The sequence below is a fragment of the Halobacillus sp. BAB-2008 genome (assembly GCF_000328325.1).
In the GTDB taxonomy this organism is placed as follows: domain Bacteria; phylum Bacillota; class Bacilli; order Bacillales; family Halobacillaceae; genus Halobacillus.
On the sequence record NZ_ANPF01000027.1, the window covers coordinates 1 to 56,332 of the forward strand.

The following is a 56,332-nucleotide window of genomic DNA, read 5'->3' on the forward strand; positions in this document are numbered from 1 at the left end:
CCCTCCGTMCAAAAAAGGACGGAGGGGATTCATTCCGTGGTACCACCTTCATTTACAGGAAAACAACATACTCTTCCTGTACACTCGACTGACATAACGGCTTCTAACCGGCTTCTCCTACTCTTTGGTTCAAAGAAGCTGCATCAAGGGCGACCTTCCATCAACAGGGTTCCTGGAAAACTCTCACCGAATGTTTTCCTCTCTTTAGGAATTGTTCATGTACTCTTCCCTATCTAAGCATTTCACGTATAAAGGTTATATAACATATTGTATATAGAAAACAATGCTTTAGTCAACCTGTAACAAAAAAATGAGCGTCCGCCCATTCCATGATGGGAAAACGCTCAAAAAAAGTATGGAGGTGTTCCTCTTCAGCCGCTTATATAGGTACCGTCTGCCGATCTGGTGCAGAAACTGGCTGTATGTTCTCGAGAAATGCTTACTGCCGATCGTCATCTTTCAAACCATCCGAATGATCATTTTCCCGACGACGTTCGATATTTTCCTGTTTGGTTTTTTATTGGGGCTTTTTCTTGCTTTCAAATACAAATGGATTTAGCTCGGAATATATACAATTTGACCCGGAGACACATCCTCTGTATGTTCATTCACCCGCTCCAGCTGTTTCACCGTTACACCATACTTCTCAGCGATTGACGAAAGTGTCTCCTCTTCTTGTGCAATATACATCTTCATTTGTGTGTACGTATCTTCCCTATTCGGAAATAGGTGTTTGAAAATCTGTTTAATTCCGTCCATTCCGCCCGGCGCTTTTTGTTCCTGTTCTTCCGAAGAAGACGTCTGCGATTCTTCCACACTGACCTCTACTTCCTCCCAATCGACGATCGTCTCCATCGAAGGCTCGGCCTCGTCACCTGCAGGTGGTGTTTCCGATGTCGGAGCTGTATGACCGAAAAATTCCGGGAAGCTCTGTGACTTTTTGTACGTCCACCGTCCATCACTGGATGAACTCGGTTTATCATCCACCGATTCCTGTTGCTGGTCGAACTGAAAAACAGGAGCTTCGCGTTCCGGGAAAATCGGAATATCCTGGGCTTTATCTTCAGGGAAATTGACCGGCCCAACCCTTGCAGATTCGTCAAAGGATTCCGCATTCGCAGCCCCTTTATCCTTTTCTTCGATGCCGTTGATATTAATGTGGGCATGAAGGCGAAGCTGACGTGTGGCTGGTAGTTCATAATCGAAACTTTCAATATCGATGAGAACATCCTCTAAATTCGATACTCTCTCTAATGGTACCGTTATTTCTACCGGGAATTGGTGACGGAATTCATACGCATCCCCTTCGACCGGCGCGACATGATCCATAATCCTCACCGAGTTCGTGAATGCTGCATCCTCGGGATCCCCCGTGTTTCCTGTCGGGACATATTCTCCCGCAAGTTCCACCGTCCCCTTCAACCGGACGACATCTCCCAGCTCTTCAATGGATATCTCAGGTTCTAAGGAGATACCAATCAGCTCTCGTACTCCCTGTCCCTCCTTGAACCAAATCGATTCATCTAAATAAAAGGAAAATACATTTTGTTTGTTCTGCAATGTCAGGTCCCCTCCCTAAGGTAATAAACACGATTCTCTTTTATCACCATATGCGACAGGAGCAGATATATACATAAGAGCTGAAAAGCAGAAAAAGGCCCAACAGCTGAAAAACTCCAGCCTCCAACGAATGCGGTTAACCAGGAGACTCCCAGTACGCTCCTCTTGACCAGCACTTTTTTCACAAAAACAAAAGCGTACGGGAAGGACCCGTACGCTTTTGTATGATAGTCACTTAAGACCGGCGAATACTTTTTCTGCGGCCTGTATCGTTTTCTCGATATCCTCATCCGTATGCTTCGTCGATAAGAACATTCCTTCAAACTGCGAAGGCGGGAGATAAATTCCTTCTTGGACCATCCCCTGAAAATATTTCTTAAACAATGCTAAATCCGACCGGTTGGCCGTTTCGAAATTAGTGACCGGCTCGTTCGTAAAGAAGAATCCAACCATGGATCCCGCTCGATTAACCGTCAATGGAATGCCGTGCGTTTCCGCTGCATGAAGAAAACCTTCCACCAATCGGTCTACTTTGTGGTTAATAGACGTATAGGATTCTTCCGTCAGAGCGGAAAGCGTCTCAAATCCGGCCGTCATAGCAAGCGGGTTCCCGGAAAGTGTTCCGGCCTGATAAATATCACCAACTGGAGCGACACGCTCCATGATTTCCCGCTTTCCACCGTAAGCCCCCACAGGAAGGCCTCCTCCGATCACTTTACCGAGGGTGGTCATGTCAGGAGTGACGTCGAAGTGCCCTTGGGCGCTGTGATAACCAACACGGAACCCTGTCATCACTTCGTCAAAGATAAGAACCGTGCCGTTGGCTTCTGTCAACTGACGCAGAGATTTAAGGAATGCTTCCGTCGGCGGTACGACACCCATATTCCCGGATACCGGTTCGATGATGACGGCAGCGAGATCTTCTCCGTATTGTTCGAAAACGTAACGAACGCTTTCCAAATCGTTATAGGGGACCGTAATCGTATTCTGAGCAATCGACTCCGGAACTCCCGGGGAATCAGGCAGACCGAGCGTAGCAACACCGGAACCTGCTTTGATAAGCAGGGAATCCCCGTGTCCGTGATAATTCCCTTCAAATTTAAGAATTTTATCACGGCCGGTATAGCCTCTGGCTACACGCAGCGCGCTCATCGTCGCTTCTGTACCGGAGTTCACCATCCGAAGCATTTCAATGGATGGTACACGTTCAATGACAAGCTCCGCAAGCTTGTTCTCCATTCTGGTAGGTGCCCCGAAGCTTGTCCCGTGTGCCGTCACCTTCGTTAAGGCTTCCGTCACTTTAGGGTCTGCATGGCCAAGAATGAGCGGACCGAAACTAAGTACGTAATCGATATATTCATTTCCATCGATATCCACAAGTTTCGACCCTTCCCCTCTTTCCATAAAAATCGGGTCCATATCTACGGATTTGAACGCACGGACAGGGGAGTTGACCCCGCCGGGCATCAAATCTACTGCTTTATCGTACGCCTGCTTTGATTGATCAAAATTCCTCATAATCTGCACCCTTTCTTCTATTCTTTTATTGGTTCAGCCACTTCGCTGCATCTTTGGCAAAATAGGTGATGATCAGATCCGCACCTGCGCGTTTCATGGACAACAGCTTCTCCATAACGATCTCCTGCTCATTAACCCAGCCGTTCTGGGCAGCTGCTTTGATCATGGAATATTCCCCGCTGACATTGTAGGCGACCAGCGGAAGACGGAAACGATCTTTCACTTCTCTCATAATATCCAAGTAAGCAAGAGCCGGCTTGACGATGAGGAAGTCTGCTCCCTCTTCTACATCAGATTCCGCTTCACGCAGCGCTTCCAAACGGTTGGCAGGATCCATCTGATACGCCCGACGGTCGCCGAATTGTGGTGTGCTGTGAGCGGCGTCACGGAAAGGACCATAGAAGGCAGATGCATATTTAACAGCATAGGACATCACAGGAATGTGATGGAAACCAGCTTCATCCAGACCCGCACGGATGGCAGCGACAAACCCGTCCATCATATTGGAAGGTGCGATAATATCCGCTCCGGCTTCCGCCTGTGTCACTGCGGTTTGCGTAAGGTACTTCAACGATTCGTCATTGATTATTTCCCCGTCGCGAACAACGCCGCAGTGGCCGTGGTCGGTATATTGACAGAGACAGGTATCCGCGATGACCGTGAGCTCCGGCACCTCTTCCTTGATCTGACGGATTGCCTGCTGGACGATTCCATGCTCATGGAAAGCCTGTGTTCCGACCTCATCTTTCTCCTTCGGTACGCCGAACACGATGACCGACCGGATACCCAGATTCACGAGTTCCTGCATCTCTTCCGTAAGGTAATCTAGAGAGACCTGGTGGACACCAGGCATGGAAGCCACTGGATTTTTGATGTTTTCTCCTTCCACAACGAAAATCGGATAGATCAGATCATCCGTACTGAGCTTCGTTTCACGCACGAGCGCTCTCATAGAGTCTGTGCGGCGCAGACGACGGTGTCGTTTAAATGTTGTTTCTTTCATAATTATCGTTTCCCTTCGCTAGAAAAGTACTGAACGATGCGTTCAATCATGGATTCAATGGTGTAATTCTCTGGTATACAGATATTTGTAAAACCGAAGCGCGCTGCCGCATCTGCTGTTGTTGGGCCGATGCAGAAACAGGGAAGCTTCCGTCCTTTATTTTCCGAATCACTGACAGCAGTATGATAGGCCTTGACGGTAGAGGGGCTGGTAAAAGTCAAAGCATCAAGGCGCCCCTCCTCAAGCCAAGCCGCTATATGCCGCTTGTGATCGTCCACTAGTAGCGTATCATACACGGTCATCGAATGAAAAAACACCTGCTCAGCTTTGAAATATGCAGGGAGAACATCTCTCGATAAATTACCTCTTATGTACAAAATTTTTCCCGGTTCCGGAAAAGCTTCGAGAAATTCTCCTCCCATTACTTCCGCACGGTATTCCGTTGGAACGAAATCGGCCTTGTACCCGAATTGTTTCAGCTGCTGCTCCGTCTTCTTCCCGACGATTGCAAACCTGAGTTCCGGAGGGACCGTCCTTCCGTGTTTTCTCAAAAGCTCGAAAAAAAACTTCACGCCATTAGAGCTCGTCATAAAAACCCAAGAATAGTCGTGAAGTTCATGCAGAAGGTGGGAACTGCTTTTTGTATCTTTCAATTGGAAGGTAAGAAGAGGGGCATGATAAGCCACTCCCCCCTGCTTTTCAATGTGCTTGATGAAACGCTGCGCCTGGGATTTCCCTCTTGTAACGAGGATGCCTTTCCCTTCGAGCGGTTTCATTACTGCTCATACTCCTCTTTCGCTTTATCAACGATTTCCTGAGCACCCCTGTCCTTCAAGCGCGCAGCAGCTTCCGCTCCTACAGACACGGGATCAGTTCCCGAAACCGTTTCATGAAGGATCGTCGTGCCGTCAGGGCTTCCCACGAGAGCAGTCAGTACGATTTCGTCTGCTTTTCTATAAGCATAACCCCCAATAGGTACTTGGCAGCCCCCGTTTAAATCATGAAGAAATTTACGTTCCGCTGTGACGGTGGACGAGGTATATTCATGATTCAGCTTCATTAAATAGTCTCTCAGCTCCTTGTCATCCTCCCGGCATTGGATGGCAAGCGCCCCCTGACCGACGGCAGGTACACAAACATCCGGCTCTAAGTATTCGGTGACCACATCGTCATCCCACCCCATCCGCTTTAAGCCTGCGGCTGCGAGAATGATGGCATCGTAATCCTCTTCGTGAAGTTTTTTTAAGCGGGTATCGATATTTCCCCGGATCCATTTGATTTCCAAATCAGGACGGACGGCTTTGATTTGGGAACCGCGTCGCAGACTGCTCGTCCCAACGACCGCTCCTGTCGGCAGGTCCTTCAGAGCAACATTTCCGACAGAAACGAAGGCGTCGCGGTGGTCTTCCCTAATCGGAACGGACGCTACGACAAGCCCTTCCGCGACAACAGCCGGCATGTCTTTCATACTGTGGACGGCCATATCGATGTCTCCGTCATACATGGCCTGTTCGATTTCTTTAATGAACAGCCCTTTTCCTCCCACTTTGGAAAGCGTAACATCCAGGACTCGATCCCCTTTAGTTGAAATCCTTTTGATTTCAAACTCATAACCCGGATCGATTTGTTTCAATTGTTCAATCACCCATTCCGTCTGGGTGATCGCTAATTTGCTTTTACGTGAACCAATGACGATTTTTCGCACAAGACAGCCTCCTCATAACTAGAAATGAAAATTAGATAAAGAACCGAACAGAAAGAAATTAATTAAAAGAAATAGAAAAGCGGCGGTATTGAAGATCGAAATTACTCGTCCCTGATACCCCTTTACGACTCTTAAGAATAAATAGACGATATAGACACTCAGCACAAGGAAAGATCCGAGCGTCTTCGAATCATACCAGTAGAAGACATCAGGGGAGACATACCCCCAAACCACCCCGAGAATAATGGCGATCAAAAGGAGCGGTACTCCGAGTATAACAGCCACATAAGAGAACTGATCCAATTTCGTCAAATCACCGAGTCGGAAAAGCTTCGCATTCCATTTCTTTCTTTTCAGCAGACGGTATTGAAGTAAATACATCATGGAAAAAATAAAGGATAATGTGAAGAACCCATAGGATATGATGGCAAGACTGATGTGAATGACGAGCAGTTCATTGACAAGCCCGACCCCGTTGTTTCCAAGAACACTCTGTGCCCGTGTGGAAAGGTGAATGATCATAATGAGAAATCCTACTACATTCGTGAAAAACACGAGAAAGTCCATCCGGAACAGCCGGTTGATTATCAAAGAGAACGTCACCAGAATCCAGGTGTAGAAATACAGTCCATCGTACACTGTCATAATAGGGAAGTTGTCCTTGATCAGAATCTGTGCCAACAGGAAAAAGGTTTGCAAACCCCAGACCATACTAAGTAACCAGAAGGCGATGCGGTTCGCCCTCCGGTTCGTCTGTACAAAATCGATGAAATATCCGATGAGACTAAGCCCGTACAAGAAAAGGATGAGTTCATAAACCCATTTAAATTCTAGCATTGGATGTCCACCTTAAGATTTAACCATGGAGCTTAAAAATGCGATCGGGTTTGCCGTTTCCGGATGATGCTTCACCGTTGTGTTATTCTTTTTTTCCTGTTTTTCTACCTCTTTTTCCACTTGTTCTTCTATACCGAATATCTGCGTGAACAAGCGTAGAGAATCCTCTGCATCAGGCTTGGCGGCAATCTCCTTGGCCTGAGAAATCGGTTCTTTCAGCATTTGGTTGATAATGCTCTTCGTATGCTTGTTCAACACTTTCCGTTCCCGATCTGTCAATTCCGGCATCTTCCGTTCTATACTCTTCATCGTTTCTGCCTGAATATCCAGAGCCTTCGTCCGTAGTGCTGAAATGACCGGTACAACTCCGATCGTTTGCAGCCATTCTTTGAACTCGACGATTTCTGCTTCCACCATCAGTTCGATCTCTTCAGCCGCCTGCTTCCTTAATGCAAGGTTGGCATCAACGATTCCCTGCAGGTCATCAATATCATACAGGAATACACTCTCCAACGACTCCATAGCAGGATCAAGATCCCGTGGTACAGCGATATCCACGAAAAACAACGGCTTCCCTTTCCTCTGCTTGTGGATCGGCTCCATCTGATTCCTGGTGATGACGTATTCTGTTGCACCAGTAGAGCTGATAACGATATCCGCATCTGTCAGTACTTTCTCCAACTGATCCATCGTCTTCGCTTCCCCGTTAAACTGGTCGGCGACCGCCTCTGCTTTGGATAGTGTTCTGTTCAACACAGACACCTTACGAGCACCGGAACCGTGAAGATTCTTAGCAGCCAGTTCCCCCATCTTGCCGGCACCAAGAATAACGATATGTTTATGAACAAGGTCCCCGAAAATCTTTCTAGCCAGCTCTACGGCCGCATAGCTGACTGAGACAGCGTTTTCACCGATCTCTGTCTCTTTATGCGCCTTCTTCGCCATTGTAACAGCCTGTTTGAATAATTGGTTAAAGATCGTCCCTGTTGAACCCGCCTCTTGAGCACGCAGGAAAGCCTGCTTCATTTGACCGAGAATCTGTGTTTCACCGAGCACCATCGAATCCAGTCCTGCGGTAACCCTGAGCAGATGCTCGACCGCCCCGTCCGTTTCGTAAATGGAAAGAAACGGTGAAAATTCGTCTTTATCGATTCGGAACCAATCAGCAAGGAATTGCTTAATATAATAACGCCCTGTATGGAGCTGATCCACCACGGCATAGATTTCCGTCCGGTTACACGTTGAAATAATAACATTCTCCAACACACTTTTTTGTGTGTTGAGCTGTGTCATCGCTTCTTCCAGCCGATCCTCCGAAAAAGTAAGCTTCTCTCGAATTTCCACAGGGGCTGTTCTATAATTAAGACCGATAGCTAAAATATGCATTTCATCTACCCCCATTAGCGTTCAAAACTTCTCACATATCCTGTATTATAGCACAAAACCTCGACGATTTTCCGCATCAAATATGAACAGATTTTGAATCTGCTGTGATACGATAAAAAAGTAGTCCATTTATAAAGTATGAGTATTACTTTAGAAATATTATAATTTATAACCCATTTGTAATATAGCAAAATAATATAGACAGTGCAAAGATCTTCGCTTATATTTTCAGCAAGGATGTGATTAATTTTGACGAAACAAAATTCTTTAATCGGGTTTCTATTCATCGGCTTTGGTGTTTATTTTTTACTACGCCACCTCAATATTCCCGAACTGATCCCTTTTTACTCATGGTCATCCCTGCTTGTCATCATCGGTATCGCCCTGCTCTTACATAGTTATGTGGCAAAAGACTATTCCAACCTGTCCACAGGAGCATTAGTGACAGGACTTGGGGTTCACTTCACCCTTCAGGCGCATACCAGCTTCTGGATCGATCACTGGGCGGTGTACCTATGGATCATCGGGATTTCCTTTCTCCTTTATTACTCTAAAACGAAGCGCGGATTGATCCCGGCAATCGTCTGCATCACCATTGGTCTCTTTGCTGTTTTCACACCGGGAACTCCTGCCTGGTCTCTCTGGGTCCAAAGGATTGTTAATGTTCTGGAAAGATTCTGGCCGGTAGTGCTGATTGCATACGGAATGTACGTCATCAGAAAAAAATAAATGAAAGGCGCGGGATCACAGCCCCGCGCCTTTGTTCATAGTATGGAACTTAAAAATGCCTGCGTACGTTCCTCTTTAGGCGATTCAAAAATCTCTGCAGGTGTTCCTGATTCTACGATTTTCCCGTCATGCATATAGACGACCCGATCGGCCACTTCCCGGGCAAATCCCATTTCATGCGTCACAACCACCATGGTCATTCCTTCCTGTGCCAATGCCTTCATAGTCTGCAGCACTTCACCGACAAGCTCCGGATCCAGCGCGGAGGTAGGTTCATCAAAAAGCATGATCTCCGGCTTCATAGCGAGTGCCCGTGCTATAGCCACCCGCTGCTTCTGCCCTCCGGACAAACGGGACGGATAATCCTCCGCTTTCTCAGAAAGGCCGACCTTCTCCAAAAGCTCCAATCCTACCTGCTTGGCTTCTGCTTTCGGCATCCCTTTCACTTGAATCGGTGCTTCTATAACGTTACCGAGTACTGTCTTATGGGGAAACAGATTAAAGTGTTGAAATACCATCCCCACCTGCTGCCTGACTTTGTTCAAATCTTCTTTCTTCGGATCAATCTGCTTTCCTTTAATGAATAATTCCCCATCATTTTTCATCTCCAGGAAGTTTAAACATCGGAGCAGTGTACTCTTTCCTGATCCGCTCGCCCCGATCAGCACGACTACTTCCCTTTCCTTCACATGAAAATCTATATCCTTCAGAACATGATTGTCCCCGAATGATTTATTTAATTTCTCCACTTGAATCATATGTTCCGTCATTCAACATCCTCCTCTATCAATCACTGACCGCCAATTTTTTCTCAATCAAACTGACCAGCATCGTCAGAATGAAGACGAGAATTAAGTACCATACCGCACTTACGAGCAGCCACGTCATATAGTCAAACGTGTTCGCCCCTTCTGTCGTGGCAACGGCGAATATTTCCGAAACCCCGATGAATGCGGCCAATGATGAGTCTTTCAACCCAATGATAAACTGATTTCCAAGCGGAGGCAATGCACGACGGAGGGCTTGCGGCAAAATAATTCGTCTCATCGTTAACACGCCGCTCATTCCAAGGGAACGTCCAGCTTCCGTCTGCCCTTTCCCGATCGATTGGATAGCACCCCGGAATATTTCTGCTATGTATGCACCATTATGGAAAGCGAGACCGAGCGCAACCGACCAGAAACCGCTGATCATCCATATTTCCGTCAACCCATAGTAGAATACAAAGATTTGTACGATAAGCGGAGTACCGCGAACAATATAAATATAGATGTTTGCGATCCACTCAAGTACTTTAACGCCTGAAATTTTCATAAATGCAAACAATAATCCGATAAAGACCGCAATGAAGATGGAGACAGCCGTCAAAGCAAGCGTCATCTGCGCTGCTTCAAAGAACATGCCTCTGCTTTCCAACAATGATTCCCAAAAATTCACGTCATCCACTCCTATTCACGAGGTAAAAAAGAGTACGCTTACGCGCACTCTTTTGCCCCTTCGCTCTTTAACCGGGACCTCACTCAGGGGCTGTTGTAATATCTTCCCCGAAGTATTCCTCACTGATTTCCGTAAGGGTTCCATTTTCTCGAAGCGTCTCCAGTGCTGCATTGATTTCTTCCAACAACGCCTCGTTCTCTTTCGAAACGGCGACGGCTTGCTCACTGCGTTCAATCAACTCTTTCGCTTCAATATCGAGTCCTTCACCCTGGGCCTCTTTTCCCGTAAGGAAATCGGTGATGACCGCATCATGTCTGCCTTTAGCTAAGGATTGAAGAGCAACGACATCACTGTCATACGTTTTGATATTATCGGTTACTTCCTCTGCGAAAGGAGCATAAGTAGATCCTTTGGAAACAGCGACCTCCATCCCCTCCAGGTCTTGAAGCGTCTCTACATCACTATCCGGTCGTGTGAACACTTGAGCTCCGGAGTAATAGTAAGGAGTGGAGAAGCTGACTTCCTGCTGCCGTTCCTCCGTAATGGTGTGACTGGCGACAGCTGCGTCGAAACGTCCGGTTTTCACACCTTCCACAATGCTTGCAAACTTTTGCTTCTGTGGGCTTGGTTCTAAGCCCAGCTCCTCTGCGATTGCATTGGCGACGTCAATATCAAATCCTGATAATTCCCCGCCCTCCGTCATACTGAACGGACGGAATTCACCGGAGGCTGCAAAGGTGAACTTCCCATCCTCAACTAATTCAAATTCGCTGCCTGCTTCAGAATCTCCCCCGGAATCCCCGGATGATTCTCCCTCTTCTTCTCCGCCTCCGCAAGCGGCTAGTACTAAAACAAGCAGGACACTGAATAAAAGCAATCCCCAACGTTTCTGCATTTACCTGACTCCCCTTCCGACTCGAACATAGTATAAATCATTGCGGTAAATTAAAGTATATAGAAAAAACAGACTTTTCCCAAAATTTATAAAACGGGAAAGAATGGCAATTTCTAGTCCCTGCACCTATATAAGGACCAAATACCTAATCACACCTAGGAATACGCTCATATCCTTCCCTATCCTGTTGAATACACAAAAAAGCCCGCTCCATAAGATGGAGCGGGCTACTTCCCTTAACTGTTTAAGTGAGAAAGCATAATCCTCCAAGCGACGTCTTTTCCTTCGCCTGTTTCCGAAGAGAATGGAATAAGAGCGTCCTCTTCTTTCATTCCAAGCACTTCACGGATAAGCTTGAACTGCTTCGTTCTTTGACCTTTTTTAATTTTGTCCAACTTCGTCGCGACCACCATGACCGGCAGGCCGAAATGTTTCAAGTAGTCGTACATCAGTTGATCATCTTCCGTAGGCTTGTGACGGACGTCGATCACGAGCGCGGTCGCTTTCAATTGCTCCCGCTCTGCAAAGTATTCCTCCATCATTTCTCCCCATTTGGCGCGCTCCTTCTTGGATACCTTTGCATATCCGTATCCAGGCACATCGACAAAATGAAATTGATCATTGATGATGTAGAAATTCAACGTCTGCGTTTTCCCAGGCTTGGAGGAAGTCCTCGCAAGGTTCTTCCTTTGGATCATCCGGTTGATGAAAGAAGATTTCCCTACATTGGACCTGCCTGCAAGTGCGATTTCAGGAATGAAATCTTTCGGGTACTGTTTCTTGCTCGCTGCACTGATGACAATATCTGCGGTATTAACCTTCATGTATATCCTCCACTAACGCTTGTTCTAGGACTTGATCTAAATGCTTGACCGGTACAAAAGTCAATCCTTCCCGGATACTTGCCGGGATATCTTCCAAGTCTTTTTTATTTTCATCCGGAATGATGATCTTTGTCAAGCCGGCTCTATGTGCACTCAGTGATTTTTCTTTCAGGCCACCGATCGGCAGCACACGGCCGCGGAGGGTGATTTCTCCGGTCATTCCTACTTCTTTACGGACGGGCCTTCCCGTCAAAGCAGAAACAAGGGCGGTTGCCATCGTGATGCCGGCAGAAGGGCCGTCTTTCGGGGTTGCGCCTTCCGGAACGTGGATGTGAATATCGTTTTTCTCAACGAATTCTGGATCGATCTTCAGCTCCTCAGCACGTGAACGAATATAGCTGAAAGCTGCCTGAGCAGATTCTTTCATGACATCCCCGAGCTTTCCTGTCAAAGTGAGGTTGCCCTTTCCAGGATACAGGGAAACTTCGATCGACAACGTGTCTCCTCCTGCTGTCGTATACGCAAGACCTGTAGCTGCACCGATCTGATCTTCCAACTCTGCCCGTCCATAACGGAATTTCGGGCGCCCAAGCAGTTCTTCCAGCTGCTTCTCGGTCACGACGACCCGTTGCTTTTCACCGGAAACTATGATCTTCGCTGCCTTTCTGCACAAGCTTGCAAGCTCTCTTTCCAATCCTCGCACGCCAGCTTCTCTAGTGTAACGGCGAATTAACTTAAGCAGGGCGTCGTCCCGTACCTGCATCTGTCCTTTCTTCAAACCGTTCTCCTTCACCTGCTTCGGCAGTAAGTGATCCTTTGCAATGTGAAGCTTTTCCACCTCTGTATAGCCTGCAATCGTAATGATTTCCATACGGTCGCGCAGCGGACCAGGGATATTGGAAATGTTGTTGGCTGTTGCGATAAACATAACTTTCGACAGGTCATAATTTTCTTCAATGAAATGATCACTGAAAGTCCCGTTTTGTTCCGGATCCAGTACTTCCAGCATGGCAGATGAAGGGTCCCCACGAAAATCACTGGCCATTTTATCAATTTCATCAAGCAGAAATACTGGATTGACCGTTTCTGCACGTTTCATACCTTGAATGATTCGTCCGGGCATAGCACCGATATACGTTCTCCGGTGGCCTCTGATTTCTGCTTCGTCCCGGACGCCTCCGAGAGAGATGCGGACGAATTTCCGGTTGATGGAGCGTGCTATTGATTTTGCGAGAGACGTTTTCCCTACACCGGGTGGTCCGGCAAGACACAAAATCGGCCCTTTGATCGTCTGTGTCAATTTCTGGACAGCTAAATACTCGAGCACCCGCTCCTTCACTTTCTCCAGCCCATAGTGGTCCTCATCCAGTACCTCTTCGGCATGATTGACATCTAAGTTATCTTCCGTCTCCTCCGACCAGGGTAGAGAAACGAGCCATTCGATATAATTCCGGATGACAGAGCTTTCTGCAGAGCTTTGAGGTATTTTCTCATAACGCCCAAGCTCCTTATAAGCGACCTCTTCCACCCGCTCCGGCATAGCAGCCTTCTCGATTTTCTCTTTGAGCTGGGCAACCTCTCCGGTTTTCCCATCCTTATCGCCAAGCTCACTTTGGATCGCCTTCATCTGCTCACGGAGATAATACTCTTTCTGCGTTTTCTCCATCGACTTCTTCACACGTTGACCGATCTTCTTCTCTATTTGAAGAACTTCCCGTTCATTCCCGATAATTTCAATCAACTTCTTCAGACGTTCCTTAACATTCCGCGTTTCCAGAACGGCTTGTTTATCTTTCAGCTTGATTGGAAGATGAGAAGAAACCATGTCAGCGAGATGACTCGGATCATCGATGTCAGAAACGGTGTTGAACGTCTCCTGGCTCACTTTCTTCGACACTTTGACGTACTTTTCAAATTGATCCATCAGCGTACGCATCAATGCTTCTTCCTCATTGCGATCCGCATGCTCATCATCAATAACGGTGATCTCCGCCTGATAAAACGAATCGTCATCCCGAATTTCTTCTATACCTGCCCGGTAGAGCCCTTCTACAAGAACACGATTCGTACCGTTTGGCAGCTTGACCATCTGCTTCACACGCGCTACCGTTCCGATCGTATAAAGGTCACTTTCTGCCGGTTCATCTATATTCACTTCTTTTTGGGAAACGAGAAATATTTCATTATCATCCATCATCGATTGTTCCAATGCCTGAACAGACTTCTCCCGACCTACGTCAAGATGAAGAACCATGGATGGGTAGACAAGCAACCCTCTCAATGGAAGAAGAGGGATCTGTTTTCTTTGTTTGTCAGTCATTACTTGCACCTCCAGTTAATGCAAATAGGTAGTTTAATCATATATAAATGTATGTGGAAAGTAAATGAAACGGAACCGTTCAAACCAACACGGAAACCCCCTGTCATGGAGTGGCGAGGGGTTTCTTATATGGTATCCATATTATAAGCAGTAACAAAGCTTTCATGCTTGGAAGAAAAGGCCCGCTTGCAAAAGAGGAACCCACAAAAGAGAAGCCGTGCTACAACGTTAAGTAGCACGGCTCTCATCCATTAAAGAATGTCAAAAGAAGGCGGATCAAGCGCTCTCTTTCGGGGATTCTTTATTCTCATCTTCGACAGTTCCATCCGTCAAAACAAGCTTAGGACGACCGTTCTTCGCTGTCACCGTTTCTTTCGTGATGATACATTTCTCAATGTCGTCACGGGAAGGCAGCTCATACATCACGTCCAGCATAATTCCTTCTATGATGGAGCGCAGCCCACGGGCACCCGTTTTACGTTCGATGGCAAGACGAGCAATTTCACGAAGCGCGTCTTCTTCCATCTCCAGCTCTACATGGTCGATTTGGAACAGTTTCTGGTACTGTTTGACCAGCGCATTTTTCGGTTTTGTTAAGATTTCTACAAGCGCCTCTTCATCCAAATGCTCGAGACTTCCAATTACCGGAAGACGACCGATGAATTCCGGAATCAAGCCATAGCTTAACAGATCTTCAGGCAGAACTTTTGTAAGCAGTTCTTTCTTCTCTGATTCATCTGTCGCCTGCTCCGATCCGAATCCGATGACTTTACGTCCAAGGCGACGCTTTATGATCTGATCGATTCCATCGAAAGCTCCACCTACGATGAACAATACGTTCGTCGTATCGATCTGAATAAATTCTTGATGAGGGTGCTTACGTCCTCCTTGAGGCGGTACACTCGCCTGTGTTCCTTCAAGGATTTTCAGCAGTGCCTGCTGGACACCTTCCCCGGAGACATCTCTCGTAATGGAAGGGTTTTCGGATTTACGGGCTACTTTATCGATCTCATCAATATAAATGATGCCCTTCTCCGCTTTTTCCACATCATAGTCTGCAGCCTGAATCAGTTTAAGAAGAATGTTTTCTACATCTTCCCCTACGTAACCAGCTTCTGTCAGTGATGTAGCATCCGCAATCGCGAATGGCACGTTCAGAATGCGGGCAAGCGTCTGTGCCAGCAATGTTTTACCGCTACCTGTCGGCCCGAGCATGAGAATGTTACTCTTCGCAAGCTCTACTTCATCATTCTTAACACCTGCATTGATCCGCTTGTAGTGGTTATAAACGGCAACGGACAGGTTTTTCTTAGCCTGATCCTGACCAATAACATAGTCATTAAGGATCTCACGAATTTCCTGTGGTTTCGGAACTTCTTTGAATTCTACTTCTTCTTCGTTGCCCAGTTCCTCTTCCACGATTTCCGTGCAAAGTTCGATACATTCGTCACATATATATACACCAGGCCCAGCGACTAGTTTACGAACCTGCTCCTGACTCTTACCGCAGAAAGAACATTTCAATTGTCCTTTTTCATCGTTAAATTTAAACATACATTTCACCCCTTCATAAAATGACGCAATCGCGACTGAAGTTCATTAGTACGACGTCTACGTTTCCGCTCTTTTGCTCATCATACCAAATTAACTCCAAACAAAAAAGCAATACCTTTCAGAGGTGTGCGATCCACTCATAGCACCACCCTCATTATGTAGATATGGGACAGATAAGTCAAACGATAGAGTACATTTACTATTGTATGTAAAAACAGAGAGAAGTATCAATCATCTTCTCCACAATGTGATACGCCTATACCTGTTTCCCAGATATATATGAGAAGACAAGGCACTTACGATGCACCTTGTCTTCTCAGTTTATTATTCTGCTTTGCTATTTGCAACTAGAACGTCGATCGCTTTACGGACTTTCAAGTCTTCTTTAATCATATCTGTGCTGCCGCCGAGCATTTGAGTAAGCTGAGCAACATCTGTTTGATACATAGAAGCCATGTTTTCCAATTCAGCGTTCACGTCTTCTTCTGTCGGTTCAACGTTTTCTGCATTAGCAATCGCTTCAAGCGTCAAGTTCGTTTTCACTCGTTTCGCAGCATCCTCTTTCATCTGCTCACGAAGTGCATCTTCGTCCTGACCAGTGAACTGGAAGTACATGTCTTTCGTCATGCCCTGCATTTGAAGACGCTGTTCGAATTCCTGAACCATGCGGTCAAGTTCTGTATCAACCATTGCATCAGGGATTTCAACTTCTGCATTTTCAGATGCTTTGTTCACAAGTGTTTCACGCTTATTGTTTTCTGCTTCTGTTTTCTTCTGCTCTTCCAGACGCTCGCGTGTTTTTGTTTTTAGTTCTTCTAGAGATTCGACATCTTCATCGACATCTTTAGCGAACTCGTCATCAAGCTCAGGAAGTTCCTTCGCTTTGATTTCGTGAATTTTAACTTTGAAAGTAGCCGCTTTACCAGCAAGATCCTCTGCATGGTATTCTTCAGGGAATGTAACTTCCACTTCTGCTTCTTCGCCGGCTTTCTTACCTTCCAACTGCTCTTCGAAGCCTGGGATGAAGGAACCAGAACCGATTTCAAGAGAATAGTTCTCTGCTTGGCCGCCTTCGAAAGCTTCTCCGTCAACGAATCCTTCGAAGTCCATAACGACTGTATCGCCGTTTGCTACTTCGCCTTCTTCTTTAACGACAAGCTCAGCCTGACGCTCCTGCAGTTGAGTCAATTCGTTCTGAACATCCTCATCTGTTACTTCTGTATTCACTTCTTCCACTTCAAGGCCTTTGTAGTCGCCAAGCTTCACTTCAGGCTTCACAGTAACTTCCGCTGTGAAAATAACGTCCTGGCCTTTTTCCAGCTGTTTCACATCTACTTCCGGACGATCGACAGGCTCGATACCCGCTTCATCTACAGCTTCTGCGTATGCTTTTGGAAGAACAATATCAAGAGCATCTTGATAAAGGGACTCCACACCGAAGCGTTGTTCAAACAGCTTACGTGGTACTTTACCTTTACGGAATCCAGGTACCTGTACCTGTTTAACTACTTTTTTGAAGGCTTGGTCAAGTGCTTGATCGAACTCACTTGCCGGTACTTCTACTGTTAGTGTACCTTGGTTGCCTTCTTGCTTTTCCCATTTTACTGACATAAAAAATTCCCTCCAACATCTATTCATTCATTTTCGTCCAGAGGACGATGGTTTAATGATTCTATGACTCTGAATACATACGAATCTCGTTTGCAACCACTACATTATAACATAATCCCCCTGGCTTTCAAGGAGGGACTGTTCGGTTAGCGGGTGTTTTTCATTCCCCTGCAATCATCATATAGTGCTGTTCGCAAATCTCCACTTCTTCCTTGTACTTGGCAACGTCCTCCGAAGAGTATTGCGGTTCGTAAGGAAGCTGTAGGTACTCGTGTCCAAGCTGCTTCAGCGCCTCCACCAACAGAACCACTTCCTCCTCATCCGGGAAAAACGGATAACGGACATAGCAGTAATGAAAAAGCAGTTTATTAATCATCTCATACATGGATGGATTATTCTGCTCTACCTGACCAAGACGCATCTGGATCTGTTTAATGATGTAATCCGAGTGCAGTTGTGTCAATTCAGCCGGAACTATTTTCATTTCCTGACCGAACTTCACCACTGTCATTTCCTTGTCCACTTCTTCATCACGGAACCATTCAATAACCGCTGACTTTATGACAGGATGGACAGACTCATTCTGCAATACCGGCTCAACGTCTTCTATATAAGGAGCAGACGGCTGGTTCTTCATTTGCTCCATGACTTGCCATTGCTTATGTATATCCTCATTTTCCATTGCGGATCGAAAATCTTCCATAAGACTGCTGCCTATTTCCTTCTGTTGATCTTCCAACAGTTTACCACTCACTTCATACATCTGCCAGAGCTGTGTGCGGCTTTGATGCGGAATGTCTTCTGCTTCAAATACTTCATCCAGTAGATCCACGATCTCCTGATACCTGCTGCTCTGGAACAGGACTGTTATATAAATATGTAGATAGTGGTAGTACTGGTCATGTTCTTCTTTCATTAACTGATGACATAACGATTCGGCATCATCGAACTTTCCGAGCTCGATCCAGCTCATTAACAACCCTGTATTAATGTCATGAGAAGCTACGCCATATTCCGCAAGCGGTTCAAAGGCTTCCGCCGCTTCCTCGTAACGCTTGTCTTTCAGAGCTTCCATACCAACTCGTTCCAACGCTGTTTTCCATTTGGGAAACATTACTAGATTCCCGTTCTTATTGTCCATAAGGCACCCTTCCCTGGAATTCATACTTCCCCTCAGTCTTTCCTTAATCCGTATGTTTCAAACCTGTTTTTCATACCATCCATGAACCTGTTTAGTAATACTATCGGATAAAGAAGAGAAACTCAAAGAAACCGATCGAAAAATGTGACTGACTTTCCTTTATCATACGGCTTATGAGAAGACATGACAAAAGCAGACACCCCTCTCCATGCGTCCGCAATTTTATTTCAAGATAATATCTCAATATGTATAAACCTTTTCGAAAATAAGACTAAAGACTCATGATGATTCCGTTTTTTTGTTAGAATAAGTAAATGTGAATAAAAAAACACCGAATTAAATCATTTAAGGAGCTGTATGGTTTTGTCACTGCTAGATGATCAAACATTATTAGAGACGTATTTGGAGTCCGTGAAACTTCAATTAGATGATGAATTCCTGCACCTCGTCACACAGGAAATTGACAAGCGTTCTATCGAATTGCCCGTACAAGCAAATTAACATACACGAATACACACCAAACGTCATTCCTCCCCGGCAGGAAATGGCGTTTTTTAGATGAAAAATCAGGCAGGTATTATTACCTGCCTGATTCTTTTACTGATAAGAGTTGGAACCGTTCTGCATTTGTCCGGACATTTTGCTGAGCGTCGGTATGACCTTCTGCAGCTGTCCCGCCTGACCTGTCATCATGCTGTACGTAGCTGCTCCGATACCGATTGATGCAATAACCGGAAGCCACTGGACATTTTTCTTCTCCATTACGATCACTCCTCTAATCATTCGGCCTGAGGCCACTCTTAATATCCCTCGTCCTTCAGGATAAACACGAGTAAAAATCCGAGTAATCTGCCGTTATTTCCCTTTGAACAACTTCCATATCAGTAAGAACGGCCAGAATATAAGCCATGCCAGCATGTAGAACATATATACGGTCTGCTCTTCTTTACCGGCATGAACAGGCTCCCGTTGAAAGAAGCAGAAAAACGTACCAATAAGAACATAGGCTAATGCCATCACCGCAAATCACTCCTCTCATGCATAAGGTATGAGGAACAGACAGCGAGTGACTCCACTCCAAAAGCAAGGTAAGAATTTTTTGCGCATGGCATATGGGTTCCGTGTTACACTGATCATAGAAGGAGGGATTGCTATGATCGTTCTATTTGACGGGGAATGTAACTTCTGTGACCAAAGCGTCCAATTCATTATTAAACGGGATACTAAAGCTCACTTTCGATTCGCATCCCAGCAGAGTGATACCGGCCGTCGATTGATGGCTGAGCATAACGTAAGCGAGGATTTGGACAGTCTGATCTTGATCGACGGCAGTAAAGCATTCGATCAATCGGGAGCGGCGCTGCGTATCGCTGGTAAATTGAATGGCGGGTGGAAGTTAGCCTATGGCCTGCTTCTCATTCCGAAGCCGCTGCGGGATCTCGTTTACAAGTATATCGCCAAAAATCGTTACCGCTGGTTCGGAAAGAAAGAAGCATGCACCATCCCTTCTCCGGAAATTCGACAGCGTTTTCTATGACATCCAATCGTCCAGAGCCATCCACTATTCCCACCAGGTACGTTGCTATATAAAAATAATTACAGGACGTACGGGATAACCATTTTCATAGGGCTATTGTCCGCCAATCATAGCCGCAAAAATAAAAAACGAACGATGCTTCCTTAAAAAGGAAAGCATCGTTCGTTTTTTATGTATTACGCTTCACTGATCATCATCAACAAGTAACTTCCCGCCCACAGAAGATAAGCAAGTTGGACGGTCACATACATGATTCGCTCGTAAAACGTAAACCCTCTTTTCTTCTTGATCCGACGGAGATGTAAATAGAAAGCAAAGCCGCAGAGGAGAAATAATAATACCCCCAGCTGATTGATACTCTCGAGCATTTCAACACACCCTTTCTTATCTCGGCAGCTCCTCAAATCATTGTATAGACAGGGATGTTGCGCGGTTTCCCATAAAATCCACCCGCACCTTTATGCTAATGTCCATATAAGGGAAATGAAAAAAATTTGCCGGTGATGCTCATGTAGATCATTCCCCACCATTTCCTGCCATAACGTAAGTAATACCTGTAACCAAAGGAAAAGACGGCGGCCATAGAGAGCATGCCGTAAACGGCCGGATGGAAACGGAAGGGTTCACTCGTCCTCTCAACTATCTAGGCAGACATATACCCGACAAGAGCCAGGACACCTAACCAATCCATCATTTTGTTCAACAAATTACCTCATCTTTCTTTCGCATGGTGTTCAAAAAAGAACAGGAAAGTCTGTCCTGCCGCAATGGCGTTCGCCCCTCGCGATTCAGCCAAATATTACCTACTCATTAAAAGAATAACATGAAAACTTTTGGGTTTAAATGGATGAAAGAAGGCAAGCTGCTGGTCGTTCAGAGATTATTGAACGATGACGAGCAGGAACGCTCGGGTCTCAATCCTTGAGTATTTCATATCCATAGACTAAACACTTAGATACAAGGGGGTGCTGTTAAGTCAAACATGTGAGCAATAATTTTCCAGAAAGGCATTTAAAATGGTAAAGGAGAGCTCCGCCCCTTTACCTCTCTTATTAGGAAACGTTATTGTTTCTTTTTTGATGATTATATTTCGTCCCAAATACTGACAACATTAAAAAACGCTGGATCCCTTGTCCAACAAAGGTTTCAGCGTTTTTTCGTTAGCGTCCCAGGAGAGATTCGAACTCCCGACCCACAGCTTAGAAGGCTGTTGAAGTAGGTATGATTCTATACAATGAGCTACCGTTAAACCCTGTTAAATCAACGTTTTCACGGATTAAGATTGGTGGAGAGTAATATGATTGGGGCAATAATAAAGAAATTCTGCCCCAATTTCAGCCCCAATTATGTTTAATCGAGTTTCTACCATTATATATTAGCATCAAATCGTTGTTCTCACATTTTAAAATCACCTACGAAAAAAATCCGGAAAAACTTTGGATAATATGACACCGATACCTTCTTCTTTAACGATTATAAAGTAAGGAGGCTAAAATCAAATGAATACTACAATGAAGAAATTAGACAAATGGCAAGAGGTTTTAGTAAGACAGAATTTTAAAGAAGAGATGGAGCAGGTCTTGAAAGAGATGTATATGTATTTGGGAGATCTAGATTACGAAGTTAACCGATTAAAAGTGAAATTACTGACTTATGAGGGTTACTTAGAAGATTTGGGAAGAGGTGATCTAATTATAGATGAGTTATACATGGAGATCGATGAGTATTCATAAGACATTGCGCCATTCAAACAACTTAATAATAAGTAAACACATCCGATATAAGTATAACTACATTAACCTATAGAGGATGTATATTATGGAGAGCATTAGAGGAAGAAATAAAATTAAGATGAATGCGACAGATTTATTAGGCGTTGTAGTTGCTGCGCTATTTATACCAAAGATAAGTATTAATAAATTATCTGTTCTAGAAGGATTGGCTTTTGGAGTTGTGACTTTGTGGTTGATCTTAATACTACTAAAATTGTTCATAGTTCTGAGAAGGAATCATCAAAGTAGAAAAGAGCTAAATGATGACCTTTAAGACCATATAAGCAACACAATATATAGGAGGACCTTTTAGTGGGTCCTCCCATTTTTAATATGTAGCCATATTATTATAAATGTACCCAGTTGAGGGATCGACAGCGTACCAATTCCACGTAGCAGTATGGCCTTCTTTGGTTTCGGGAACATCAATTACTACTTCATAAACTCGATATACCCAATCTCCGTTTTCATTATCGTGATCATATTCAACAAATACATTAGGATTTTCTATTGGAACCTGCGCATAAGCTATAACGTACTCTCTCCCCATTTCTTTTGTTATTTCCACATTATCATTAGCTCTTCCTTCATCGTTACTTTGGGTAGATTTTTCCTCTGACTCTTCTTCCTTTTTAGCTGCAGCTTGTTCTGCTTTTTTCTTTTCTTTAGCTTCTTTTTGGGCTTGAGCTTCTTCTGCTAATCTCTTTTCTTCAGCCTCTTTTTTAGCCTGAGCTTCTTCTGCAATTCTCTTTTCCTCAGCTACTTTCTCAGCCTTGGCTTTTTGAGCTTCATCGTATGTTTTCTTATCTTTGTTCAGTATTTTTAGGGCTTCAGCAATATCCTCAGTTAAGGCTTCCTTCTCTGGGTGAGTTAATGGTTTTTCACTGAACTTTGTTAAAAGTGTTATCCCCTTATCATATTCATTGCTTTCTCCATATGAAGTTGCTTCCTCTAATGCATTAGCAATGCTAATCTTTTCTTCTTTCCACTCTTTGATTTGTTTCTTTTCTTGGGTAGCGTAACGTTTCATTATTGATATTTCTTTATAATTACCATCATTTTCAGCTTCAGCTATATCATCAAGCAATACTTCTGCTGAATCTAAATCACCTTCTTCAACTGTCTGTTCAGCAAATATTAGAGACTCTAAAACGTTATGTATTTCTTGTGCTTCATCTGTATCTTTTTTCTCGATTACCTCAACTAACCTTTTATTGGCTTTGTTAAACTCATGATCTTGTAATAATTTGTTTACTTCCCCCATTCCCTCAGAATAGGCTTTATTATTACAACCGCTCAGTAAGACTAAGATAAATATTAATGCAAATACACTCTTTTTCAAATCTTCCCCTCCATATACAAAGTTAATAAAAAGACAAAAACAAGGTCTCTTTTCCTAAATTGCGCAATATAATTTTACCATTTCACCCTTTTTATAGGTACTATATTCTCAATAATTTTCATAAAGAAAATAACCTATATTCAAAAACTAGAAAAAATTAATTCGATATTTAGAACACCGAATAAAATTGTAAAAAGCCCCGTGGACTAAACGAGGCTTTTTACTGGAGTGTAAACTTGTTTGTTCCCTGACTACATATTATGATCAGAGACTTAAAAGGTGTTAGTATAGCCCTCCTTTTTATTACACCAAACCAAACTTTTTATACACGTTTACAGCTGTTTCCTCTGATGTTGCACCACTAAGATCGACTACCGTTCCTTTCCCGATTTTCACACCGGACTTCCCACCGCCTACGATATATACATGCTCTTCCGCATTCACTTCTTTTCTCTCGGCATTGCTCCGGAACTTGATGACCCCGTTATTTCTAATGGCCGCCTTTGCTACGGCCACCGCGTCTACGGCACTGTTTACAACAAATACGTTCTTTTCCATGTAATCTTCCTCCTCAGGTTTGTTTTCTTCCTTTGCTACTGCTTCTGCCAATACTTCTTGGGTACCTGGACCATAATAACCGTCCACCGTCAGGTTGAAGGCTTGTTGAAAACTCCGAACGGCTTTTTCCGTTGAGGGACCAAAGGAACCGTCAATACTCAGAGAGTACCCAATCTGATTCAATAAACGCTGCAGATTCTTCACGGAATCCCCCTCATCCCCTGCCATCAGATACCCTTTACTCATCGGATCAGTATCCACTTTAATCCCCTGGTACGTGATGCCATAATATTCGCAGATGCCCTGGGCATGTTCGATAGCGACTTCCCGTTGAAAGCTTTTCTCCAACATCAATAAAGCTTCCCTTTGATCATCCATAAAACCGTTCTCCGTAAGGATGGCTGGACCGTGAAACTCGCGAAGTACATGGAAGTTGTTCCGCTTGATGCCCCGGTACACTTGCTGGGTTCCACGGCGCAAATACTTCCCAACGCATTCCGCCAGACGTTTCGTCGTGTCCGTGATCCACCCGTCGTAAATATGGACAGAAATTCCGCTGGCGCTTGAGTAGTTGAAGCTGGTGCCCATCGCGTTATAGTGGATGGACACATAGATATTTCCGCCATAGTCATTGGCCGCTTTCGTGCGATAACTGAGGGGAGTGTCGGTGTCCGTCGGGGCGACCAACAACACCTGAAAGCCATTCGCAAGCAACAAGTCTGCAAGGATAGCCACCACGGCACGATTGAATTCATTCTCTTTAATTTGCCTTCCCAATTCCGGTACATAAGGGGTTCGCTTTCCTGGTGTCTCCATGCCATGCCCATCATCCAAAGCAACTAACTTCCCGTTCCATCTCACACTTGGTTTCAGCAGTTTTGCCATGATTAGTCCTCCTTAATTTTTGTGGTGTGCCCGGACCGTCGTTGCACCAGTTCAAACAAGCCGGTCGCAGCTAGACCTGAACCTGCTCCGGACCAAAGACGAAGCGACAATCCCATATCTGTGAAAGGATAGGCAGTTGCCCCTAAAATGATCCCTACGGCCACAGCAATCAGAGGCACATAGTTTTTAGGTAGCGCGGCCAGCCGTTTGATCACCTCCAATATTCCAGTGACAAACGGACTGATTACTGTGGCAAACATCAATACTTGCGTCATCATTTCGTTCTCCATTTAAAACCCTCCTAAAGTGATAACCGCCTCCGGCGATTTGAATAGTAAACCCAGAATACCTGCGATGATGGCTCCAAGAATCAATCGCAGGATCCAGGTCGTGTTGTTTTCGATTTTGTCTAGCTTACCTTCCACATGCGCGACCCTTTGCTTGGTCTGGGTTTGTTCATTTTGAAGTTGGTCTACTTTCTCGTCCAACTTGCTGAACTCGTCCCTTGTTACATACTTTTCATCCATGATCTCCCCCCTAAAATTGGTCATAAAAAAGACGCCTACTCGGCGTTCGAATTTTTCTGCTCTAATTCATTTATCCTTCTTACTAGTGCGTTCTTTTCTGCCTGTAGGATTGCTTTTTCGTGCTCCAACATAGCAATTCGACCACTTAAATATCCCGCAACCTCTTGGGAATTAAACTGTACTTCCTCCACTTATAACCATCTCCTCTAATTGATTTATTTTCACCACTAGCTCTTGAATAGCTTTGGTTTGAAATGCAGATAAAGCGTATAAATCTATCCCGTCCCCTCTCTGGAGGAGCATTGGAACCTCGTCAAACATGTGCCCTAAGCGATAACGGTCCTGAACCTCTCCATCATAACGCTGCGCTTCGTCCTTAAATGTGTAGGTGTAGACACCGAATTCTTTAATTTGTTCTATTGCCGATTTTACGTAGGGATTTATATTTGCTTTGTAATCCCGCTTGGAGGCCGTAACGAAATCACTCGCAGTAACTTGGCGATAGCCATTATCATCCCCGTTCCGCACTTGCACTTGGGATCCACTGCTAAGGAACTTCAAACCTACCTCACCCATATCAAGGAAAAGGTGATCGTTATCGGAAGTTTGTTTGACCAAACGTCCGGACAAGCTTCCATCCAAGTACCATTGATACTGATTTATTAACTGCCGGGTATAGTTCGCCGAGTCACGGTTCATCCGTAACGCACCACCGGAAGGGTCAATAAAGGGGCCCGATGTAAAGTGTAACTTCTCCCTTAAACGTGCGCCTCCTGCTTCTATTAAAGACTTAGAAAGGGAGCCGTCTCCACTAAACCGAAATTCTGATCCATATGAACTGCCATTGTAGGAGGGGTTTGCATCAGTGAAGCGAACTAGAGCATCAGAATATCCGATTTCATCCTCTTCTACCCACATTGGAGTACCGTATCCAATTTCGAACCGATTAGCGTAAACCTTTGTGGTAGCACCTATATCAATAGTTCCATCCCTTCCTCCACCGGCGGAAATATTATACCCTACGAGCCTGGGTTGCCCTAGAGGGTCAGGATCCTGTTCCGGTTCAAAGATAATCCGCTTTTGATCCGTAACATTGCCTTTCGTTCCAATATAAATATTACTTCCAACCGCAAGGTTCGTGCCGACATTGATAAAAGTATTCGATGTTAAGTTCCCAGCGGTGACGTCTCCTAGATCGGCCTTAATAGCAGAAAGGCTTGAGATTTCTCCGCGCAACGCTTGAAGCACGTTTCCTTGAAGGACACCACTGTATCGGACGTTTCCGCTATTATCTACAACAAATTGGTCATTTATATTAAGTCCGTTAAGACTCTTAATATAATCAGCTACCAACCATTTCACACCGAAAGAAGTATTGGTATCTACGATATTGGGCCCTCGATCTCCTTGAGGGCCTCTAGGACCAGTAGAACCTGTATTTCCTTTTGGCCCCTGCGGACCGGTCGGACCCAAAGTTCGCTGCCATTGATAATCAGATGGGTTGGTGCTTTCTGTAGCAGTATTTTTATTGTAAGCAAACCCTACGTACTCTTTTCCGCTTGGACTGTCGGACATTCCAGACCCACTTGATGTATCTGCATACTTAATCCAAGTGTATTTAGGTTGGCCATCATTTCCTTGAGGCCCTCTGCTACCAGTATCCCCTTTTGGACCAGTTGGTCCCCTACTCCCAGTGTCGCCTTTTGGACCTTCAGGACCGGTTAATCCACGTAACCCCTCAGGACCTTGTGGGCCTTGGGGTCCGGTTGGCCCTCTACTTCCCGTTTCTCCCTTAGGTCCCTGTGAACCAGTATCTCCTTTAGGTCCTTCTGGGCCGGATTCCCCAGTATTCCCTTTGTCTCCTTTATCCCCTTTAGGCCCTTCATACTTACTCCAGGTATAATCGGAAGGATTGGTGCCTTCTGTCTGAATGGTCTGGTTAGGAGATATTCCAATGTAGCTTTTACCATCAGGAAAGTTACTCATACCATTACCATCAGAGTCATCCGCATATCGAATCCAGGTATAGGTAGGGTCTCCATCTTTACCTGCAGGACCTTCTACACCTTGAGGTCCTTGGGATCCCTTGTCCCCTTTTTGCCCCTGCAGTCCAAGTATCCTCACCCACTTATAATCAGAAGGGTCATTTCCTTCTATAGAGGTAGTCTTGTTGTGAGCTATACCTATATAGCTTTGCCATCCGGATATTGACTTGCGCCATTTCCATCGGCGTCATCGGCATATTTCACCCAAGTGTACGTAGGCTGCCCGTCTGCTCCTGCAGGTCCTGGAATACCTTGCGGGCCTTGGTCTCCCTTTTCTCCTTCAGGTCCTTGAGGTCCTTGAGCGCCGGTATCCCCTTTAGGTCCTTCATATTTACTCCAAACATAGTCAGCTGGATTAGTACTCTCGATCTGTTGGGACCGGTTGGCAGCAATCCCGATATAACTCTTTCCGTCCGGAAAGTTACTCATCCCTCGGCCATCGCTGTCATCGGCGTATCGAATCCAGGTATAGGTCGGTTGGCCATCGGCACCTGTAGGTCCAGGTATCCCCTGCGGACCTTTTTCTCCTTCAGGCCCTTTAGGACCCACAGGACCTTGCTCGCCAAGAATCTTCGACCATTGGTAATAATCCGGATTTACCGACTCCGTTGACGAAGATCGGTTATAAGCGAAGCCCACATAGGCTTTCCCGGACGGATACTGACTGATACCAGATCCATTTTCATCATCAGCGTACATCACCCATGTATAGGTTGTTTTCCCATCTTCACCAGGAGGACCAGGCACTCCTTGAGGACCGCTCGGCCCCGGTTTCCATTCACCCTCGATATGATCATAGGAATACCAAACATCTTCTTCCCCGGAGGTATTAATCCAAGTCACGTTGGTATCCACTGGTGGTGTATCAGATCGTACCTTCTTCGGTTCCGCGTATCGTCGTAGCTTTGCTTCGGATACTTTCTTAGATACTTCTTTCTGCAGCTTCCTCCAAATAGAAAACACTTCTTCTTCTGAGTACTCAATGTAATCTCCAAGTTCAACATCTATAGGCCCGTTCTTTTTGACAGATTCTTTCATAACTAGAATCCTTGCTTCTAAATAAAGAGGAGGGCTGAACTTTTCGTCCTTAATCGTGATTGTATCCCCAAAGTGCAAATCCACTTCCTCTACGTTAGATTTCTTAGCAAGGACTGCAATCTGAGCAGAATATTTCACCACACCCCTTAACCGTTTGTCTAACTCATTTTTTGTAAGCTCGGTTAACCGGTTTTGTGTCATATCTTGATCAGTAGACTCTGGATAATAGACGTCTAGTAAATGGCTGCCGTTATCTCCCCACCGTTGCAGAGCATCTTCATCACTCACAAATACGGTTTTACGGTTGCCTTCTTCATCGGCTGGTGAAACACCAATCAAAGCAGTTACAATCCCCCGCTTATTTTCATGCCTTTCAATGCCTTTGAGATTGTCTCCTAACACAGCTTCATATCCTCTTGAGGCACCGATGTGTTCCACCAAATCGACAAAACGCCCAGAGACTTGATTTCCATCCGTTTCTACTCGGAATTGTAATTCCAATCCGAATACACTCGCTACTTCCCTCAGATAAGTAAGAGGGTTCACATGTTCTTCGAAAGTAATTGTTCGAACGCCATTAAAATCAATGCGCCCTACTTGCCATTTCGTTCCTCCGACTGCTGCAGTTACGTGTTGTTCCACTGTCATGGCGCCCGTACTTTGCGGATCAATGACTTTTTGCTTCTTTAACTCTACATAGCTCGCGGAGGTGTAAACAATTAATTTATGAGACCCATCTGTAGCTAAATACGGTTTATTTTCCTCTAATATAAACTCGGAATAACCAGAGCTATTCTTATTTTTAATCAGCAAAAGGTTTCGGTCTCGCAGGTATCCAGAGTACGAACGATCAGCGAAGGTTTCGAAATCAAGTGTATCTTGCTGATTATCTAGCTTACGAATACGTTCATCGTCCCAATACTCATCTTCACTTAGATAATCAAGCATTAGACCGTTCTGTCTGTCGAAAATATGAAGAATTGTTTCAGTTGTTTTCACTGACGCACCTCCTTTCATTTATTGATAAGCTGGTGACCACCTAATCTTCCCCTCTAAATCTCCTGTAGGTAGCAGGCTAATGAATGATTCACCTGGAGGTAACAAAAAAGGGTGAGCTCCCAAGTGTTTTAAATCCTTGCGAAGCTCCCCGTTCAGGAAAATCTCTTTAGTTTTATGATTGAACTCCAACCGATCCCCAGGTCCTGCAATATAGGGAATACCCGAAGGCTGCTGATTAATTTCTTCTACCCTAATAGAATCAAGACCCTGGTTCGGTGTCTGGTAGGTAGCATTCTGTGCAGTATGAACAACAACCTGCGCAAGGTCTGCAGTGAATGTCCCTTGATGATCAGTCCATATCGGAGACGGCCGACGCGCTTTGTGAATACCATCCACAATTTGTGCAATATAGGCTTTCCACTGCTGTCCCTCTCGTTCAATTCTTAAGGCACCTTCAAAGTTATTCCATTCCCAGCCTTTGTCACCAGACTCTGCTATTAAGAAGTGATTCGTAACCCCACCGCCTACTCTAGCCTCACCAAAGGATTGGACTTTCCCGCCGAGAATGTCTTTCATAGCCAATTTAAAGAGTTGATTTCCATGGACGTCCAATCCATATACCTCAACCCGACCGATGTCTTCCGGCTCTGTGTTCCGGAAAGTGACCTTAGCTTCTACACGAAAATCAGATATAGGGCTGCTTAAACCTTGTTTAATGGCCGGTCCGTGCCAAGAGGAGCCTACACCATAGTCCACCGTTTGAAAGCGATAGCCATTGGTTTTCATTTCACCCGCGACGGTACCATTGATTTCTCCAGGATTAGCACTTGCCCAACCTGTCAGGTTAGAAGCATCATCAAAAAGAACCGTTTCGTATTTCTCAAACGGTTTGTTATCCACGTCATACGGCTTTCCAACCATCATATATTCTTCATCATTTTTTGCTACCATGGCATAAGTAATTTTATTGAGCACTTCTAATTCAAAAATGGGCTTGGTATTAGCGGAACCTTCCACAAATACTGCAGTAGCATTTTCACCGGATAGATAGGCAAAGTCTTCTTCACCATATTTAATAGGGTCAGAGCAAAGGAAAGTGAGAGTCCCAATAAGTGTATTGCTGTCCTCTTCTGGCACTTCGTGATCACTTAGGGTCGCATAAAAATAGACTTGCTCATCCGTGAACACTAACTTTTTCTTAGTACCTTCCAAGAGGTGATTCAATCGATTATACCGATTACGGAAGCCTTCATTGGTTGCATCCTCTATCTTATATCGGACGATAATCGATCGCTCACTCATTGTACTGCCCTCATCTTCAAGAAGACCATCCATACCACCAACCTCTTGAGTTGGAATACGTTTGGTAATATCGGCTCTTCCTTTAGTCGTTAACGTCCGGAAACTACCTGCTTCATCCGTAAGCACTTGATCAAGGTTCTCTCCATTAAATATCGTTTCTATGGAAGTGGATGCACCCTTCGCACCTCTTTCCATAAGGTCAACAAACTGATACACCCGTGTGCCTCCTCAAGAAAAGTGTCGTTGTAATTCTTTTCGTAACTCTTGTTCATTTGTAATATCATCTACAAAAGCCCGGAAGCCATTTCTTCCTATTTGCACATAGATATTGGCCGGTTGTTTATCCCGGAACTCCACATTTGTATTCACCGCATTTTCTACTTGTCCCACACTTCTTCGTTTTAGATTTCTCAAGCTAGATGAGATATTCGATGCTTTTAATTGTAGAGAAGTACTTACTCCTACATTCTTTTTCTTTGGAGTAATCGCATCTGCCATTTCCTTCGCTTTCTTAGCTATCCGAGGAATCATTTTCCCAACACCGTTCTCCATCCCTTGGCCCGTCCATACACCAATTTGTGTTGTCACCTTAGATGGTGAGTGAATGCCTAACTTCTTCTTCAACCATCCAGGAATAAGATCGGCTGCCTTTTTAACCATATCTTTAATCCCGCCGAACATAGACTCAATACCATTAATTAGCCCTTGAATGATGTCCTTACCAATCTCCACAAGGCTAATACCTTCGAACGTGTTTACGATACTATCCATAATGTCCGTCGCTGTGCTTTTAATCGTATCCCAGGCGCTTTCCCAGTCCCCTTTAATCAAGGACATAACCGTGTCTAAAATGCCCATGACTAAGTTGATTCCGACTTCAACTGCTGTGGAGATTACTGACCACGCCACTTGAACAATACCTGAAATAGCCGGCCACACCGCTTGGAATATGCCTTTAATAATTTGCAGGGCGCTGCTTATCACTGTTTGCAATACACCGGCTAAGGTCGTCACTATGCTTACGATTGTATTCCATGCAAAACTAGCCACACGCATGATGGCATCACCATGGGCGCTCCACAACGACTGGATACGAGAAACGATTTGTTGTATGAACCCCCATATCGTAGTAAGTACCGTGACGATAGCATTGTAAACGGTATTCCATGCCGTTCTTGCCACTGCATAAAAGGTCTGTTGATTTGCGGTCCACCAAGCAACCAGTTCGCCAATAATGGTTCTTACAAAATTGGCGATAAAGTTGATGACTGTAGTAAAGACTTGCTGGATCAAAGCCCATGCCGTCTGTACTCCTTGGCGAAAGGCTTCATTCTCTTTCCAAAGTCGAACAAATACAGGGATTAACAAAGTAAGTACACCAATGATAACTCCAACCGGACCGGTCAAAGCCATAAGCGCTGTTCGAAGAAGAGGAAGAAATGTTCCTGCCAACGGTGCCACTCTTGCGCCAATTTGCGCTATCAAAGTCTGGAAAGAGGCTATAGGTGCTTTTAGAAAAGTAAAGGCTTTTCCTAGAACCTTGGTCAGCACGCCTCCTAGACCAGCGAAAGCAGCTCTTGCAGCTGCAATGTTAGGGACCAGCGCGACTAGGGCTCCGACTACTAGGGTCATAGAAGCAATGATTTTCCCTATGATCGGATGCGTTTCCATCATGGCATTGGACCACTGGAGGAATGAGTTAATTGCGCCCAATACTGCTGATCCTAATGGAGCTAACGCTATCCCCATATTAATAATGAAATTGACTAAGTTGCCAATAAGAGAAATAACCTTCGGACCATTATCTTGAACGTATTGAATAAACTTCTGGAAACCATCAGACTTCGATACAGTTGCAGACCATTCTCTAAACCTTGCTGTCATTTTGGATAAAGATCCAAAAATGAGTGAGCTATTTTCGCTAAAGGCAACAAATAAATTAATAATTCCTTTAAAGACGTCTCCAAATATCTTTCTGATTACCGGCAAGTTCTCTTTGACGTAACCGATAAAGCTCTCCAGTTCTTTGGATCCGGAGATTCTTTCTGTGAATTTAGCGAATGAGCTTCCCATCTCTGCAAAGCCTTGAGCCATGAAGTCCGTTAAAGGCGCAAATGCCACAGTTAAGTTCATCATGCCTTCGATAAAGCCGGTAATACCATTGACTAACTTCTCGAATATTGGCGCTGCCTTCTTATTCAAATAGTCAAAGAAGCTTTGGGCGGAAGATGATTTTAAAAACTTTTGGAACCTTTCCGATAGCGAAGCAACAGTATCGGCCATAGATGTGAACATTGGATTTAATGATTCGACAACCGTCTCTAAACCGGCCATTGCATTTCCAAACGCCACCGCTACTTGAGGCGCAATAGCCTCTTGCACTTTCTCCCAGGCAGTCTTAAGAGATTTCAACTGTTTAGCAGCTTTAACATTTTCCTTCGTTGCTTCCGCCGTACCATCAATAATCGATTGGATGGTAGGTGCGGCAGCTGCCCCGTACGCTATTGCTGCACTTCCTGCAATTCCAAAAGCTGCGGCTAAAGCGACGGTGCCCGATCCAACAACTCCAATGGCGTTTCCAACTGCCATGATTGCCGGGACCATGGATGCAATAATAGGAACGAGACTTGATGAAATCATCAATCCTAATCCTCGGAAGGTATTTCCCGCTATTGTCCCAAAGGCTTGGATCGAGTTAGCTATTCGACTCATCGTCTTTTGGAAATTCTCAATCCTGGCCTCAATTGGAATGACGATCTTCTTGTTTAATGCAGTTTTAACCGCTAGTAAGAGTCCCATTTTACGCTTGGCTTCTGAATCATCCACACCGACATTAACCTCTGCTTTGCTTCTCTTACGCGCAAATAAGTTAAGCATACGTCGCGCCTTCTTGAGATTACGTTTAAGAGGACTGGTGTCTGCGTTAAGTTCTGCATCCTTCATCGATTCAGACTCTTTTTTAAACTTCTCTGTGACGCGTTTAGCTGCCTGAATAGCTCGTCGATATTTCGAGACGCTCGCTTTCAATTCCGCATCTACCGAGTAGTTAGCCATCAAATCACCCCTTTCTGCTATTGTGCTTTAATGCTATCTGAGCAGGAGATAATCGACTTTGTTCCGCTTCCTTATGATCTTTCTTTTGAGGATAAAGACCTTTGTCTATATGGGTTAAGGCTCTTTCATAATCAAAGAAATCTTTAAATTCCTTGAACACGTACTCCTCTTTCGGATTCTTTTCTGTTCCGGTATTCTTAGTGGCCGCAGCGTTTCTGATAAGGAAAGCTGTCTTATGCATGTGGTACTCTTGATCAATCTCCTTATACTCCTGTGCGTAGCGTTTGTAATGGAACTCGGACAAGGTCATCATTTCCACGTCTTTCAGTCGTTCCATCCCTAACTTAGCCATCGCGTGAATGACTATATCGTCATAGGTTAGACCGTCTCCAGATGGTTCGGAGTCTCTTCCTCTCTCAGACCTTCTGGAACAAGATTTCGGGTCATAGGTCGCTTTCCCAGCTCCTCGATGACTTCTGCACCGAATGCCTCAAAGCCCTGTTCCTCCGCAATGTCATCCAGCACCTCTTCAAGTTCTTCAAACGTTTTCGGAGGTTTCCGATCGTGGGATGCTGCAGCTTTCACTACCTTGGAAATGCCAACGATGTTCCCGGACTTCAGCTTAGGAATCATCATTTCTAACCCTTCTCCCAGGCTGGCCCCTTCAACCTCGAACCCAAGTTCCCGATCAATCTCTGTAAGAGTTCGCAATCCGAATTTCAAATCAATTTCTCGTCCTTCAAATGTAATGTGCATATAAAAACCACCTTCTCTAAATTTGGGTATAAAAAAGGAGAGGAATAACCTCTCCTTCGTTTACGCTATAGGTTCTGTGGAATCACTATCGGCTGCCAAACCGTCATCCGCTGGATCATCTTCTAAAAGATCATGGAAGACATAAGATAACGTTTGCAGGTCTTCATCCGGCAAGGTAACTTTCCCTTTCTGCCGAATGCCCTCCGTAACAAATGTGCCTTCTACTTCTGCATCGTCTTCCGAAGGGCTGGACGGCTCCCACTCCGTAATGTAACCCTGTCGATATTCCGCTTCAAACTTCGTAATCTCGGATCCTGTTTCCCCTTCTACCGTTTTCTTTGAGAGATCCACTTCCCACATCTCAACTGGGAAATCTTCGACTATGGAATCCTCCAGCATAGTGAAAGTAGGATCTTCCGTAGATTGAATTGCTGTAATACTTACTTCATCCTCTAATGGAGCAGTACTTGATACCGCACCATCTTTCGTCTCTGTCTTCTCCCGATCTCTGGAGTAAGACTTGGAGTGCTCTGTTTGAAAGACTAGCTTCGCTGCCTTATCAGCTTCTCCCAACTTTCGAAAATACAGAACTTTGTGTACTCCTTTTGCTTTCTGTGCCATGCTTTCCCCTCCTAATTCAGTTCATATTCAGCCTGAATAATACCGTGTAATAATCTGTCATCTGTAGAATTGTCGAAGACCGCATTGGAACTTAGGGAATCAAGCTCAACATAATAGTTATCCAGCTTAGATAACCCTCGAAGCTCCTGTTTTAATTGAAAAACCATGTTGGAAAATAGCGCGCGATCGTCAGCATATCCCCAAACATGAATAGTCTGAGAGATTCGTCCTGTAATCACTTCTTTGTTGTTTATCACATCACTGCTTATCGACTCTCCTACATGGACAAACGGATACTCTAATCCATCCTCGCCCTGGGTAGCGTAATCTATAGTTTGATAGCCCAAATTGATGGACTTTCTAAATACGGCATTAAACAGCTGAATCTCAGGTGCTTCCATCTACTTCACCTACTCTACTAAACGCTTTAAGTCTGATAAGAAGACCGGCTTCTGATCAAAGTGAGCCGGATAAACAAACGGCTGCGCATCCATGTATCGTGTACCATATTCCAAGAACCCACTATGTTCTGATTTGGAAATGGTGCGATAATGCATGTCCCCGACTCTTTCCGTCTCAATGTTCCTTCTCGTATATCCCGTCTGATACCCTTCTGTAAACACAGCATTTTCAGTTACCTGACCGGATTGCTCAATCGCATTATTTTTCACGATTTTATCTACATCACCCTCAATGTCGTTATCCATTCGTTCTAAGTTTGCGAGTAACATGTCCAAACCTTTCAGGTCCATGTGCTGACTCCTTCTAAATAAAAAACGCTCTCGGACCTGTGAGGCACATGTCGGAGAACGTTGAACTTTTGACCATTGATAACGGCTTTATCTGCTTTTCTTTTATAAGGACGCTGCAGCCTTACTGTCGTTACCTTTCTTTCCGTTGATCCAAAGGCCGCTTGCACTTTCTCCAAACTGGTAGGAGAGATGTGACAAGGAAGCATTATCCCATCATCCACAGTGACTTCCGTCTTCCCTGTGTCCGGGTTGTAACGCGACAGTCCTGACTGGTGTAATGTTACCCTGTCTCCATAGCGCATCAGAAGAACATCACCTTTCCGGACGGATTTTCTTTCGGAATGTACGTCTCCAGAATAGATAAGTAAGGGGCTAAGTCATTCTCTGAAAAAGATACAGAATGTCCTTCCACGGACTCTGATGTCATCCCTTCACTACCTAACCGGTTAAAGCGATGAACAGCTAATTCTTCGATAATGAAGGTGAGCTCTACAGGAATATCTTCCAACTGAGCATGCTGTTTCAGCCATATCTTTAAACGGGATTCAATGTTTTTGATGATTAAATCAATGACATTATCCTGCACGTCATCATTGATTCCCGCCAGTGTCTTAACATTTCCTCTAATGGATTCAGTCATCTGAACCATCCAATTCACTTTCGGCCTTCATCGCTTCTTCTTTCCCCTTCACTTTCTTTCCATTTGAAAGCTCAAAAAAAGCGCCACCAGCGTGACGCGGATACTCTCTATCCACTTGTTGGGGAGTTTCCTGTTCTTCCTCCTCTGTTACAACATTAAATGGTTCAATCAATGGCTTCCCCAGCTTATTCTGATCAGAGGAGAGTTCTTCTACCCTTTCTTTCGAAACCTGGCCTCGACGAGGATAGTTATCCCCCTCTTTATAGACCTGACGAGTATGTGCATCAGTAAAACTTTGAATTACTCTAAACACATTATTCTCCCCTTTCCATTAAGCCTCTGGTTGCGTAGCTGGGGTCAACTTAGCAAAAGCATCATCTTTAACAATCATGACAGCCACATCCATCGTGGCACGGAGAGCGACCATTTCTCGTTCGAACAGGTTGATAGGCTCTCCAGCTTCGTCTGTAATGGTAGAAATCGTTCCTTCTTCGGCAATCTTGTAAGAAATATCAAATGGGATACCGTAATGCAGCTGGTCGAAATCACCGGTATACAAAGTACCTTTCTTCAAATTCGAAGACTTAAGGTTAACAGCAGGGAGTCCATCAATTCGATTGTTCGCTCGATCATAGATAGGTTGCTGTAAGTTCCCTTCTCCAATTGTGGCTTGACGTAGAGCTGTAGCGTTTTGGTTCTTAGAGATAAAGGCGTTCGCTTCAAAGTCATCTTCCAAAAGAAGATCCCCAACCTGCAGGATATTTTCTCCTGTAATATCCCCTTCGAGAACATGGCCGGCAGCTACTACCGATTGCTCGATGGACTGAGTGAATGGGTTGCTAATATTCAGGATGCCTGCCTCATCAAACTTTTTATAAAATGCCTCACTAATCTTAGGGCGCATTTGTTCAAAGAAGTTCGAAACGCTGTATTGAAGGAACTCTCGGGAAACCGGTAGAATGACACCGAGTTTTTTGGAGCTCATTTTAATCTTCAACCATTTGGCTTTAGAGGTTTGGATCCGTTCTCCTTCGTTGACCCAGTACGCTCCAGGTCCCTCTGCAAAGTAGTCAAACTCTTTTTCTTGCTTATCCATTTCTTCATAAACACCCAGCTGCATGATCTTTGAGTTTTGCATCACGTCATTCATGATGAGTGTACCTTGGGATTTAGGAATGACTCCATCCTTGGAATCGCTCATCATCACGTTATCAGGATCGAAGGTCGCGAAGTGCTGCAGGTTCAATTTCAAATAGTTCTTTCTCGTCATGCTATTCCTCCTCAAATAATTCTCGCTTTCTTAGCCATCTCGGCCTTGGATTGTTGACCACTTTGGTCGCCCTTGAAAGATTGACCACTGGCCGGTGGATCTTGCCTTAAGGATTCTTTAACCGCTTGATTCACTGCATTGTCGAAATCCTTCTTGATTCCTTTAATGGCTTCCTTAATCTTTTCATTGTCTTCTAGCTTGATGAGTGTTTCAGCAAAGGACGTCGGGAGCTTCTCTTCCTTCAAATCTCCCTCTACTTCTGATAGAAGTTGCTTCAAGTTCAAATCGCGTTCCCGGTCTTCTAAATCTTTCATACGTTTCTGATAGTCGGCATCCGCTTGTTGTTGTTTGGTCATCTTGGCGTAATCCGCAGCATCTTTCTTAGCGTCATCAATGGCCTGCTGTTTCTCTTTTTCCAGCTTAGCCGCTTGGTTCTTCAGCGCCTTATCAACCGCTTTACTGATAGCAGAATCCACATCGGATTGAGTAAAGGTTGGATCATCCTCTGGTGGGTCTTCAGGAGGATCACTTGGAGGATCTTGTGGCGGATCATTCTCCGCAAAGTGCTGAAGGTTCAATCGCAATAGTTTACTTTGTAGTTCCGTCATTTTCATTCTCCTTATCCCATCCAGTCCTTAACGACTAACTTTCATCCCATAAAAAATAAGCCCCTCACAGTCCATGACAGCCCGATTAGTGCTTACGTTTATAATGGTATTCAATTAGTGTTAATGGCCCGTCTAGTATAGTAGTTTGCAAGCCTGTTTAACGTCTATGACTCAAAGACAGATTGTTATAATACATATTTTCTATCAGCGAAGAATCGCTCTCTCCAGTCCGGAATAACCAGAAACCTCGATGATCGGCAAAAAGGATGCATCGGTGCACAGTTGATCCCTGGCTTTGCATCCTTCACTTTGAATCGTTTTCCATCCAGCTTCCTGCAGGTTTTTGACGTCTTCCCATCCAGGACAGCCGTAAATTCATATTCAGCCTCTTCCATGTCTTCTGTGAGAGTTTCATAGGAGATTTGCTGAGCTTCGGTTTGTACCCTTGCTGTTTCCGTTATGAGTAAACGGCGTGCTTCAAAGACAGAAACCTCAAAGCGTTCTCTTATTTTTGATACATACTTATTCGGATGCACCCCGCGGATAATGGCGCTGTTTATAATAGCTTCTAGTTCTGAGCGTAAAACCGCCATGTCATTCCATATACGAGTAGACCAACTTGCTCCATAAAATGAAGCGCCGACCAAGGACTGGAGCGTTGCTGCAGTGATGGTCATGTCTGCTCCCAGAATTCCAGCCTGACGCGCTACTTCTTGAATACCAGCTTGTTCTAGATACTCTTGAAAGGTCTTTACTTGTTCGTCTGCCATAGCCACAAGATGAACATTGAGATACATTTTTAAAAGCTCCTGACGACTCACATACATCTTCGTATTGTAGGTCTGGAGAAGCTCGTTCGCTTCCACACTAAACTCTCTATCACGAACGTATCTAGCTGCCAACTTCTCATAACGCTGTATATCCATTTCACTCACTCTTTGCTTAGCAGCTGCCTTAGATATCCCTCGACTTTCTGCATATCTAGCGTAGAAAGATTGGATTTCTTTTTCCGTCTCCCTTAGTGCTTGATCTATAATCTCTCTCAGCCTTCGGGATACTTCTTCGTCTTTCATTTGCTCTCGCCTGATGTGCTCCTTTTCCCTTTGGGTCCAGTAACTTTCATCTGCCATCTAATCGCCTCAGTTCTCCATAAAGCTTGAGCGCTGCCGTTGCTTCGAACGTTCACTTTCAAGGAGCTTCTGTTCTTCTTCCGGGCTTTCCACAATCATTGGAATGGTCTTCAGTTTCGTTTGTTGAGAAAGCTCTCCTCCAAGATTGTTGAACATCTCCACTGCTTCTTTTGTAGACTTAGGCAGGTTAGGGGTGAAGGTATAAGTAAATCCGCTCAGCTCCCCAGACTTAGCTTCTTTAGCCAGACTCATCACATTATTGATCAGCTTGTATCTCCGGTTTAGAGAACGCTTGAACAACCGTTCTTTATTGATTCTGATTTGCTCCAGCCCGAACATCTTGTATTTCATAGCTTCCCCGGTTTGCTGTCCACTGAAATTCTCATCGTTCAAGTCAGGGGTAAAGGTGAATTTGTGAATGTCCGTCTGCAGCCGATCTTTATAAGACTCCACGCCGGACACATCATATTGCTTGTAGATGTAATCCGCGTCTACCTTGCTTTCCCTTCCCTCTGCGTTATTAGCTGATGGCTTCAAGAAGATGATATTAGCCTCTTTCATCTTCTTGGCTTCTTCCGGTTCGAGCTCCACATCACCGACGATTTTTAACATGGCATCGTTGAGATCGGTCATATAGTTCGCAGTATCGGATTGCCCGGCATCGTATAAATCAATTTGATCGAGTACATTTTCAAAGTCGCCTTGCCTGAACCGGTTATTGGTATGTTCATTGATTGGTACATCACCAAAAGGGTGATCCTCTGAATGATCATACGCAAGATTAAAGTCGCCCATATTGGCCGTGTAGTACGTATGAATCTTTGTCTTTGTATAGAGCATTACCTTAATCTTCTTGTCATTGCCATAACCCACCGTAATATAACGAACACCAGCAATGATGTTCTTTTCAATGCTATTGTCGTAGATCAGGAACGTTTCCAGCGGGGATGACAAATAAACCTTGGTTTCATCCTCTTGGCTCCGATGAAGCAGCTCATAGGCTCGACCATAAATAGAAAGATCAAGAATGAGATCCGCATTTAATGCATCTGCCTCAATCATTTGATTCACATCACTCATTTTTTTCTCTACATTTTGCTCGGTGTGATTCATAGAAATAGGCACACCGACCAAGTATCCTTGCATGAAGTTAGAAACATACTTTGCAAAGTTGTGCCGGGAACGGTGGTCTGCCTTATCGTCTTCTTTTCGTCTATTTAAAACGGAAATGGCTGAGTTATTCCCTGCATAGTAATCATCCAGTTCATCCAAGCGCGGGCGTTGGTGTTCAACGTGGTGTCCTAACATAGCTGCCAGGTCTTTGATGTTCTTTAAGAGCTCCTCTTCCGATTCATATGTGTATTGAATATTCGCCTCTTTACTGAAGCGCCTTTTGGTATTGCTCACCTCGTTGGCATTTAACTCAAAGTTACGCGCATCTGCCAAAACCATCACCTCCTATAACCCTAGAGTTTTTATTGCCTTGTACGTATCTTTCTTCTTCGCTACACCCAAATGGTATTGCTCCAGGCTATACCGGAGAGCATCAATGATATGGTTATTCGCATCGATTGGAGTGTTTAACCACTTGCCCTCTTTGTCCTGATCAAAGGTGTATGTATTGAACTCCTCAATCGTGTGCTCACACCGAGGGTGAATGTACACCTTGAACCCCTGGATAAAGAGGATGCCTTGGTTGATACTCCCGGAACCCTTTACGGATGCTCTCATTCTGCGAATGCCTTTATTGATCAACTCTTGAATCAAACGTTTCTCAGCAGAATCAGCGGTAATTGGCGTTTCTTTTAATTCCTTATCGACGAGCATGTCGTATATATCCTTGGTCAGCATGGCTTTCTCATAATGTTCATCATAAATCCAAAGCTCTTTGTTCTCTAAATCAACGACTGAACTGACTTTCGTTGTCGGGTCATTAGTGAAACCGAAGTCCATACCATGTGCAGTCTCCTGTATCTCCTTGATCTTCTTCTGGATATCGAAGTCTCTCACTTCAAAGTTATCGAAGACAAGACCTTCAGCGACTCCCCACTCTCCATCAGCAACGATTCGCGCCCTCCGAGAATTCGTGCGATACAAGTCTAAATACCTTTGCCTATCCACATCATCGAGCCATTCGTTTACTCGAAATGTTGTGGTGTCCGCAAAGGTATCCTTCTCTCTGGTATCTTCATCAAAGAAGACTTTCTTAAGCCAATGTCTATCCGACCAGGGGTTGAAGGTCACTGTGATCTGCTTAAAAAAGTCCGGAGCATCATACTTACCACGTATGGATTCAACCACCGTCCGGAACTTATCTTCTGTCTCAATTTGGTACGCTTCCTCAAACCATGCCCAAGATAGAATACCGACATCGACTGTAATGGAAGTGATCTTTAATTCATCGTCCAGCCCCCTGAACAGTATCTTCTGGCCAGTGGGCTTATAAGTAATCTCCGGCAATGATTCATTGAACTTAAACAAATGAGCAACCCCAAGTTGAGAGGTTGCCCATTTAAGATCCGTATAGGTTGATTGTTTGTTGGTGTTTGAATAGCGACGAACGACAAGAAGATTAGCCCATGGATACTTCATCATTCGGTGTATGAAGTTAAGTGCAGCTGTCTTGGACTTCTTACTACCCCTGGAGCCTTTCACAACTCGATAAAACTGCTTGTTATTCCAAAATCGGTTATAGCCCCCGCCAATTACTTTCTTAATGGAGACACTAGCTTGTTCAGTCTTCATTTGGGACATCCTCTATGAACGTAGGAGTAATATTTTCTACTTGTTGCTTGTCGGTCCACATAACATAGCGCTTACCAAGCATTTCAGCTGCTTTATTACGATCTCTAATCTTTGGTTCTAATTTGATGGTTTCAATGCGTTCAGTCATCGACATGCCACCGTCATCATCAAACTCTTTATCTGTAATAGTAAACGCATGCTCTTCCAGTTCCTCACCACGGAGGACTCTTGTGTAGTATTGAAGCACTTCCTGTTGATCAGCGACTTTTTCATTTTGTATTTCCTCAAGGCGCTTGTCGATGTATTCCTTGATGTACGGTTTCGACAAGTTTTCGCTTGCTGTTTGTCTAGCAGTCTTATTACTGTATCCAGCTCTAATCGCTGCCTGAGTCGCGTTTAAATCAATTAAATACTCTTCACAAAAACGCTTCTGCTTTTCAGTCATTTTAGCCATATCATGTGACACCTACCTCCATTATTATCTTTTGCAGGAATATGGATATTTTTGCCGAATATTATAATAAAAGGAGGTGTACAAATGTCTGATAAAATTAATGTTAAACCAACTCCGATACAAAGGAATAAATTAGATACTGCTCTTGAGCTTACCAAACTTCAAATAGAAACATTTGGTATCGAGGCAAATGAAAACGAAATTGAGAATCAGTTCGCAAAATTTTATTCACTAGCAGCAACTTTGGAAGGAACTCGCCACCAAAGGTTAGGTGATTTGGTTCCAGAAGAAATATTAAAAAAGATAAATGACTAAAATCAGGGCGCTTTATGCGTCCCTCTTCCAAAAAGCTCTTCGTATTGTAATGCTTCTGTATTTATTTTCCCTACAGCAAGTGTAAATATTAAGCTTTTTGCTTTTGGAACGAAGTCACCAACTGCTTCAAAAACCACCTGAAACTTATGGCTTCCACCCACCTCACCTAATTGAGATAATTCGACAACAGCATTTACTTCCTGCATAAAAAAACACCCGCAAGGGTGCTTCCTCCTAAAATTATTCATATTTTCTGGCCAGGGAGTTCCGCCTGTCCGTCCTGCCATCCAGTTTAACGCCTACCTCCTATGACAGTCATCTTTCCGGTAAAGTGAGCAAAATGTGAAACGTCACAGCTTTTCAAAAATAAGTATTCCAAATTGTTCTTTTACACCAAAAGGACCTATGTATAATCGTTCCTTTTCATCATGGAAAATTATGAGTTCTTTTACTTTCAGATTTAAAACTTGCTTGAGGAAGGATTGGGTAGGATTCGTTCGGAACTCCAGAATAACGCTTTCGTCTATCCGTGTAGAATAATACCCACTTACGTTTAAAATCATTTCATCTATAATTACGGCATTAAAATACAAAATATCCTCTCCCCTGCAGCTACTTTTGACCATAAGAAATATAGTACCAGCTACTAATCGAAGGAACAATATGGAATATACGTTCTCATCCATTCATTTCCATGCGTTGAACCACCCGTTCTTTGATGTTATATATATGCCTTCGAGACAGCCCCATATGCCTACTGATTGCCACCATACTCATTCCATCAAGTAAACACTCCAGGACAGCTCTTTCCCTTTCATTTTCAATTACACTTAGCTTTTGCTGAATGTAGAGAACTTTCTTCTCCAACCTGGTAATCCATTTATGAGTCTTATCTCTTCGCACAACCTCTTGAGCAACCGGATCTCCTGTTTCTCCTTGAGCTTTAGGAAGAGTAGATTCAAAGCCTGATTGAGCAACAAGTTTTGTTCCGGCATCCTCCAACAGTTCCCTCTGCCTTTTGATCTCATTTATCATCCAGTTATAGTCACGAAGCGTGTTCTCAATCTGCTCCTTATTCATTAAAATCACTCCTTAAACAAAAAAAGGACACAAACCAAGCGTGTTACTCGCTCAATTTGTGTCCTCCAGTTTGCTGGCAGAACTTATTTATTTACGATGGCCAAAATGCTTAATCTTTTCTATATAACTCATAATAAAAGCTTTGGATCCATATATAATTATGAAGCTAGCTATTATAGAGATAACCATAAGAACATGTACAAAGCTTATATTACCAGAAAAGATTGAAAACATACAACAAGATTTTCTTTTAAAAGGAAACGTACACAGCAGAATCATGTAGTCCATGCTTGGAAGCCGTTTAACCATTTTAAAGTAGGTTTCTAAACTTTCGTGTTGTTTTAGGAAAGTCAGAATGTAATGTTGAATAATTCTCCTCTTTGATAAACTGAACAGAACTAAGTTATTTTTGTTGTGTTTAGCATTATATTTTAAACTATTTAATTACTCCGGATTGCAACGAGAAGTAAACATTTTGGTACCAGAGACAATTGGTCTACCTACTTCTAAATCCCAACTTCCTGCTAATGCACCAAAAACATCATAATCCCAATGGCATTTATATTGGTTATATAAACTCCCGTTATCGTTACGGATATAATAATAATTATCCTCTAATTCATCCCAAGCTGCCTCCATAGTTGGACCATATAGTCTGACGGACCACTTTGGATACATTGAGTATGTATAATATCCATTACGTGTTTGAGTCCATACGTCATTAAAGTATTCATCCAGATTTCCGCTAAGGCTTGCTACACTAAAACTACCACTTTGTGACTTAAAGCTATCACCAAGAAGACTTTTAACTACATCATTTTGCTGTTCTTCTGGAACGGTTTCTAAGTAAGCTTCCAGTCTCTCTCCAACTTCATCAATCCATTCACCGTTTTCTTTGAAGTATTGATCTTGTTCCTCAAGTGGCACAGCGTCAATTTTTGTGAGTGCGCCCTTTAAATAATCAAATTCATCCGTTTCAGCTGCTGCCGATACTGGAGTGAAATTGCTAAATACCAATAGTGTGGTTAATGCCATAAAAACCATTTTTAATGTGTTTTTCATATTAATTTCTCCTCTCAATCTTCGAAAATGTAGTTTTGGTTCAATTGTATAGAAATTCCTCTATACTTTATTCCTCGTCATTTTCACTCCCTTCGGCTTTTTTACAGGTAAAACCCATTAGTAAAACTATTGAGCTACACCCTTACTTTTTCAATTATAGTAAATTTTTACTTTTAATCACATGGGTAATTAAAACTAGTTTGGAAAATTTGTGAAACATTTACTGATTCGTCAGACTTGTGTTTCTGTATTTTCATTTTGAAAGACTGAAATTGTGACGTTATGTATTTCATTACAAGAAAAACACCATAGGTAGCACATTAAAGCGTTTACCAAATAGCGATTTTCAAGGTCTAATCTTTGTGAATTAGCCCTTAAAGTAACTAGTAATTTAGAAGTGAAAACTCAACATATGTCCCTAGAGACATCTAAAGAACTAGGCTAAAATACGGTTTTGACATGTATATCACACTTCGCTATAGTTATTTATATCATAGTACGCTATGTGAAAGGTGGTGTTTAATTGGATAAAAGGATACGTAGATTTTATATGCCAATGACAGAAACAAGCTTTTACATCCTGTTTACTTTGCGAAATGAAATGCATGGTTATAGTATCATGAAGTATGTTAATGATCTTACAGAAGGTGAAATATCATTAGGAGCAGGGACTGTTTATACCAGTCTGTCTAAAATGGAGAAAGATGGCCTAATTGTTCTTGCGAAAACAGAGAGCAATCGGAAATTTTATAAAATTACTGACTTAGGCCTTGAAATATTAGAAATTGAAATTAAGCGTATTGAAAGATTATATAAAAACACGAGAGGATAGGGAGGGGTGTAATAATGCTAAAAAAGAAAACAATCAGGAGAAATTTTTATATATCCGATTTTGAAGAGGAGCAGGAATTTTTATCTTCTCAACACAACGCAGGATGGAGATTGAAAGATATACAAGGTAAGAAATATTTATTTGAAAAGTGTGATAAAGAAGCTGTTATTTATCAGATAGACTTTAATCCGAAAGAGCAGCATAAAAGTGAATATGTACAATTATTTACTGATTTCGGATGGGAATTTATCGCTGAAAAAGACGGTAGATTTTATTTTTCAAAACCTGCTTTACAGTGTAGCGAAGAGAAAATATTCAGTGATCGCGAAACGAAAAGAATCATGTGCAGTAAGATTATCAGGCGCAAGCTGGTTCAACTTATTCCACTATCGGTTATTTCAATTTTCATTTCATGTGTATTAACATTGAGTATGTTTCATTACGAGTTTTTCCCATTAGGTATCGTTTTCATTGTATCGCTGATATGGCTTGGCGGATTAATACTCACTCTTTACTCAACGAAATATTTATCAGGATTTTTCAAACTAAAGAAAATAATTGATGAAAATAGTTAAAATTTAGAAAGGGGTAATGATAATGTTTGGTTGGTTAAATATAGGCAGTCTTGTGCTAGGCTTGATTGCATGGATACTACCTATTGCAAGTCTGGCGAAGCGTAATAAAAATAACAGCAAAACTTGGGTTGTGCTTTCTATAGCAAGTATTAGTGCCTGTGTAATCTCGCTATGTTTTCAAATTTTATATAATGATTACTTAGTTAGAATAGAGGATTGGTCGGCGCTTATGGATACTTCTAAAGGTGTAGTTCGTCTTTCTTTCCTACTTGCTATAGTAACTATAGTACTTAATGTAATTACCGCGATTGTGTATAACAAAAGAAATAAATGATAGCTACTCATTTGTAGAACAAGAAAAGCATCCTAACAGTATCAGGGCTCTCTGCTCGACACAATGTTGGAATGAAAAATAACGAAATTCAAACAGAGATTAAAAAACAAACCATTGAGAGTAAAGCTAAATATAGTTTGCTATATTTGCAGAAGCAACCCAAACAGCTTCGTTTTCAAGCTGTTTGGGTTGCTTCTTAGTTCTACTAAGATGATGCTGCACCTCATAAATCAAAACCTCAACCATTTTCATAGGTTTTAGATTTCATGTAATATGTGGTCTTTTCATAACAACGAGGGCATTGCCCCTCTAGCGTAGAAACCTCCTCCTTCTTTTTAGAAGTATCTCCGAAAACATCCAATAGCATTACTAATGTCCCTGGCAAGGATATTAAAGCCATTGCAAAAGTTACAGTATTAACTAGCTTCGGATTAGTAACAGCATCTGTAGAAATTCCAACATACGCTAAAAATCCTACCATTAAAATCATTGTAAGTATGGCTATCAAATAAACAACCTTAAGCACTAGAACCGCATTTCTCTTAAAGTTTGAAAATAACCTCAGAACTCTTCCCCCTCATCATATCTAATCCTTTTTACCTTCCCCTGATGCGTAATAACTTTTGTCTCGCCATGATCCGGCAAAGTAGTCATTTTGGCCTTACCACCGCAATATACAACACAAATCGGTGTATCTTCTTCCTGAATATCCAATTCTATATTAATTTTCCCATCACTTATCTCTATCGGCAGTTGGTTTAATCGCATAAAGTATACCTCCGTGATATAATCGAATTACCACATTCTAGTCGGGAGCAATGCTCTCGACTTTTTGTATACCATTTTAGGAGGATAGACATGAGCACATGTGTTTTGCTTAAGCAGCGCATCGAGAGGAAAAGACGAATAATGTACAATGCTTACCTAAATAATGCAGATTATGATTATGTCGTTAAGATTTCTCAAGAATTAGATCAACTGCTAAATCAATACCGCAAGAAGTGTCAGTAAAGTGTTATCCTTATTCTTTTGACAACTTTTAACTCCCTTGTCACAGGGTCCTTTTTATTTTTCCCAATAAAATCCTTTATCCTAATTCCAAATAACAAGTAGCTCTGGTAATATATACATCTAGGGAGTGAGACCTATATGACAAGGGTATTAATTATTGATGAAGAAGCTAGAATGAGAGACTGGCTTAGAAACATTTTAGGCTTCCATTCATATCAAAATATTACAGATACAAACACCTATACAGAAGGATTGTTTATGTTCAACGCATTAGAACCAGAAGTTGTTATTATGGATTTAAAAATTCCTTTTTACGAGGCTCTTCGAGCTCTCAACTATATGAAAAGTAAGTCTCCTGATACAGCTGTTATTATTTGCTCCTACTACACAACGAATAAAGTAATTGATCAGTGCGCAATTTTAGGAGCATATGATTTTATTAAGAAACCACACTTCCGAAGACTTTCTGCTGCCCTTGAAAAGTTAACCTCTAATCAAGAAAGCTCTCTTTACTAGGAGAGTTCCATAATCTGTACCTCCACCCTCGGCTTCGCGCTATACCACTTGCTAACAGTCAGCTCGACCACCTGACTATCATCGTTCCAGATCACCTTGTTCAAAGCATCCTTGATCCCTTTTACATAATTATCAACGTCCGGCTTTGTCACTGGCCGGAACAAACCTGCCTCAGCCTCTGCTGTGCGCTTCTTCGAGGAGCTCTTGAGCGATGGCTTATAAACCTTCACTTTCACACTCAGAGGGCCTTCCAATAATTCTGAGGGCGCATGCTGTGAAGCAACTAATCCCACATACTGTTTAAATCCCTTGGATTTTGGTGGATCATATAAAACCGTCTTCCCATTCTTGCTCTTACCGGCTCTTGGCCTCCCTTGAGCCACAGGTTCTCCTAATACAGTAAATTGAATCATTATGCCCGCACCTTCGTAATCATTTTGTTTTGTTTATTGAAATCGACAAATGCGCCTTTAATATTCTCATAAGGATAAGCTAGGATAAGACTGTCTTGGTCTAAGTCATATTTCCAGGAGGGTAAATATTAAATACGATCAACTCAGTGATGAAAAAGTTGTTGGATTGTATTTCTTTTTAGTGAATAAAGTCTCTTCTGGCACTCTATCCACCTTAATGCTCCAGGAAGCTGAAATCCTCAAAGTTATTGCCATGAAGCGAGGAATATTAATTTTGTGCAGCAAATGAAGATTTGAGAATAAGACATAGCAATTGTATTAACTGTGACATTGAGTGATCTTATAAGATTCACTCATTTTGTTTTTTGGTTACTTTAGCCAGATTTGATTTAACTGTAATAGCGACATGCTCCAAGGCGAACAAACTGAGCTTCTCGATATCACGACCATCCGGTGCCTTAGAGACTCCCTGACGATACAAGTAATTCTTCAAATCCTCTTTCCGATCGCTGACCTCTCGTAACCTTTGCTTTTCTTGTAAAGATAAATTCATAGTCTCACCTCCTAAAACCATTTATTTTTATCACTGCTAATGTCCACTTCCAACGCTCTAGCCATGGCCAACTTCCTTACCAGCTCGTCATAAGAAAGGCCTTCGGTATCTTCAAACCCTAATTCTGATAACTGATCGATGACATGCTGTGCTTTGTAATCCAGTTGACTGATCTTCATGCAGAATCCCTTCTTTGCTTTGCGAGCTCTGTCTTGATTCGCTGTAAAGCCTTCTTCGATCTCTCTTGAGCAGCTAACCTACACGCTTCGTTCGGGCAGGGAATGAAGGAGACGCCCAAGCGTCCACCTTTCCCCAGAAGATGCGTTCCTCGTCCTGTTCCATTGCATATCTCACACATGTTAAAACTCCTTCCTCCGATAATCCGGCCCTTCCATTTTTATAACTTCCGTGCCGTCCATCAGTCGTGAAAAGTTCCGTTCGTTCAGCTTCTTCTCCAGCTGCGTGCTCATTAAATTGGTGGTGAAGACCGTCGGCTTACCGGCACGATCGTCTAAGACTTCGAACAACTTCGTGTGTCCCCAACTGTTCTGGCCGTCCTTGGCGTTGGTGTACTCCGTTCCCAGGTCATCTAAGACCAAGAGGTCCATCTTCTGAATTAGCTCCAGAATCTGATTTTCATTGAAAGGGCTGACCTCGCTGTAGGTTTGCTTAATCTTGGTGAACAGCTTCGGTACGGATAAAAACAAGCAACGTTTTCCCTGCTTCATCAGCTGCTTGGTAAGAGATACAGCCAAATGACTTTTCCCTGTCCCGTATGGTCCGAAGATCAGGAGGTTACCTGCATCCTCCGAAAAGTTCTCTGCATATTCCTCCAGTCTGTCTTTCGCCTCTCTCAACATCGGCGTAGGTGGTTGATAACTCTCAAACGTTGCTTCCTGGAGAGACTTATTCATCAGGGAGTGCTGTTCGAAAACTTTGAACACCTTTTGGTAAATGGCTTGATCTCTATTTTTCAGCGCCTGTTGGGCAAGGGCTATGTCTTCACATTTGCATCCCATTTCCACCGTGGTCCATTTTCCCTTGTGTGGACCGAGTGGGATTTGCATTCGGCTGCGCTCCACTTGCTTGTGGCAGCCATCGCAGGTGTAAGATTCAATCACCTGTTTTTCCGGTTTTAGGATCTGTCCTTCTCGAGTTAAGCCTTGCATAAGCTACCTCCTAAAATCCGTATTTGTATTGCTTGCTCGTTTCTGTTTTCCGGATTGGCGTGACGTTGGTAGGAGTCGCTGATGTATGGTTCCGTTGTGTAGCCCGAGCATCCTCCACGGTTTGTACGCCCTTTGCTTGCCAGTCTCGTAAAATAGCTTCGCAATACCCGAAGTGTGCTTTGTTGTTTTTGATTGCCAGTTTCATAGACGCGATAACCAGATCGTCTGACATTTCATTCGCCCACTCGGAGATATTCTCACTCACGAATGGTTTTAGAATCCCGAAATTCTTTTCGTAGAACGTGTGAGGATTCTCCGCGCGGTTAATATTATTATTATCTAGTTCTTTTACATTCTTTACATTCTTGTTTGTGGTTAATGCTTGGTTAACGCTTGGTTGATGCTTGGTTAGCTCGTGGTTATTAGGTTGGTTAATCGGTTCATCGTCTTGCTGATAAAGCCCGTAGTTGACAAGGGTTATAAGTGTATATTGCTTGGTTGATTCCTTGGTCAAAAAATCCAGCTTTTCTAATTTGCTTAACGTCGTCCTCACAACCTGCCTGGTGACTTCTTTGTCATTTCGGAACCAATCTTCGGCAATTTTTTGAGGGGAGGTGACAATTTGACCTCGCTTCACTTCCACCTGTAACCCCTTGTATTGATCTGTCCAAACCCCATCTGTGTGATTAGCTTTTAACAGCAGATAAATGGCTATCATCTTCTGATTCAGTTTCAACGTGCGAAATGTAGTGCTCTCCATGACCTTTCTATGGAGCTTGATCCATCCTTGCATGTTGTCCCTCCCCTCCGGCTATTTTTCATACATAGCCTTTGTTTACTCTATATCCATAGCAGCTTGTTCCGGAGATACATCCGATCGCTTCTCTTCTTCTTGTTGAGAGTCTTCTTCCTGCGTTGGAATATCAATAAATTCTTTCTCATATACGGACTCAGGATCTTCTGTAACATCTTTTCGGACCGTCTCGTCATTGGTCGCTTGGTTCTGGATTTCCACGCTGATCGGCAGGTATTTGAACATGCGGCGAATGACAGTCTTCTTCGCCATTTCTTCATAGTCTGTCTGCCATGGCCCGAACTTTCCAGCCTTGGATCGCTCTTTTACCTTATCAACGTCATTGCGACTGAACACTTCGAACTGATACCCTCCGTCTTTGAAATGAGCGACCGCATAGACAAAGTTCATATCGCCTCTCTCGCCCGTAGAGGGCTTGTGTACGAGTTTTGGATGCAACCCCAACTCATACTCGAACTCATCGTTATCATGGACTGTGTGCGCATATATGCTTTCTATGTGGCCAGACCGGCGAGCGAGGTCGATCATCCCTTTATAGCCGATAATGAACTGTACATCGGTCTCTTTCATTTTTCCGTTATAAAAAGGAACGAGATAACAATGACCAATCAATCCAGGCTCTAAGCCTAGCTGTGCAGCCTGCATCACTGCGCCCATCAATGATGGAATGGAGCACTCCAGGAGCTTAGGGTTCTGACGTATGGTGGTCATGGCTATTCGCCCTAAACGATCCGCATCCATGTGTTTAGGAAGGGCCCTTTCGAACTCAGGACCCATCTTCTTCAGATATGCTTGAATCGTATTCACTTGGTTATTGGACTGTTGCGGAGCATTGCTGCTATTCTTCTTATTTGCTAATTGATTTTTAGCTGTACTGTTAGTGGCCATCATTTAGCCTCCTTGAATTTGAGTGGTCGGGATTTACTTACCTTCGTGTACTTTTCGTATAGCTCAGGCTGTTCAGCTTTCAAACGCTTGGAATCCACGGTTCTTCGTTCCTGGTTTTTAAACGTGACAACATAATGATTGGTGAACCCACGTTCAAAGGTTTCAAGCTTCTGCTTCAATCGATTCTCGTACTCATTCTTTTTCGTTTTAAGGTCCTTCTCCTCTGTCTTGATCTGCTCCAAGGCTTCAAGTAGCTTATCGGATTCAGAATCCAATTCCGTTTCACTATCCGGGTCTGCATCAGGATACATCGCTTTAATAAAATCAACGGAAGCACTGGACCCATCGATTTCTGGAGGGTTCTGTTTCAGCACATGTTGCTCCCAGAAATCTTTCTCCATATCGGTCAGGCTTTCAATCAACTCTTCATCACGTTCAATACGTTTATGAACGAATTTATTACCTCCGATCAATACGGCAATCCACCAGGCATCAGCGCCTGTGACAGCCATATAGTGCTGACATTGAAGGAGGTAAGCCATAGGAATCTCCTCCCCATCCCATTCGTCCTTGAGGTACTCACTAGCCGTTTTACATTCAAGCCCCTCATTCTTACCGACAATGAGACGATCAACGTTCGCAAGCATCCAAGCATGTTCAGGGTGTTGGAGAATCGCATTCCTCTTGCGGACCTTTAATCCGGTCCGTTTACTGAACTCTTGAGCAACGGTAGCCTCCATCACATGCCCCCAGTAGGCAGCTTCTGCATTGGAGGACTCTGATTTCACTTCACCGATCTTTTCCATGTACACGACTACGGGTGATTTCCACTTATTAAAGCCTGCGATAGCAGCTGCATCCGACCCACCAATACCTTGTCTCCGAGACTCCAACCATTCGTTTTCTTCCATGTCCGCCGTGTTTTGAAGAACTTGTGCTTTTATCCCCATATTGGACCTCCTCAGAATTTCTGTTATACTATTGTCAAAGTTATTTTGTTAAAGACCCACGTTGCAGCGTGGTCTTTTTTTATGCCTTCATTTCTTCCGCACCTAGAATTTGCAAGGTTTCCTTCGTCTCTTGAAGCAATGTCTCTTTCAGAAAAAACTCTTCTTCAAATACATAAATATCGTCTCCAACGAAAACTTCATTCCCTAGCGCATCAAGACCATAATGATCAGCTTCTGATAGATCAACAGGGAAACCTGTACGCTCTATACTCTCAATCACTGGATGTTCCAATGCCATATCACTCACCACCTTTCTGATGCCAGCGCATCGTTGAAACCAGGAACGCGTTCGGACGCTTGAGGGGTGTCTTAACGTTCCTGATCTCAACGACAGGCTGAACCTGTCGCTCCCCCACTTTTCAGCTAAAGGGGATAATGGTACAATAAGTACTGATATGAATGCTTATCACTGACGATTATTTGGATGGCGGTCCAAATAATCGTTTTTATTTCTCCACATAAGCAATCACCTGCTTAATCCGCTCTTTTGCCTCTCCTGATAACTCACCTTTCAATGAACGTAATTCTTCCAGTACATCCTCTTTTTCTTGAGCCTTTCCATATGCGGATAACACCATCGACTCACCATCCATAAACATCTCCAGTGGTTGACCAGGTTGCCACCCTTGGGAATCCCTAACCTCTTTCGGAATTACAACTCTTCCTAATTCATCTAGTTTGCGAACAATACCAAGTGCTTTCATTTCAATCTCCCTTTCTTTTTAATCAATGATGGATACATACAAGAAAATAAATGCTGCTATAAACAAGAGGATGTACGTAATATCCAGCTTTGTTTTAGGCCTACTCATAACGGTGTTTCACCATAGCGACTAAGATACCCTGATCGACCATTTCAATGGCTACTCTTCGAAGGTTATCTCGGTTGATCTTTCGCTCTCTCATAAACTCCAGTTCATTCAAGCTGTTTAGAACGTCTGCACCTAATAGCTTTGCTTGCATGAAGTTTCCTTGAGCTATTGCTTCTCCTTGCTTCTGTCTAAGATCATGGAGACAATCCAACTCTTTTGCGGCTTTTACAACGTCCTCTGCTAAATAATTATCTAAATCATTCATGAAGTGACATACCCCCTTGATTGTAGTTTTCGATGATGATCCTCCCAAAGCTGATTCCAGTTCAATCCATACTCCTGACATAAAGTCGCTACATAGGTCATTGAAGCACCAATTACATCTATGTGTTCTCTTGCTGATCGCTCTATGTCTTGGAGTTCGAATGATTGAGTAAACGATGGATGCTTGGTAAGCTTCACCTTTTCCATGGCTTCTATTGCTTCTCTCAGTTCCTCCAGTGTTTTTTCTCTTACAGCAGATCGGTGTAGATCAACTGCCGGACCATCCAATCGAGTTACTCCCCAACCGGTGTACTCAAACGCGGCTTCAAGAGCTAGCCATGGATCGTTATAAGTTTCCGTAAAATGCTGGACTGTGGAAGGCGTTAGCTTTCGATCTCCATTCTCTTGCTTGGCTACATATTCTCTTGACTGGAACATGTCCATAGAGAGTTGTTGTTGTGTCTTGCCACGCTGCATCCTCGCTTCTTTCATCATTCGAGCAGCTTTACTTTTCTTCATTTCCAAGACTCCTTTTGTACCAATTGAGGTACCATTATTTAGTTGTCATGGTGCTAATCTAGAGTTGTTCCTTACATGGCTTCTGTTTCATCCATAAGCAGATTTTCTTGTTGCTTGATCCAGGCGTCGATCGTCTCTTGCGAGAAAAAGATTCTACGACGCAAACGAAAGTGTGGTATTTCATCTGTGCGGACCATTGTGTAGATTGTGTCTTTACAAACACCGAGATATTCGGCTGCTTCGGTGACTGTCATTGTTCGTCTATTCATTTAGATCACCTCCTTAGTGATAGATTGGCCCTGACATCTGGACGATACGTCCAATTTATTATTAAAAAAAAGTTCATCCACAGTATGATCAAGCTCGTCTGCTATATTTTTTGCAAGATTAATACTTGGTGTCCTTTTTCCTTGCTCAATTTTATAGTAATAAGATGCAGATATTCCCAATAAACCAGCCAGTTCTTCTACGTCTTTAAACCCTTTTTCAATTCTTACATTTCTTAAATTGTTTCTCATATTTTCACCTCCAATACTTGGACAATTCGTCCTTATAACTAAATATTAATGGACGATACGTCCAAAGTCAACATGCAATTACCCTTTTTGTCCAAAAATATATTAGTGATTGGACAAATAGTATAAAATATAAGCATATGGAGGTGTGTATATGGCTTTTAGTGACAGATTAAAACAACTTAGAAATAGACATAAACTTAGTAGAGAACAGTTAGCACAGACCATAGGAGTGTCCTATTCCACTATTTCCAAGTATGAAAGTGGGACGAGAGAACCTGATTTTAAAACCCTAGATAAGATGTCTGACTACTTCGATGTCACTACAGATTACTTATTAGGAAGATCTAATACACCTAGTTCTCAGCCAGAAAGCACAAATGATTCTATCGCAGAAATAAATAGATTACTTGATAAGTACGAAATAGATGATATGGCTTTCTTCGATATTGAGAAGTGGAAATCGATGAGTCCGGAGCAAATCCGCCAGTTGGAAAGTTATTTTCAATATTTAGTGGAACAGTCAAAGAAGCTGAATAATGATACATAAACTCGTCATCATGACGAGTTTTTTTAATTGCCAGAAATATATAACATTGGATATTTTGTCTTTTTTTGAAGGGTTTTCTATTTTAATGGAGAAAAAGTAATGGGATGCAGTATGCTATTTCAATAATATAGAATGACCAGTGGGTAAAAGGAGTGGTGAAATGGTAGATTTCGGCAAATTACTTGGAGATGAAAATCAGAATTCTCCGATTAAACCAAAGGAAATATTTGAATCTAATGTTAGAAGTAATCAATTTCCATATTTAAGAAGTGATCAAGAGAAAATACTACAAGAATGGTTTGAAAAAAGGGATTTAAAAGATAATATTGTAAAGATGAACACCGGCGGTGGGAAAACAGCTGTAGGGTTGCTTCAGCTCCAATCCTCTCTTAATGAAAATTTGGGGCCTGCTCTTTATTTATGCTTAGATAAACTGTTAGTTGAACAAGTATTAGGTGATGCAGAAGATTTAGGAATTGACTGTGTTACTTTCGAAGATAGGAATTTTCCAGAAGAATTTTTAAATAGTGAAGCAATTTTAGTTA

The 56,332-nt window shown here is 43.3% G+C and carries 71 protein-coding genes, 1 tRNA gene and 1 other annotated feature (1 of these 73 cut by a window edge); of the genes, 13 read left to right on the forward strand and 59 right to left on the reverse strand.

Annotated features, from left to right (window positions below):
- Positions 1–11: 11 nt before the first annotated feature.
- Positions 12–245, reverse strand: a binding site (T-box leader).
- A 310-nt stretch (positions 246–555) separates the two neighbouring features.
- The 7 genes from spoVID to hemA all read right to left on the reverse strand — a co-directional run bounded on the left by spoVID (position 556) and on the right by hemA (position 8,009).
- Positions 556–1,560 (reverse strand): stage VI sporulation protein D, encoded by a 1,005-nt coding sequence (spoVID, locus tag D479_RS06655; protein WP_008635068.1) that lies wholly within the window; start codon positions 1,558–1,560, stop codon positions 556–558.
- Between the two features lie 231 nt (positions 1,561–1,791).
- Positions 1,792–3,078, reverse strand: a complete 1,287-nt coding sequence (gene hemL, locus D479_RS06660) for a glutamate-1-semialdehyde 2,1-aminomutase (protein WP_008635069.1) — start codon at positions 3,076–3,078, stop codon at positions 1,792–1,794.
- Between the two features lie 25 nt (positions 3,079–3,103).
- Positions 3,104–4,081, reverse strand: a complete 978-nt coding sequence (gene hemB, locus D479_RS06665; RefSeq protein WP_008635070.1) for a porphobilinogen synthase — start codon at positions 4,079–4,081, stop codon at positions 3,104–3,106.
- 2 nt (positions 4,082–4,083) lie between these two features.
- A complete protein-coding gene (locus tag D479_RS06670) occupies positions 4,084–4,857 on the reverse strand; it encodes a uroporphyrinogen-III synthase (protein WP_008635071.1) in 774 nt (257 codons plus the stop codon).
- Positions 4,857–5,786, reverse strand: a complete 930-nt coding sequence (gene hemC, locus D479_RS06675; RefSeq protein WP_008635072.1) for a hydroxymethylbilane synthase — start codon at positions 5,784–5,786, stop codon at positions 4,857–4,859. The genes D479_RS06670 and hemC overlap by 1 nt, the downstream gene beginning before the upstream one ends.
- A gap of 18 nt (positions 5,787–5,804) precedes the next feature.
- Positions 5,805–6,623, reverse strand: a complete 819-nt coding sequence (locus tag D479_RS06680) for a cytochrome c biogenesis protein (RefSeq protein WP_008635073.1) — start codon at positions 6,621–6,623, stop codon at positions 5,805–5,807.
- A 12-nt stretch (positions 6,624–6,635) separates the two neighbouring features.
- Positions 6,636–8,009, reverse strand: a complete 1,374-nt coding sequence (gene hemA, locus D479_RS06685) for a glutamyl-tRNA reductase (protein WP_008635074.1) — start codon at positions 8,007–8,009, stop codon at positions 6,636–6,638.
- A gap of 249 nt (positions 8,010–8,258) precedes the next feature.
- Here hemA and D479_RS06690 point away from each other — a divergent pair, with 249 nt between their 5' ends.
- A complete protein-coding gene (locus D479_RS06690; RefSeq protein ID WP_008635075.1) occupies positions 8,259–8,738 on the forward strand; it encodes a DUF5668 domain-containing protein in 480 nt (159 codons plus the stop codon).
- A 35-nt stretch (positions 8,739–8,773) separates the two neighbouring features.
- Here the strand turns inward: D479_RS06690 and D479_RS06695 are convergent, their stop codons facing one another.
- From D479_RS06695 to D479_RS06730, 8 genes are all read right to left on the reverse strand, one after another.
- Complete coding sequence (locus D479_RS06695) at positions 8,774–9,508, reverse strand: amino acid ABC transporter ATP-binding protein (RefSeq protein WP_026577147.1); 735 nt, start codon at positions 9,506–9,508, stop codon at positions 8,774–8,776.
- Between the two features lie 16 nt (positions 9,509–9,524).
- On the reverse strand, positions 9,525–10,139 hold the full coding sequence (locus D479_RS06700) for an amino acid ABC transporter permease (RefSeq protein ID WP_051348872.1): 615 nt from the start codon (positions 10,137–10,139) through the stop codon (positions 9,525–9,527).
- A gap of 115 nt (positions 10,140–10,254) precedes the next feature.
- Positions 10,255–11,070 carry a transporter substrate-binding domain-containing protein gene (locus D479_RS06705; protein WP_008635082.1) on the reverse strand — a complete coding sequence of 272 codons (816 nt, stop codon included), beginning with the start codon at positions 11,068–11,070 and terminating at the stop codon, positions 10,255–10,257.
- 236 nt (positions 11,071–11,306) lie between these two features.
- Complete coding sequence (gene yihA, locus D479_RS06710) at positions 11,307–11,894, reverse strand: ribosome biogenesis GTP-binding protein YihA/YsxC (protein WP_008635084.1); 588 nt, start codon at positions 11,892–11,894, stop codon at positions 11,307–11,309.
- Complete coding sequence (lon, locus tag D479_RS06715) at positions 11,884–14,214, reverse strand: endopeptidase La (protein ID WP_008635091.1); 2,331 nt, start codon at positions 14,212–14,214, stop codon at positions 11,884–11,886. The genes yihA and lon overlap by 11 nt, the downstream gene beginning before the upstream one ends.
- Before the next feature lie 276 nt (positions 14,215–14,490).
- Positions 14,491–15,768: an ATP-dependent protease ATP-binding subunit ClpX gene (gene clpX / locus D479_RS06720; RefSeq protein WP_008635093.1), complete on the reverse strand. Its 1,278-nt coding sequence runs from the start codon at positions 15,766–15,768 to the stop codon at positions 14,491–14,493.
- Between the two features lie 324 nt (positions 15,769–16,092).
- Positions 16,093–17,379, reverse strand: coding sequence for a trigger factor (gene tig / locus D479_RS06725; protein ID WP_008635094.1), 1,287 nt, complete (start codon positions 17,377–17,379; stop codon positions 16,093–16,095).
- Positions 17,380–17,539: 160 nt separating this feature from the next.
- Positions 17,540–18,520 carry a tetratricopeptide repeat protein gene (locus tag D479_RS06730; RefSeq protein ID WP_008635095.1) on the reverse strand — a complete coding sequence of 327 codons (981 nt, stop codon included), beginning with the start codon at positions 18,518–18,520 and terminating at the stop codon, positions 17,540–17,542.
- 363 nt (positions 18,521–18,883) lie between these two features.
- Between D479_RS06730 and sda the strand changes: the two genes are divergently transcribed.
- Positions 18,884–19,021: a sporulation histidine kinase inhibitor Sda gene (gene sda / locus D479_RS20150; protein WP_152413340.1), complete on the forward strand. Its 138-nt coding sequence runs from the start codon at positions 18,884–18,886 to the stop codon at positions 19,019–19,021.
- Between the two features lie 96 nt (positions 19,022–19,117).
- On the opposite strand, the gene D479_RS20660 is transcribed toward sda, so the two are convergent.
- Complete coding sequence (locus D479_RS20660) at positions 19,118–19,282, reverse strand: hypothetical protein (RefSeq protein ID WP_193743873.1); 165 nt, start codon at positions 19,280–19,282, stop codon at positions 19,118–19,120.
- Between the two features lie 93 nt (positions 19,283–19,375).
- Positions 19,376–19,540, reverse strand: coding sequence for a hypothetical protein (locus D479_RS20665; protein ID WP_162129296.1), 165 nt, complete (start codon positions 19,538–19,540; stop codon positions 19,376–19,378).
- 133 nt (positions 19,541–19,673) lie between these two features.
- Here D479_RS20665 and D479_RS06735 point away from each other — a divergent pair, with 133 nt between their 5' ends.
- Entirely contained in the window at positions 19,674–20,057 is a 384-nt protein-coding gene (locus D479_RS06735; protein ID WP_008635097.1) for a thiol-disulfide oxidoreductase DCC family protein, read from the forward strand.
- A 176-nt stretch (positions 20,058–20,233) separates the two neighbouring features.
- Here the strand turns inward: D479_RS06735 and D479_RS06740 are convergent, their stop codons facing one another.
- Complete coding sequence (locus D479_RS06740) at positions 20,234–20,425, reverse strand: hypothetical protein (protein WP_008635098.1); 192 nt, start codon at positions 20,423–20,425, stop codon at positions 20,234–20,236.
- Positions 20,426–21,224: 799 nt separating this feature from the next.
- Positions 21,225–21,312: transfer RNA gene (locus tag D479_RS20450), tRNA-OTHER, on the reverse strand.
- A gap of 244 nt (positions 21,313–21,556) precedes the next feature.
- On the opposite strand from D479_RS20450, the gene D479_RS06745 reads away from it, so the two are divergent.
- Together D479_RS06745 and D479_RS06750 are read left to right on the forward strand one after the other, a co-directional pair.
- Complete coding sequence (locus D479_RS06745) at positions 21,557–21,790, forward strand: hypothetical protein (protein WP_008635099.1); 234 nt, start codon at positions 21,557–21,559, stop codon at positions 21,788–21,790.
- A gap of 85 nt (positions 21,791–21,875) precedes the next feature.
- Complete coding sequence (locus D479_RS06750) at positions 21,876–22,103, forward strand: hypothetical protein (RefSeq protein WP_008635100.1); 228 nt, start codon at positions 21,876–21,878, stop codon at positions 22,101–22,103.
- 54 nt (positions 22,104–22,157) lie between these two features.
- On the opposite strand, the gene D479_RS20670 is transcribed toward D479_RS06750, so the two are convergent.
- The 21 genes from D479_RS20670 to D479_RS06860 form a co-directional block, all read right to left on the reverse strand.
- Positions 22,158–23,171 carry a hypothetical protein gene (locus D479_RS20670; protein WP_008635101.1) on the reverse strand — a complete coding sequence of 338 codons (1,014 nt, stop codon included), beginning with the start codon at positions 23,169–23,171 and terminating at the stop codon, positions 22,158–22,160.
- Positions 23,172–23,474: 303 nt separating this feature from the next.
- Complete coding sequence (locus D479_RS19860; RefSeq protein ID WP_008635102.1) at positions 23,475–24,614, reverse strand: N-acetylmuramoyl-L-alanine amidase; 1,140 nt, start codon at positions 24,612–24,614, stop codon at positions 23,475–23,477.
- Between the two features lie 2 nt (positions 24,615–24,616).
- Positions 24,617–24,904, reverse strand: coding sequence for a holin (locus tag D479_RS06765; protein ID WP_008635103.1), 288 nt, complete (start codon positions 24,902–24,904; stop codon positions 24,617–24,619).
- Positions 24,905–25,165 (reverse strand): hemolysin XhlA family protein, encoded by a 261-nt coding sequence (locus tag D479_RS06770; protein WP_081594792.1) that lies wholly within the window; start codon positions 25,163–25,165, stop codon positions 24,905–24,907.
- Between the two features lie 147 nt (positions 25,166–25,312).
- A complete protein-coding gene (locus D479_RS21175; RefSeq protein ID WP_008635105.1) occupies positions 25,313–27,265 on the reverse strand; it encodes a collagen-like protein in 1,953 nt (650 codons plus the stop codon).
- A 59-nt stretch (positions 27,266–27,324) separates the two neighbouring features.
- Positions 27,325–29,223: a phage tail spike protein gene (locus D479_RS19870; RefSeq protein ID WP_051989381.1), complete on the reverse strand. Its 1,899-nt coding sequence runs from the start codon at positions 29,221–29,223 to the stop codon at positions 27,325–27,327.
- 18 nt (positions 29,224–29,241) lie between these two features.
- A complete protein-coding gene (locus D479_RS06785) occupies positions 29,242–30,741 on the reverse strand; it encodes a distal tail protein Dit (RefSeq protein WP_008635107.1) in 1,500 nt (499 codons plus the stop codon).
- Between the two features lie 12 nt (positions 30,742–30,753).
- The gene (locus D479_RS06790; protein WP_008635108.1) at positions 30,754–33,579 is read right to left on the reverse strand and encodes a phage tail length tape measure protein; all 2,826 of its coding nucleotides are present in this window, start codon (positions 33,577–33,579) and stop codon (positions 30,754–30,756) included.
- Between the two features lie 4 nt (positions 33,580–33,583).
- Entirely contained in the window at positions 33,584–33,931 is a 348-nt protein-coding gene (locus tag D479_RS06795; protein WP_051989382.1) for a hypothetical protein, read from the reverse strand.
- A 26-nt stretch (positions 33,932–33,957) separates the two neighbouring features.
- Positions 33,958–34,335, reverse strand: coding sequence for a tail assembly chaperone (locus D479_RS06800; RefSeq protein WP_008635112.1), 378 nt, complete (start codon positions 34,333–34,335; stop codon positions 33,958–33,960).
- 60 nt (positions 34,336–34,395) lie between these two features.
- Entirely contained in the window at positions 34,396–34,956 is a 561-nt protein-coding gene (locus tag D479_RS06805) for a phage major tail protein, TP901-1 family (protein ID WP_008635113.1), read from the reverse strand.
- A gap of 11 nt (positions 34,957–34,967) precedes the next feature.
- On the reverse strand, positions 34,968–35,357 hold the full coding sequence (locus D479_RS06810) for a hypothetical protein (protein ID WP_008635114.1): 390 nt from the start codon (positions 35,355–35,357) through the stop codon (positions 34,968–34,970).
- Between the two features lie 9 nt (positions 35,358–35,366).
- Complete coding sequence (locus tag D479_RS06815; protein WP_008635115.1) at positions 35,367–35,708, reverse strand: HK97-gp10 family putative phage morphogenesis protein; 342 nt, start codon at positions 35,706–35,708, stop codon at positions 35,367–35,369.
- 301 nt (positions 35,709–36,009) lie between these two features.
- Positions 36,010–36,348 carry a phage head-tail connector protein gene (locus tag D479_RS06825; RefSeq protein ID WP_008635117.1) on the reverse strand — a complete coding sequence of 113 codons (339 nt, stop codon included), beginning with the start codon at positions 36,346–36,348 and terminating at the stop codon, positions 36,010–36,012.
- Positions 36,341–36,661 (reverse strand): hypothetical protein, encoded by a 321-nt coding sequence (locus D479_RS06830; RefSeq protein ID WP_008635119.1) that lies wholly within the window; start codon positions 36,659–36,661, stop codon positions 36,341–36,343. The genes D479_RS06825 and D479_RS06830 overlap by 8 nt, the downstream gene beginning before the upstream one ends.
- Positions 36,662–36,679: 18 nt before the next feature.
- The gene (locus D479_RS06835) at positions 36,680–37,618 is read right to left on the reverse strand and encodes a phage major capsid protein (RefSeq protein WP_008635121.1); all 939 of its coding nucleotides are present in this window, start codon (positions 37,616–37,618) and stop codon (positions 36,680–36,682) included.
- An 11-nt stretch (positions 37,619–37,629) separates the two neighbouring features.
- Positions 37,630–38,226 carry a DUF4355 domain-containing protein gene (locus D479_RS06840; protein WP_008635122.1) on the reverse strand — a complete coding sequence of 199 codons (597 nt, stop codon included), beginning with the start codon at positions 38,224–38,226 and terminating at the stop codon, positions 37,630–37,632.
- Positions 38,227–38,411: 185 nt separating this feature from the next.
- A complete protein-coding gene (locus D479_RS06845) occupies positions 38,412–39,356 on the reverse strand; it encodes a minor capsid protein (protein WP_008635125.1) in 945 nt (314 codons plus the stop codon).
- Between the two features lie 9 nt (positions 39,357–39,365).
- On the reverse strand, positions 39,366–40,802 hold the full coding sequence (locus D479_RS06850; protein WP_008635127.1) for a phage portal protein: 1,437 nt from the start codon (positions 40,800–40,802) through the stop codon (positions 39,366–39,368).
- 12 nt (positions 40,803–40,814) lie between these two features.
- Positions 40,815–42,101: a PBSX family phage terminase large subunit gene (locus D479_RS06855; protein WP_008635129.1), complete on the reverse strand. Its 1,287-nt coding sequence runs from the start codon at positions 42,099–42,101 to the stop codon at positions 40,815–40,817.
- Complete coding sequence (locus D479_RS06860) at positions 42,091–42,555, reverse strand: terminase small subunit (RefSeq protein ID WP_008635131.1); 465 nt, start codon at positions 42,553–42,555, stop codon at positions 42,091–42,093. Before D479_RS06860 ends, D479_RS06855 begins: the two co-directional genes overlap by 11 nt.
- An 84-nt stretch (positions 42,556–42,639) precedes the next feature.
- Here D479_RS06860 and D479_RS06865 point away from each other — a divergent pair, with 84 nt between their 5' ends.
- Positions 42,640–42,870, forward strand: coding sequence for a hypothetical protein (locus D479_RS06865; protein ID WP_008635134.1), 231 nt, complete (start codon positions 42,640–42,642; stop codon positions 42,868–42,870).
- Positions 42,871–42,872: 2 nt separating this feature from the next.
- On the opposite strand, the gene D479_RS06870 is transcribed toward D479_RS06865, so the two are convergent.
- The 4 genes from D479_RS06870 to D479_RS06885 all read right to left on the reverse strand — a co-directional run bounded on the left by D479_RS06870 (position 42,873) and on the right by D479_RS06885 (position 45,012).
- Complete coding sequence (locus D479_RS06870; protein ID WP_193743874.1) at positions 42,873–43,076, reverse strand: hypothetical protein; 204 nt, start codon at positions 43,074–43,076, stop codon at positions 42,873–42,875.
- 144 nt (positions 43,077–43,220) lie between these two features.
- A complete protein-coding gene (locus tag D479_RS06875; RefSeq protein ID WP_008635138.1) occupies positions 43,221–43,556 on the reverse strand; it encodes a hypothetical protein in 336 nt (111 codons plus the stop codon).
- Positions 43,549–43,950: a LuxR C-terminal-related transcriptional regulator gene (locus tag D479_RS06880; RefSeq protein ID WP_008635140.1), complete on the reverse strand. Its 402-nt coding sequence runs from the start codon at positions 43,948–43,950 to the stop codon at positions 43,549–43,551. The genes D479_RS06875 and D479_RS06880 overlap by 8 nt, the downstream gene beginning before the upstream one ends.
- Positions 43,951–44,394: 444 nt before the next feature.
- Entirely contained in the window at positions 44,395–45,012 is a 618-nt protein-coding gene (locus tag D479_RS06885) for a DUF2599 domain-containing protein (RefSeq protein WP_008635142.1), read from the reverse strand.
- A 523-nt stretch (positions 45,013–45,535) separates the two neighbouring features.
- Here D479_RS06885 and D479_RS06890 point away from each other — a divergent pair.
- The 3 genes from D479_RS06890 to D479_RS06900 are packed head-to-tail and all read left to right on the forward strand — an operon-like array spanning position 45,536 to position 46,753.
- On the forward strand, positions 45,536–45,844 hold the full coding sequence (locus D479_RS06890) for a PadR family transcriptional regulator (protein WP_008635145.1): 309 nt from the start codon (positions 45,536–45,538) through the stop codon (positions 45,842–45,844).
- Between the two features lie 14 nt (positions 45,845–45,858).
- On the forward strand, positions 45,859–46,419 hold the full coding sequence (locus D479_RS06895; RefSeq protein ID WP_008635147.1) for a DUF2812 domain-containing protein: 561 nt from the start codon (positions 45,859–45,861) through the stop codon (positions 46,417–46,419).
- A 22-nt stretch (positions 46,420–46,441) separates the two neighbouring features.
- Positions 46,442–46,753, forward strand: coding sequence for a hypothetical protein (locus tag D479_RS06900; protein WP_008635149.1), 312 nt, complete (start codon positions 46,442–46,444; stop codon positions 46,751–46,753).
- A 238-nt stretch (positions 46,754–46,991) separates the two neighbouring features.
- Here D479_RS06900 and D479_RS06905 read toward each other — a convergent pair whose 3' ends face one another.
- Together D479_RS06905 and D479_RS06910 are read right to left on the reverse strand one after the other, a co-directional pair.
- Positions 46,992–47,279, reverse strand: coding sequence for a hypothetical protein (locus D479_RS06905; protein WP_008635152.1), 288 nt, complete (start codon positions 47,277–47,279; stop codon positions 46,992–46,994).
- Between the two features lie 35 nt (positions 47,280–47,314).
- Positions 47,315–47,521 carry an XtrA/YqaO family protein gene (locus D479_RS06910; RefSeq protein ID WP_008635154.1) on the reverse strand — a complete coding sequence of 69 codons (207 nt, stop codon included), beginning with the start codon at positions 47,519–47,521 and terminating at the stop codon, positions 47,315–47,317.
- 90 nt (positions 47,522–47,611) lie between these two features.
- Between D479_RS06910 and D479_RS20155 the strand changes: the two genes are divergently transcribed.
- Positions 47,612–47,764 carry an aspartyl-phosphate phosphatase Spo0E family protein gene (locus D479_RS20155; RefSeq protein ID WP_008635156.1) on the forward strand — a complete coding sequence of 51 codons (153 nt, stop codon included), beginning with the start codon at positions 47,612–47,614 and terminating at the stop codon, positions 47,762–47,764.
- Positions 47,765–47,902: 138 nt separating this feature from the next.
- Positions 47,903–48,280, forward strand: a complete 378-nt coding sequence (locus tag D479_RS06915; protein ID WP_008635158.1) for a response regulator — start codon at positions 47,903–47,905, stop codon at positions 48,278–48,280.
- On the opposite strand, the gene D479_RS06920 is transcribed toward D479_RS06915, so the two are convergent.
- The 13 genes from D479_RS06920 to D479_RS06980 form a co-directional block, all read right to left on the reverse strand.
- Positions 48,277–48,693, reverse strand: coding sequence for a RusA family crossover junction endodeoxyribonuclease (locus D479_RS06920; RefSeq protein WP_008635160.1), 417 nt, complete (start codon positions 48,691–48,693; stop codon positions 48,277–48,279). The genes D479_RS06915 and D479_RS06920 overlap by 4 nt on opposite strands.
- A 349-nt stretch (positions 48,694–49,042) precedes the next feature.
- Positions 49,043–49,246, reverse strand: coding sequence for a hypothetical protein (locus D479_RS06925; protein WP_008635163.1), 204 nt, complete (start codon positions 49,244–49,246; stop codon positions 49,043–49,045).
- A gap of 11 nt (positions 49,247–49,257) precedes the next feature.
- Complete coding sequence (locus tag D479_RS20675; protein ID WP_193743875.1) at positions 49,258–49,425, reverse strand: hypothetical protein; 168 nt, start codon at positions 49,423–49,425, stop codon at positions 49,258–49,260.
- Positions 49,426–49,605: 180 nt separating this feature from the next.
- Positions 49,606–50,415 (reverse strand): ATP-binding protein, encoded by an 810-nt coding sequence (locus tag D479_RS06935; RefSeq protein WP_008635170.1) that lies wholly within the window; start codon positions 50,413–50,415, stop codon positions 49,606–49,608.
- 10 nt (positions 50,416–50,425) lie between these two features.
- Positions 50,426–51,208, reverse strand: a complete 783-nt coding sequence (locus tag D479_RS06940) for a DnaD domain protein (RefSeq protein ID WP_008635171.1) — start codon at positions 51,206–51,208, stop codon at positions 50,426–50,428.
- Between the two features lie 42 nt (positions 51,209–51,250).
- The gene (recT, locus tag D479_RS06945) at positions 51,251–52,117 is read right to left on the reverse strand and encodes a recombination protein RecT (RefSeq protein WP_008635173.1); all 867 of its coding nucleotides are present in this window, start codon (positions 52,115–52,117) and stop codon (positions 51,251–51,253) included.
- Entirely contained in the window at positions 52,117–53,061 is a 945-nt protein-coding gene (locus D479_RS06950; protein WP_039871077.1) for a lambda-exonuclease family protein, read from the reverse strand. Before D479_RS06950 ends, recT begins: the two co-directional genes overlap by 1 nt.
- A gap of 85 nt (positions 53,062–53,146) precedes the next feature.
- On the reverse strand, positions 53,147–53,365 hold the full coding sequence (locus D479_RS06955; protein WP_008635176.1) for a hypothetical protein: 219 nt from the start codon (positions 53,363–53,365) through the stop codon (positions 53,147–53,149).
- Between the two features lie 208 nt (positions 53,366–53,573).
- Complete coding sequence (locus D479_RS06960) at positions 53,574–53,831, reverse strand: AbrB/MazE/SpoVT family DNA-binding domain-containing protein (RefSeq protein ID WP_008635178.1); 258 nt, start codon at positions 53,829–53,831, stop codon at positions 53,574–53,576.
- Between the two features lie 100 nt (positions 53,832–53,931).
- Positions 53,932–54,204 carry a hypothetical protein gene (locus D479_RS06965; protein ID WP_008635180.1) on the reverse strand — a complete coding sequence of 91 codons (273 nt, stop codon included), beginning with the start codon at positions 54,202–54,204 and terminating at the stop codon, positions 53,932–53,934.
- Positions 54,201–54,722, reverse strand: coding sequence for a helix-turn-helix domain-containing protein (locus tag D479_RS06970; protein WP_008635182.1), 522 nt, complete (start codon positions 54,720–54,722; stop codon positions 54,201–54,203). Before D479_RS06970 ends, D479_RS06965 begins: the two co-directional genes overlap by 4 nt.
- A 71-nt stretch (positions 54,723–54,793) precedes the next feature.
- Positions 54,794–54,991, reverse strand: a complete 198-nt coding sequence (locus D479_RS06975) for a helix-turn-helix domain-containing protein (RefSeq protein ID WP_008635184.1) — start codon at positions 54,989–54,991, stop codon at positions 54,794–54,796.
- A complete protein-coding gene (locus tag D479_RS06980) occupies positions 54,992–55,240 on the reverse strand; it encodes a helix-turn-helix transcriptional regulator (protein WP_008635186.1) in 249 nt (82 codons plus the stop codon).
- Positions 55,241–55,391: 151 nt separating this feature from the next.
- On the opposite strand from D479_RS06980, the gene D479_RS06985 reads away from it, so the two are divergent.
- Both D479_RS06985 and D479_RS06990 read left to right on the forward strand, forming a co-directional pair.
- On the forward strand, positions 55,392–55,787 hold the full coding sequence (locus tag D479_RS06985) for a helix-turn-helix transcriptional regulator (protein WP_008635188.1): 396 nt from the start codon (positions 55,392–55,394) through the stop codon (positions 55,785–55,787).
- A gap of 160 nt (positions 55,788–55,947) precedes the next feature.
- Positions 55,948–56,332, forward strand: partial view of a DEAD/DEAH box helicase family protein gene (locus tag D479_RS06990; protein ID WP_008635190.1) — the 5' portion only. The gene runs 2,129 nt beyond the window's last position; 385 of the gene's 2,514 nt are visible here — the first part of the coding sequence; the start codon lies at positions 55,948–55,950; the stop codon falls past the right edge of the window.

Coding starts and splice junctions, on each gene's coding strand:
- hemL (WP_008635069.1), bottom strand. CDS start 3,078: ATGAGGAATTTTGATCAATCAAAGCAGGCGTACGATAAAGCAGTAGAT.
- hemB (WP_008635070.1), bottom strand. CDS start 4,081: ATGAAAGAAACAACATTTAAACGACACCGTCGTCTGCGCCGCACAGAC.
- D479_RS06670 (WP_008635071.1), bottom strand. CDS start 4,857: ATGAAACCGCTCGAAGGGAAAGGCATCCTCGTTACAAGAGGGAAATCC.
- D479_RS06680 (WP_008635073.1), bottom strand. CDS start 6,623: ATGCTAGAATTTAAATGGGTTTATGAACTCATCCTTTTCTTGTACGGG.
- hemA (WP_008635074.1), bottom strand. CDS start 8,009: ATGCATATTTTAGCTATCGGTCTTAATTATAGAACAGCCCCTGTGGAA.
- D479_RS06695 (WP_026577147.1), bottom strand. CDS start 9,508: ATGACGGAACATATGATTCAAGTGGAGAAATTAAATAAATCATTCGGG.
- D479_RS06700 (WP_051348872.1), bottom strand. CDS start 10,139: ATGTTCTTTGAAGCAGCGCAGATGACGCTTGCTTTGACGGCTGTCTCC.
- D479_RS06705 (WP_008635082.1), bottom strand. CDS start 11,070: ATGCAGAAACGTTGGGGATTGCTTTTATTCAGTGTCCTGCTTGTTTTA.
- yihA (WP_008635084.1), bottom strand. CDS start 11,894: ATGAAGGTTAATACCGCAGATATTGTCATCAGTGCAGCGAGCAAGAAA.
- lon (WP_008635091.1), bottom strand. CDS start 14,214: ATGACTGACAAACAAAGAAAACAGATCCCTCTTCTTCCATTGAGAGGG.
- clpX (WP_008635093.1), bottom strand. CDS start 15,768: ATGTTTAAATTTAACGATGAAAAAGGACAATTGAAATGTTCTTTCTGC.
- tig (WP_008635094.1), bottom strand. CDS start 17,379: ATGTCAGTAAAATGGGAAAAGCAAGAAGGCAACCAAGGTACACTAACA.
- D479_RS06730 (WP_008635095.1), bottom strand. CDS start 18,520: ATGGACAATAAGAACGGGAATCTAGTAATGTTTCCCAAATGGAAAACA.
- D479_RS20660 (WP_193743873.1), bottom strand. CDS start 19,282: ATGGAGAAGAAAAATGTCCAGTGGCTTCCGGTTATTGCATCAATCGGT.
- D479_RS06735 (WP_008635097.1), top strand. CDS start 19,674: ATGATCGTTCTATTTGACGGGGAATGTAACTTCTGTGACCAAAGCGTC.
- D479_RS06740 (WP_008635098.1), bottom strand. CDS start 20,425: ATGCTCGAGAGTATCAATCAGCTGGGGGTATTATTATTTCTCCTCTGC.
- D479_RS06745 (WP_008635099.1), top strand. CDS start 21,557: ATGAATACTACAATGAAGAAATTAGACAAATGGCAAGAGGTTTTAGTA.
- D479_RS06750 (WP_008635100.1), top strand. CDS start 21,876: ATGGAGAGCATTAGAGGAAGAAATAAAATTAAGATGAATGCGACAGAT.
- D479_RS19860 (WP_008635102.1), bottom strand. CDS start 24,614: ATGGCAAAACTGCTGAAACCAAGTGTGAGATGGAACGGGAAGTTAGTT.
- D479_RS06765 (WP_008635103.1), bottom strand. CDS start 24,904: ATGGAGAACGAAATGATGACGCAAGTATTGATGTTTGCCACAGTAATC.
- D479_RS06770 (WP_081594792.1), bottom strand. CDS start 25,165: ATGACCAATTTTAGGGGGGAGATCATGGATGAAAAGTATGTAACAAGG.
- D479_RS06790 (WP_008635108.1), bottom strand. CDS start 33,579: ATGGCTAACTACTCGGTAGATGCGGAATTGAAAGCGAGCGTCTCGAAA.
- D479_RS06795 (WP_051989382.1), bottom strand. CDS start 33,931: ATGGCTAAGTTAGGGATGGAACGACTGAAAGACGTGGAAATGATGACC.
- D479_RS06800 (WP_008635112.1), bottom strand. CDS start 34,335: ATGCACATTACATTTGAAGGACGAGAAATTGATTTGAAATTCGGATTG.
- D479_RS06805 (WP_008635113.1), bottom strand. CDS start 34,956: ATGGCACAGAAAGCAAAAGGAGTACACAAAGTTCTGTATTTTCGAAAG.
- D479_RS06810 (WP_008635114.1), bottom strand. CDS start 35,357: ATGGAAGCACCTGAGATTCAGCTGTTTAATGCCGTATTTAGAAAGTCC.
- D479_RS06815 (WP_008635115.1), bottom strand. CDS start 35,708: ATGGACCTGAAAGGTTTGGACATGTTACTCGCAAACTTAGAACGAATG.
- D479_RS06825 (WP_008635117.1), bottom strand. CDS start 36,348: ATGACTGAATCCATTAGAGGAAATGTTAAGACACTGGCGGGAATCAAT.
- D479_RS06835 (WP_008635121.1), bottom strand. CDS start 37,618: ATGACGAGAAAGAACTATTTGAAATTGAACCTGCAGCACTTCGCGACC.
- D479_RS06840 (WP_008635122.1), bottom strand. CDS start 38,226: ATGACGGAACTACAAAGTAAACTATTGCGATTGAACCTTCAGCACTTT.
- D479_RS06845 (WP_008635125.1), bottom strand. CDS start 39,356: ATGGCAGATGAAAGTTACTGGACCCAAAGGGAAAAGGAGCACATCAGG.
- D479_RS06855 (WP_008635129.1), bottom strand. CDS start 42,101: ATGAAGACTGAACAAGCTAGTGTCTCCATTAAGAAAGTAATTGGCGGG.
- D479_RS06860 (WP_008635131.1), bottom strand. CDS start 42,555: ATGGCTAAAATGACTGAAAAGCAGAAGCGTTTTTGTGAAGAGTATTTA.
- D479_RS06865 (WP_008635134.1), top strand. CDS start 42,640: ATGTCTGATAAAATTAATGTTAAACCAACTCCGATACAAAGGAATAAA.
- D479_RS06870 (WP_193743874.1), bottom strand. CDS start 43,076: ATGCAGGAAGTAAATGCTGTTGTCGAATTATCTCAATTAGGTGAGGTG.
- D479_RS06875 (WP_008635138.1), bottom strand. CDS start 43,556: ATGGATGAGAACGTATATTCCATATTGTTCCTTCGATTAGTAGCTGGT.
- D479_RS06880 (WP_008635140.1), bottom strand. CDS start 43,950: ATGAATAAGGAGCAGATTGAGAACACGCTTCGTGACTATAACTGGATG.
- D479_RS06885 (WP_008635142.1), bottom strand. CDS start 45,012: ATGAAAAACACATTAAAAATGGTTTTTATGGCATTAACCACACTATTG.
- D479_RS06895 (WP_008635147.1), top strand. CDS start 45,859: ATGCTAAAAAAGAAAACAATCAGGAGAAATTTTTATATATCCGATTTT.
- D479_RS06900 (WP_008635149.1), top strand. CDS start 46,442: ATGTTTGGTTGGTTAAATATAGGCAGTCTTGTGCTAGGCTTGATTGCA.
- D479_RS06910 (WP_008635154.1), bottom strand. CDS start 47,521: ATGCGATTAAACCAACTGCCGATAGAGATAAGTGATGGGAAAATTAAT.
- D479_RS20155 (WP_008635156.1), top strand. CDS start 47,612: ATGAGCACATGTGTTTTGCTTAAGCAGCGCATCGAGAGGAAAAGACGA.
- D479_RS06915 (WP_008635158.1), top strand. CDS start 47,903: ATGACAAGGGTATTAATTATTGATGAAGAAGCTAGAATGAGAGACTGG.
- D479_RS06920 (WP_008635160.1), bottom strand. CDS start 48,693: ATGATTCAATTTACTGTATTAGGAGAACCTGTGGCTCAAGGGAGGCCA.
- D479_RS06925 (WP_008635163.1), bottom strand. CDS start 49,246: ATGAATTTATCTTTACAAGAAAAGCAAAGGTTACGAGAGGTCAGCGAT.
- D479_RS20675 (WP_193743875.1), bottom strand. CDS start 49,425: ATGAAGATCAGTCAACTGGATTACAAAGCACAGCATGTCATCGATCAG.
- D479_RS06935 (WP_008635170.1), bottom strand. CDS start 50,415: ATGCAAGGCTTAACTCGAGAAGGACAGATCCTAAAACCGGAAAAACAG.
- D479_RS06940 (WP_008635171.1), bottom strand. CDS start 51,208: ATGCAAGGATGGATCAAGCTCCATAGAAAGGTCATGGAGAGCACTACA.
- recT (WP_008635173.1), bottom strand. CDS start 52,117: ATGGCCACTAACAGTACAGCTAAAAATCAATTAGCAAATAAGAAGAAT.
- D479_RS06955 (WP_008635176.1), bottom strand. CDS start 53,365: ATGGCATTGGAACATCCAGTGATTGAGAGTATAGAGCGTACAGGTTTC.
- D479_RS06960 (WP_008635178.1), bottom strand. CDS start 53,831: ATGAAAGCACTTGGTATTGTTCGCAAACTAGATGAATTAGGAAGAGTT.
- D479_RS06965 (WP_008635180.1), bottom strand. CDS start 54,204: ATGAATGATTTAGATAATTATTTAGCAGAGGACGTTGTAAAAGCCGCA.
- D479_RS06970 (WP_008635182.1), bottom strand. CDS start 54,722: ATGAAGAAAAGTAAAGCTGCTCGAATGATGAAAGAAGCGAGGATGCAG.
- D479_RS06975 (WP_008635184.1), bottom strand. CDS start 54,991: ATGAATAGACGAACAATGACAGTCACCGAAGCAGCCGAATATCTCGGT.
- D479_RS06980 (WP_008635186.1), bottom strand. CDS start 55,240: ATGAGAAACAATTTAAGAAATGTAAGAATTGAAAAAGGGTTTAAAGAC.
- D479_RS06985 (WP_008635188.1), top strand. CDS start 55,392: ATGGCTTTTAGTGACAGATTAAAACAACTTAGAAATAGACATAAACTT.